The sequence below is a fragment of the Gulosibacter chungangensis genome (genome assembly GCF_008831155.1).
GTDB classification, from domain to species: domain Bacteria; phylum Actinomycetota; class Actinomycetes; order Actinomycetales; family Microbacteriaceae; genus Gulosibacter; species Gulosibacter chungangensis.
In genome coordinates, this window is record NZ_WBKB01000002.1 from 402,554 (window position 1) to 455,945 (window position 53,392).

Genomic DNA, 53,392 nt, shown 5'->3' on the forward strand with positions numbered 1-53,392 from the left:
ACTCCCCAAGCAGCTGCGTCGCGAGGAAATCCTCGCAGTGGAAAGCCGTCTCGCTTCGTTGCAGCAAAACCAGCTCCCGATCCCCAAGGGAATCGATCCGAATAAGATTCGTCCTTCCCGCTCGAAACTTCGTTAGAAACGCAAACGGCGACTGCGCCCCACTTTGGAGCGCAGTCGCCGCTTTCGTTTCCTGCAGCGAGCGTCACATCGGGCCGAGCTAGCGGAAGCGACGAAGCACGAGACCGGTGAGAACCTCATGCGCGCCACGCTGATCGGAGTCCATGATGATGGCTGGAATTACCAGTGAGAGGAGCACTTGCCGAACCCAAGGGCGCCACCATCCCGGTGCTTCGCCGCGAATGGTGTTCACTCGCATCCCAAAGATGAGATGACCAATCGTGCTGCCGAGGAGTGCGATGCAGACGCTTGTCAGCACGATGAAAATCGCCGAAACTGCGAAGGCTGCGTAGTCGAATATCCACCAGGCCAGCACTGCCGCAAGACCCCAGTCAATGACCAGAGCAAAGATTCGCATGCCAAACCGAGCAACCGATCCTGGGCCCTCTTCAGGGAGGCCCAATCGCTCGCCCGGATAATTGCTTTCAGGGACCGCAGAACCGGCCGAGGAGGATTTGGTCATTCCCTCAGTCTAGTCATCGAAGAATCCCACCCAATAAAAAATCCACTGACAGGCGCGCTATGCCACCACCAACAGACAATGATGCGTATACTGCTTCATAGCGTCGTCATCGCGTGTGTCGCACGTGAACCCGGCACTGGGTAAATGCCCGGACCACCAAACCGAGGAGGAACTCCGAATATGTTCACCGAGCCCGCCGAACTACTCTCTTTTATTAAGGAAAAGGGGATCTCGTTTATCGACATCCGCTTCACCGACCTGCCCGGAACTCAGCAGCACTTCAACGTCCCAGCTTCGACGATTGATGATGATTTCTTCAGCAGCGGCCAGCTCTTCGACGGTTCCTCAATCCGTGGTTTTGCATCCATCAACGAGTCGGACCTGCAGCTCATCCCCGACGTTACGACCGCCTATGTCGACCCCTTCCGGGCAGAGCCCACCGTGATCATCCTCTGCGACATCTTCAACCCGCGCACGGGCGAGATTTACCACCGCGACCCGCGACAGGTCGCCAAGAAAGCGGAAAAGTTCTTGGCTTCGACCGGTGTTGCCGACACCGCAATCTTCGCTCCGGAAGCAGAGTTCTACGTTTTCGAGGACGTTCGGTTTGAGAACCACCCGCACCGCACCTACTACCAGGTCGACTCGGATGAGGGCTTCTGGAACACCGGTCGTGAGGAAGTTGGTGGCAACCTCGGCAACAAGACGCCCAAGAAGGGTGGCTACTTCCCGGTTCCGCCAGTCGACAAGCAGGCTGACCTGCGCGATGCCATGAGCATGACGCTGATTGAGAGCGGTTTCCAGCTGGAACGTGCTCACCACGAAGTGGGTTCCGGTGGTCAGGCCGAAATTAACTACCGCTTCAACACGCTCGTGCACTCGGCGGATGACGTGTTGAAGTTCAAGTACCTCATCAAGGGTGTTGCCAATGACTGGGGTAAGACCGTGACCTTCATGCCGAAGCCCATGTTCGGCGAGAACGGGTCGGGTATGCACACCCACATGTCGCTCTGGTTGAACGGTGACCCGCTCTTCTACGACGAGGCGGGCTACGCCTCGCTCTCGGACACCGCTCGCTGGTACATTGGCGGCATCCTCGCCCACGGTAAGTCACTTGCTGCGTTTACGAACCCCAGTACGAACTCGTACCACCGACTCGTCAAGGGCTACGAGGCACCCATTAACCTTGCTTACTCGGCCGGCAACCGGTCAGCCGCGGTACGCATCCCGATCACCGGGTCGAACCCCAAGGCGAAGCGCATCGAGTTCCGTACCCCGGATGCGACTGCGAACCCCTATCTCGCATTCGCCGCGCTCCTGATGGCGGGCCTCGACGGCATCCAGAACCGTATCGAGCCCCTCGAGCCGATCGACAAGGACCTTTACGAGCTGCCACCGGAAGAAGCCAAGAACATTCCGCAGATGCCGGTCTCGCTCAGTGAAGCACTGCACGCGCTCGAGGAAGACCACGACTACCTGCTCAAGGGCGGCGTATTCGACGAGGACCTGATCCAAACCTGGATCGAGTACAAGACGAACGCAGAAATCGTGCCCATGGCCGAGCGCCCGCACCCCTACGAGTACGAGCTCTACTTCGGCGTCTAGTAGATCGCGCTAAAGATCCCGGCTCTCCGCAAATTCAACTGCGGAGAACCGGGATCTTTTATGTGCATGGGAACGGAACAGCTTCTATCCCCCGCTACCTTCAATCCCCATAAAACAGCGTCTCGAACACCGCGCGGGAACGACGCGTGGCGGTGAGATAGTCGTTTTCGAGGTCGACGCCGTGCCCGGGCTCATATCCGAGGAGTCGAGCGACCCCATCGAGTTCCTCTGGGGCCCCTGGCAGCACATCAGTCTGGGCGTTCGAGAACAGATACACCGCAGAACGGATGCGTGTGGCAAGGGTCCAAGCGTGGCGCAGAATTGCGGTGTCTTCATCAGAAATCAGACCGCGAGATCGGGCAGCCTCAAGTGCGGCAAGCGTGCCCGGCGTACGCAATTCGGTCATCTCATGTGCGTGGTCGAGCTGCAGAATCTGCACAAGCCATTCAACATCGGACAGAGATCCACGCCCGAGCTTGAGATGCCGCTTTGGGTCAGCGCCACGCGGGAGCCGCTCGCTTTCCATCCGAGCTTTGATGCGTCGAATCTCGGTGAGTTCGGACTTGTCGAGACCTCGCTTGCGATAGCGGGTGCGATCACAGATCTCCATGAAACGGTCGAGAAGCTCTGCATCTCCAGCGACCCGACTCGCTCGCAGGAGAGCCTGAGCCTCCCAACTGAGCGACCATTTCGAGTAATAGGCCTCATAGGCAGCTAACGACCGGGCAAGCGGGCCAGATTTCCCCTCCGGCCGGAGCCCCGCATCCAGATCGATGGGCATCCGGTTGTCATCCAGGAGCTCACCGATTCGCCTCACGAGCTGCCGAGCCAACTTGCTGGCTTCTTCGCTTTGCCGTTCTTCAGGATCGTAGACATAGAGCACGTCGAGATCGGAGCCGAAGCCAAGCTCGGCACCTCCAAACCGGCCCATCCCGATAACCGCGAAGGCGGGGTAGTTCACCTCGGCATCAATCTGACGGATCGCCTTTTCTGCAGAACGGATTGTGACCACAGAAATATCAGTTAGCCCCGTCGCGATGCTGCGCATATCGGTGACACCGAGGACAAAGCCGATCGCCAGGCGGAGGACTTCACGGCGCCGCACCCCGCGGATTACCCGTCCGAGTGAGACCTCATCGCTGTAGCGCGACAGTGCACCGTTGATTTCGCGCTCGAGCGCTGCCTCGGTGGCTGGCCGCAGCTGATCCTCGCCATCGAGCCAAATTACGGCTTCGGGGAAGAGTTCCAGGAAGGTGGCACAGAACTCGCTGCTCGAGAGAATGTCGCATAGCCTCCGCGCAGCAAATTTCGAGTCGCGCAGCAGTCGTACGTACCACGATGCGTCGCCGAGTTGTTCCGAGAGTTTCCGGAAGGCCAGTAGCCCCTGATCGGGGTTGGCGCCCTCGGTGAACCACTCGAGCAATACTGGCAGCAGATGCGTCATCATGGTCGAGCGTCGGGACACCCCGCTAATGAGCGCCTTGATGTGGTTGAGCGCGCCGCGCGGATCTCGATAGCCAATCGCACGCATCCGGGCGATGGCTTGATCGCTCGTGAGCTGATAGCTCTCGCTCGGCAGGGTGGCTACTGCGGTCAGCAGCGGACGGTAGAAGACCTTTTCGTGAATGCCACGCACTCGACGTCGTACGGTCGCCAACTGTTCAAGCAACTGCTTTGGTGTGAGCCCAATGGCCCGCCCGAGGATGCGCTGCTCCTCCGGATCGTCCGGAAACAGATGTGTGCGTTGCATGTGCCGAAGTTGCACGCGGTGTTCCAGTAGCCGGAGAAAACGGTAGTCATTGGTGAACTCCGCACCGTCATCGCGGCCAATGTGTCCTTCGGCAGCCAGCGCCGTGAGCGCATCCAGCGTCGTGTGCACTCGAACCGATTCATCGGCCTGACCGTGCACGAGCTGCAAGAGCTGCACCGTGAACTCAATATCGCGCAGGCCTCCGGGTCCGAGCTTGAGCTCGCGATCCACTTCTTCCTTGGGAATGTGACTAATTACTCGGGCGCGCATTTTCTGCACTTGCAGCACGAAGTTATCTCGCCCGGCCGCCTCCCAGACCATCGGCGTGATCTGGCTGATGAAGGACTCGCCAAGCTCAGCGTCACCCGCGATTGCGCGGGCCTTCAGCAGTGCCATGAATTCCCAGTTCTCAGCCCAGCGCTTGTAGTACGTGATGTAGCTATCCACCGTGCGAACGAGGGCACCGTCCTTGCCCTCCGGGCGCAGATTCGCGTCAACTTCCCACAGTCCCGGCTCAATCTGATAGTCGGAGAGCACGTTCATGGCCTTGCGAGCCAAGCGCGTCGCGATCTCAATCATGCGGGCCGTGGATAGCTCCGAACCCTCACGAGCCTCGGCAACGTACATGACATCGACATCTGAAATGTAGTTGAGTTCACGGGCGCCGCCCTTGCCCATGCCGATGACGGCCAAGCGGACATCCCGCACCTGTTCCGCCGGGAATCGACCGAAGCCCGCAGGCGGTGCGGTGATCTCTGCCCGCGCGACCGCAAGGGCAGCGTCCATTGCCGCAGCGGCGAGGTCTGAGAGCGCCGCTGCGACCCGGTGGAGCGAGACCGCCGCATCCTCGAGGCGTGCGTCATACAGCGCGATTTTGCCGAGCTGGGTGCGATACTCCACGCGCAGCGCGTTGGCTGCCTCGTCCCCCGTGCGCTGTGCGACGAGCTGATTGGATTCCGGTTCGATTACGGCGTGTACCGAGGCGAGCATCCGTTCGCGAAGGGTCTGTGGGGAGGCCAAGAGGTTCGAGTCTTCGTGGATTTCCCGCAATCGCTGCGGGTGCCGGATGAAGAAATCCTCGGAAGCGGTCGAGAGCGCAAAGAGTGTGATCACGCTGCGAAGCAGCCCATGATCGGATTTCAGATCGGGACCGCATCCTGGTTGCCGCTGCACGAGGCGAAGCAGCGAGGCGAGCGCACCGTCGGGATCAGGGTCAATGGGTTCGAAAAAGCTCGTGAGCAGGACCGGATCCATCCCGAGAATATCGGCAAGCTCCGAAAAGCGCTCCGCCGCTTCGAGGGGTTTCGAAAAGCCCACCCGAATCAATCGAGTGCGGATACCTTCACGCAATACGGTTCACTCCCCTGGTTCAGTCGCGTCGCTATAGGTTGCGCTGCAGCTCGAAGTTGGTGACCTGGCGCCGGAAGCCGAGCCATTCATCCTGCTTATTCGTCAAGAAGTAGTCGAAGAGCTGCTCCCCCAGGGTTTCCGCGACGAGTTCGGATTCCTGGGTGAGCGCAAGCGCCTCATCGAGGTTCATCGGCAGGTTCTTGTAGCCGAGCACCTGCCGTTCTCGTTCGGAGAGATCTCGCAAATCGCCGTCAATTTCGTCGGGAATTTCATACCCTTCTTCGATCCCTCGCAGCCCCGCTTCCAGCAAAAGGGCGTAGGTGAGGTATGGGTTTGCTGCGGAATCAATAGCCCGATACTCAACGCGAGCGGATCGTGATTTTTCGGGCTTATAGGTTGGTACTCGCACCAGCGCTGAAGAGTTGTTGTGCCCCCAGCAGACGTAACTCGGTGCTTCGTCACCGCCCCAAAGCCGTCGGTAGGAATTGACGTGCTGATTGGTCACCGCCGTGATCTCCCGAGCGTGGTGTAGCAGGCCCGCGATGAATTGGCGGCCAGTGCGCGAAAGCTGATGCTTGGCACCCGCTTCGTGGAAGACATTTGTGGCACCTTCAAAGAGCGACATGTGGGTATGCATCCCCGAGCCCGGCCATTTCGAATGGGGTTTGGGCATGAAGGTTGCGTGAATGCCCTGCTCTGCAGCTGCTTCCTGAATCACCGTACGGAACGTGATGACGTTATCGGCCATGGCCAAGGCATCTGCATAGCGCAGATCAATTTCGTTCTGGCCGGGGCCCGCCTCGTGGTGGCTGAATTCCACCGAGATGCCGAGTTCTTCCAGCAGCCTCACGGACCGTCGCCGGAAGAGGTCCACAACATTTCCGGGCACGTGATCGAAATAGCCGGCCTGATCAACGGGCTCAAGACCGTCGGGCCCGGGCGAGGCGGATTTGAGGAGATAAAACTCGATTTCCGGGTGGATGTAGAAGGTGAAGCCAAGGTCACGCGCCCGGTCGAGGGCTCGACGCAGCACCTGGCGCGGGTCTGCCGACGCCGGTTGACCATCGGGCGTAGTGATATCGCAGAACATGCGTGCGGTTTCATCGTCACCGTGCCACGGCAGCACCTGGAACGTCGAGGGATCCGGATGCAAGAGCATGTCGGCCTCGGTGCGTCGCGTGAGCCCCTCGATTGCGGATCCGTCGAAGCCGACGCCTTCGTTGAACGCGCCCTCAACCTCGGCGGGCGCCAAGGCAATGGACTTCAAGGTGCCGAGCACATCGGTAAACCAGAGGCGGATAAATTTGATCCCACGGTCACTGATGGTTTGCAACACGTAGTCCTGTTGCTTGCTCATGGATGCGCTCCTCTTTATTGACGTGTGTCCAGGCTACCGGCGAGCTTCCCTAGAATGTCCCTATGACTGACAACGCTGCAGTAAAACGAGTCCGCACCCGCCATTTTTCTCGCGCGAAGCGTGATGGCCACAAAATCTCCGGTCTCACTGCCTACGATGCCGCCAGCGCACAGATATTTGACCAAGCTGGGATTGATTTCTTGCTGGTGGGCGACTCTGCCGCGAACGTGATGCTGGGTTACGACACAACGCTCCCAATCAGCGTAAACGAGATGATTACGATGTCGCGGTCGGTGGCGCGAGCGGCCAAGCGTGCTTTCGTGATCGCGGATCTGCCCTTCGGCAGTTACGAGATCTCGCCGGAACAAGCCCTCGAGACCGCAGTGCGCTTCATGAAAGAAGCCGAGGTGCACGCCGTGAAGCTCGAGGGTGGGGTCGCGGTGGAAGGTCATATTCGTCGGATTACCGAGTCGGGCATCCCGGTTTGTGCGCACATTGGTTTCACCCCGCAGTCAGAACACAACCTCGGCGGGCACGTCATTCAGGGGCGAGGGGATGCGGCCGAGCAGCTCCTCGAGGATGCTCGCGCAATCGAGCGCGCCGGGGCATTCTTAGTGGTCCTCGAGATGGTGCCGACGGATGTTGCGGCACAGGTGACGGCGGAGCTGTCTATCCCAACCATCAGCGTCGGGGCGGGGCCGCACTGCGACGGGCAACTCACGGTATGGACCGACACTTTCGGTTATAGCCAGGGCCGAGTGCCCAAGTTCGTTAGGAAATACGCGAATCTCGCCGATATCCTGCGCGAAGCTACCGAACAGTACATCAGTGATATTCAGGCTAGTGCCTACCCGAGCGCGGCCGAGTCCTACGAGAATGTGCCGCCAGAGCACTAAACGCTAAGCGGTGGCCGTATCGCCAGGTGGCGATACGGCCACCGCTCGCGAGCTGGTGGAAGCTACACCGTTTCAATAACCGTCTTCCGCTTCAGCCGCCGCCTCCTCTTCCGCCCATTTGCGCGCATTCTCGGCGAGTTTTTCATTGGCACGTGCTGCCTCAGCTTCCGTGGCGAACGGACCAAGCCGCTCGGAAGCGATGGATTGCTTACCCTTTTCAACTTCCCCGGTGCGGGTGTTAAACCAGAATTCGTCTTCGCGTGTGTCAGTCATAGACTTGAGCGTATGCCGAAAAACCCTGAAACTGGTCTGCTCATCCCCGGAACCGTTACTCCCATGCGTCCGGTACCCGCGCACATCCCGCGACCGGAGTATGTCGGCAAGGTAAATCCCAATGAGCCCGATGGCAGCGGTGACCTGTACACGGCCGAAGAAATCGAACGGGTTCGTCACGCCAGTCGAATCGCAGCGGCGACGCTTGAACACCTTGAACAGTTCGTGAAGCCCGGTGTCACGACCGAGGAACTCGACGTGATTGCCCACAATTTTCTCATTGAGCACGAGGCATACCCGTCCTGCCTCGGCTACCGGGGCTTCCCCAAGGCTTCCTGTACCTCGCTGAACGAGGTGATCTGCCACGGCATTCCTGATTCCACCGTGCTCGAAGATGGGGACATCATCAATATTGACGTCACCGCCTTCGCACAGGGCATGCACGGCGACACGAACCGCATGTACCTGGTCGGTGAAGTCGATGAAGAGTCGCGTTTGCTCGTAGAACGGGCCCACGAGGCGATGATGCGCGGCATCAAGGCCGCCAAACCGGGCCGTGAGGTCAACGTGATCGGTCGTGTGATCGAAAAGTACGCCGGCCGTTTTGGCTACGAGTCTGTGCACGACTACACGGGACACGGCGTCGGACGAACCTTCCACTCTGGGCTGATCATTCCCCACTACGACGCACCTCATTTCAAGGACGTCATCCAACCGGGAATGGTCTTCACGGTCGAACCAATGCTGGTCACGGGCTCCCAAGCATGGGACCAGTGGGACGACAATTGGACCGTGGTCACCAAGGACGGTTCGCGCTGCGCCCAATATGAGCACACCATCCTGATTACCGAAGACGGTTACGAGATCCTGACGCTGCCACCCTCGCAGCTATAAGTTCCGGCATTTCTTTCGCCAAGGCATCCTAGGCTGGTGCCATGGCGAAGAAGCAGGACCGTTACGCGGTAGGTATCGATATTGGTGGCACCGGCATCAAGGGCGGGCTCGTCGATCTCAAAAAGGGACGTCTCGTTGGGGAACGAAAGAAGCGGAAGACTCCCCCGGGTGCCCCGATCGATGCGGTTATCGCGGCCGTGGTGAAGGTGTATGAAGAGATTCTGGCCCAGGACGAGGCGGCGGGTCTCGATCCGGCAGTTGGACTCTGTATGCCCTCGGTGATGAGACACGGAGTGTCGTATACCGCCGCCAATATTGACGAGGCGTGGATTGGTTTCAATGCTCGGGATGCGTTCACGAAGGCCATCGGTAAGCCGGTTTCGCTCGTGAATGATGCTGATGCAGCGGGCTATGGCGAGGTGCGCTACGGGGAAGCGGCGGATGACCTGGGCTCGGTGCTCGTGCTGACCCTCGGCACCGGGATCGGTTCGGCGCTCATCCACGGCGGGCGCCTCTTCCCGAATACCGAACTTGGGCACCTGGAACTCAACGGAAAACCGGACTACGAACGGTATGCGTCGGCCAAGGCGCGCGAGCGAGAGAACCTCAGTTTCGAAGCTTGGGGCGAGCGCCTCACCCCATATTTCCGCCATCTCGAAGCGGTAATCCAGCCCGATGAATTCATTGTTTCCGGCGGTATCTCGAAGCAGGCCGACGAGTTTTTGTATCTCATCGACATCAAGACACCCGTGAAAGTCGCAAAGCTCAAGAACAACGCGGGGATCATTGGTGCGGCACTGCTCGGCGCCGAAGGCTGGGACTAAGCCCGGCCAAGATCACGTAGAATTACCGGGATGAATGGGTCGGCCAGACGGTCGCGCGCCGCGTAAGCGGTCCGAGGAACGTCCGGGCTCCATAGAGCAGGATGGTGGATAACGTCCACCCGGGGTAACCCGCGAGCTAGTGCAACAGAAAGCAAACCGCCCGCAAGGGTAAGGGTGAAAGGGTGGGGTAAGAGCCCACCGGGCGTCCGGTGACGGACGTTGCAAGGTAAACCTCATCCGGAGCAAGGCCAACAGGGAACGTCGACGCTGCTCGCCGAGTTCCCGGGTGTGCTGCTAGAGCGGCGCGGTAACGCGTCGCCGAGATAGATGGCCGTCACGACTCTGGTCGGACAGAACCCGGCGTATCGGTCGGCCCACTCATCGCCACTTCCTGCGGGCCGACCCACTCCTTAAATTGCGGAACGCTCAGTACGCACGAGGATCGCGTCGGTGTCCGGGCAGAAGACGATCTCATCGGCCGGTGCCTTAGCGATGCGTGCTAAGTCCGCAACCTCGATCGTTTCCTGCGATGCGGAAGATACCTTGCCGATCAGTTCGGCGGCACCGATCCCACTGCGCTTTCGCCGTTCCTCATAGAGCGCGACGAGCTGCTCCGGCAGACCGTCGACGAGCGTTCTCCGATCGGTGGCGAGCTCTTTGGCCTCGGTGCGGAGATTTTCACGCGCGAGGTCGCGCCGTCGCAGCAGATCCGCAGCTAGGTCCTCAATCTCACGCATCGCGGCGACACGCTCGTCGTGCGCCGCAGTCAGTTTCTCAACCAGCTCGAGCTGCGCCAGTTCCTGATCGTCGAGTGTGTCTTGACGGCGCGCAATGGTTTGCAGCTCAGCCTGCAAGGCTGCAATGTCCTTCGTGGATGTCGCCTGCTGTAGCCGCTGCTCATCCTGGGTTCGCCGCGCCGCAACCAGCTTCGAATCGTCTTGGATCGTCTTCAATTCGGATTGTGCATCTTCAAGCTCGCCGAGTGACTGCGCGGCGGCCGCTCGACGGTCACGACGGTCTTGTTCGATCTCAACGAGGTGCAGCTGCTCGGGCATATTCTTGGCGAGATGTTGCAGCCGCGCGTGGCGGGCATCGACCTGGGCCAATTCGAGCAGGCGAAGCTGTTCCTTGGGATGTGCCTTCATAGTCCTATTTTCTCCTTGCTAGCGCTGCTGCGAAATGTGCCAGGTCCACGGATCGGTGTTTTGGGTCGAGACCCGCGCCTCGACGTCTGGATGCGCGGCTCGGATGCGTTCTGCGGCGCCTTCCAGCCAGAGCTGTTCACTGGCGTAGTGAGCGGTATCAACCAGCGCGGGCTTACCGCCATTGAGGGACGCCTGTTCGCGCGCCTCTGAGGCCGGGTGGTGCCGCAAGTCACTCGTGAGATACACATCCGCCCCGGTTACTGACGGGTGGCTCAGGAATGAATCTCCCGCACCCGAGCAACAGGCAACACGCTGAACCATCATCTCAGGGTTGCCGGCGACCCTGACTCCCCCGGCCGTAGCGGGGAAGATCTCGGCAACTCGTGCCGCGAAATCACGCAGACTCACGGGCTCTGGCAGATTGCCAACGAGTCCAATCCCCCGTTCGGGTTGGTCTTCCAGCGGTTGAAACGGGATGCGGTGTTCGGCTCCCGTCGGGATGCCCAGCAGATCGAAAATGGTGCCCGTCGGACCGCTTTCCACCACATCAGCATTGGTATGAGCCGAATGCAACGCACAGCCGCCGCGTATCAGCCGTGCGAGCAGCGCACCCTTATAACGGTCCTCCGCAATCGAAGTGACCCCTCGAAGTAGCAGTGGGTGGTGAGTGAAGAGCAGCTGCGCCCCCCATTCAAGTGCTTCCTCAACCGTGGCGGCGACCGGGTCTACCGCAAACAAAATCTTGCCGATTTCAGCGTCTGGATCACCGGTGGAGGTGCCGATAGCATCCCAGGCTTCCGCACCTCGCCTCGGGTAGAGAGACTCAATGGTCGATTGCACTTCACGCAGCGTGGTCATGCAGCCACATTACCCGGCAGCGAGAATTCCCTATTGACGGCACTAGGCTTGAACCCATGGGACTGCCTCGTCGACTGCTCGGTGACAACGAACACGTCGTATTTCATTTGCGTACCCACTGGAAGCGCATTTTTGGCCACGTCGTCCTGGGCTTGCTCATCCTCAGTCTGGCAACGCTTGGAACGCTCTTAATGCCTGTCTCGGCGCAGCCAATCGGGTCTTACATTGTCTGGGGAATCGCCGTAATCGCGCTGTTTCCCGCCACGATTTCGCCGGTACTGAAGTGGCTGTCATCGACATTTACGATTACCGACCGACGGATCATTACTCGCACGGGCATCCTCAACAAAAAGGGCCACGATATTCCGCTCAACCGGATCGCAAATGTTGCATATGACCATTCCTTCATCGACCGGATCTTTGGCTGCGGCACATTGATCCTCGAGACCTCCGCCGATGAACCGCTCCATCTCGATGACATCCCACAGGTGGAAAAAGTGCACGTGCGGATGACAGAAATACTCTTTGCTTCCACTCGGAACCCCGAATAGCTCCCCAGGAAAGAACCTTCACTGTGACTACCGAACTTGCCCACGTCGAAGCACAGATCGTGGAAATTCCCGACTACCCGCAGCCCGGGGTGATCTTTCGAGATGTGATGCCAGTGCTGAGTGACGGTGAAGCACTCCGAACAGTTGCTAAGGCGCTGCTCGCACCGTTTGCCGGTCAATTCGATGTGGTTGCCGGCATAGAAGCCCGAGGTTTTCTTCTCGCGGGCGCAGCCGCAACGGTCGCAAATGTTGGTCTTGTGCCCATCCGCAAGGCTGGCAAGTTACCGCGACCGGCCGCATCCGTCCCATATCAGCTCGAGTACGGGACCGAAGAAGTCGAAATTCAACGTGATATTGCTCCGGGAACTCGGGTGCTTGTGATGGATGACGTGCTCGCGACGGGCGGCACGATCGCCGCCGCCATCGAGCTGGTTCGAAAAATTGACGCGCTGCCCACGGGTATCGCCGTCCTGATGGAACTTGATGGGCTCGGTGGCCGGGAGGCGCTTGGCGACGGGCTCCCCCTGCACACGCTTTTTCACGGCTAACCGGTGGGAGCGGGGACATTCCCCGGGAGTTGTGACAAGCTTCCCGATGAAGCGGCATACACTTTCGACACGATAGATTGAAAGGAATCGCCTGATGGGAATTCAAGAACGCAAAGCAGCTATTGAATTGCTGGCGCAAATCTCGGAGAGCATTGAAGAGCGTGTCAAGCGTCATTCAATGGCTGAAGAAACCGGTACTCCGACGACCACGACCCGGCTGAGCCACGACCTCATCGCGATTCGCGACAAGATCGCCCTCGTGACCGGCGAACTCCTGGAGCCCGCAACCGCGGCGCACATTAATCGAGTACTCGATCGGATCACGCGGCCCAAATACGAAGAGGCTCCGCACAGTCTTAAGGAGCTTGCGGACGTACGTAAGAAGCTGGACCTGATCGTGAGTGACTTGCGAGTGATCGCCAACCGCAAGGAGTTTGAGGGGCTATAAGCCACGAGTAATGGGCGCTTGCAGTTGTGGAAGGATGTTAGGCCTTCTGCAGCTGCAAGCGCCCTTGTATCTCCGCGGGCCGGGCTGGCCTGAACGATGATGAGAAAGGCTCCATCCACATGGCCAAAGATCCGCTTGATCGACCGAAGATCGACGATCAGGAGTTTATTGCCGCGAATTCGGAAGCAAGAAAACGCTACGGCCGCTTCAACCTCGCCGTCGTCGGAAACACGGGTGTAGGGAAATCTTCACTCGTCAACGCGGTGTTCGGTCGAGAACTCGCAAAGGTCGGTAAGGGCCTTCCTGTTACCCAGGGAGTGAACTACTACGACGACGAGACCCTGGGCATATGGGACTTCGAGGGCTTCGAAATTGGGTCTGGTAAGACACCCGCGGAGTCACTTCGCGATGGACTGAAAATCGTGGCGAAGCGACCATCGAGTGAACAGATCGCCGTCGTCTGGTACTGCGTGGCGGCGAACGCCGATCGCCTTACAGTTCCGGATATTGAGATGATTCGCGAATTGGATGCGGCGGGGCTGCCTGTGATCCTCGTGTTGACCAAAGTGCACTGGACGAAGAATCCGGTTACCGGGAAGTATCGGGCTTCGAAAGACACGGAGGCGTTTCGCGATTGGCTTGAAGACCCGGTGGACGGCGATGGCGAGCCCATTCACCTTCCTGTGCGTCGTGTGATCTTGACTTCCTCGCAGGGTAAGAATGGAAAGGGCACGGGACATGGGCTCGGTGATCTCGTGGCACAGACCCTTGCCCTGTCGCCGGATAGCGAGAAAGACGCCTTTCGCGTTGCGCAGCGACTCAACCTCCCGTGGAAGCGCGAGATGGCGCGCCCGGTCATTCTTGCCGCGGTGGCTGCGTCAGCGGCCGCAGCGGCCGTCCCCATCCCGATTGCGGATGCGACTACCCTGGCGCCGATCCAGATGACGATGATGGGGCGCATTGCTGCCATCTATGACCTCAATATGAAGACGATGATGTCCACGTCTGCGATTGCGCAATTGGGTGCGCAGATGGCTGGACGAGCCCTTGCCACGAGTCTTGTGAAACTCATTCCGGTGGCGGGCAACGTTATCAACGCCAGTGTCGCTTCGGCAATCACTGCGGCGACGGGAGAAGCGTGGGTTCGTTTCTGCGAGCAGGTGCATATCGGCAAGATCGATGTGTCGCAGATCGATGGGGCGTGGGAACAATTCGCGCCCACCATTGTGTCTGTGCTCGGCAAGCTCGCCACGCAGAAGGGCATTAAGGGCTAAATCAGAAGTCATTTAGCCCTACTCAGGGATCACTTTGACCTCACGGAGATAAGCCAATAGCCCGGTCGTGAGTTCGAGGTCGTAGAGCTCATTGAGCGGAAACCAACGCGCACCTGCCGCGTCGTCGGCAGCTGCGAGTTCGCCACGGATTACACGCGTGTAGAAATTGTGGATCTCATACTCTCGGCCATCGAGGGTCGGCATCCTTGTAATGCCGAGCTTACGGATGATCTCAATAACCAGGCCAGTTTCTTCGGCGAATTCCCGAATCGCAGCGTCTTCAAATGATTCACCAGGATTGATTTTCCCACCGGGCAGAGACCATCGGCCACGCTGAGGCTCTCGACCTCTTTTCACCAGCAGCAGCCGACCTTGACCATCGATAGCTACGGCGCTTGCTGCACTGATTATCTGAGACACCCGTCCAGGGTAGGCCTCGTGTTGATATTTCGGGCTCAAGCGAGTCGAGATTGAAACAAGGTGATTGGCCTGCTCTTCGATCAGTTCAGATGCCGACCGTTTGTCCCCCGTCGATAACGAACGCGTGACCGATGGTGAACCCGCCGAGGGGCGAGCAGAGCCAGAGGATCGCGGAGGCAATCTCCTCGGGTTTGCCCATGCGGCCAATGGGTTCCTGCCCGATGACGCGGGCACGACCTTCGGGGGTGCCGCCGGAGAAGCGTCCCATCATCGGTGTCTCGATGATGCCGGGGCAGATCGCGTTGATCTGAATGTTCTCGGAAGCGACTTCGAGTGCAGCCGACTTCGTCAGGCCGATGACACCGTGTTTGGTCGCCGCGTATGCGGCCTGATTACGTATGCCCATCACCCCGGCACCCGAGGAGATATTCACTATCGAACCACCGCCGCTGCCTCGCATAACAGGAATCTCATGCTTCATCGACAGGAAAACCCCGGTGAGATTCACGGCAATGAGACGGTTCCAGTCCTCTTCGGTGGTTTCCTCGATTGGAGTATTGGGTTGTTCGATACCGGCGTTATTCACCGCGAAGTCGAGACGACCGAGGGTATCCACCGTCGAGGATATGGCCGCCGCGATCGCGTCGCTATCCGAGATGTCAGCGACGACGGCATGCGCACGTCGTCCCTTCTCCTCGACCAGGCGCGCGGTCTCTTTCAGGTCTTTCTCGCCGATCGAGACGAGTGCGAGGTCAGCACCAGCATCCGCAAAGGCGAGGGCGGTCGCGCGTCCGATACCGACACCCGCGCCGGTGATGAATGCGACCTTGCCGGTAAAATCTACGAGGTTATTGCTCACGATGCTGCCTTTCCAGTACGTCTTTTTCGGTGTGTAGCGGAGCCACACCACGCTCACTTCGTCGACAAAGCCTTGTTGCAGTAACGACCAGTTGATCGTTTTGTCTCAGATCGTGCTTACATACCAAGAACATCACGGAGCCGTCGCGGATGAGAGCCTCTCTCAATGGTGGTACTGGCAGAGACTCCCAGAACACCACTGAGTAGACGTAACGTGGATACATGGATAACCAGGCTGAGGTCCGGGATTTTCTAACCTCACATCGAGACCGTATCGTTCCCGAACAGGTGGGTCTGCCAGCTGGTGGCAATCGCAGGGTTCCGGGGCTTCGCCGAAGTGAAGTTGCGACAATCGCGGGCATGAGCGTCGAGTATTACACCAAGCTCGAACGAGGGAATATTAGCGGTGCATCCGAAGAAGTGCTGGACAGCCTCGCACGGGCGTTGCAATTGGACGACGCAGAACGGGCGCACTTGTTCGCCCTGGCACATGCCGCGAGCCCCGTTGCAAGGCCTCGGAAGCAGTGCAGCGGAAAGGGCTGGAAGCCGAATCCTGGCTTGCAGTGGGCCCTTAACGGCTTCACTGCTGGTCCCGCGTTCGTTCGGAACGGCCGCATGGACCTACTCGCAGTGAACCCCCTTGCGCGGGCCTTCTATTGCGAGCTCTACGAAATGCCGGGGCAGCCGCCAAACATCGCGCGCCATACATTCCTCGACCGTCGCGCTGGCGATTTTATCCTGACTGGGATGCCTTTGCCGAGATCACCGTGGCGATCCTCAGAACCGAGGCAGCACGTGACCCTCACAACAGAGAACTCCACGATCTCATCGGCGAGCTGTCGACCCGCAGCGATGAAATCCGTAGACGCTGGGGCAAACACAACGTGCGCCATCACGGGAGCGGATTCAAGACTTTCCGTCACCCGGTCGTAGGTGAGCTGACACTCGCATACGAGGGTATGGACATGGAAGCTCATCACGGTCTGACATTCACCACCTATACGCCCGAACCGGGCTCAAAATCAGCAGAGGCGATACGGCTGCTCGGTTCCTGGGCTGCCAGCGTCCAAGTCGTTGATAATGGATGGCATTCCTGACGCAGACAGCGCTCCGAGCAGGAGCCTCGTACAAAAAAACCCGGTCAAGAATAACTTGACCGGGTTTTTTAACGTGGGCCCCGAGGGACTCGAACCCCCGACCCTCTGGGTGTAAACCAGATGCTCTAACCAACTGAGCTAGGAGCCCATCTGTTGTGCTTCGCGACTTGCTTGCCGCGATGTGCAACTCGGATACCTTAGCACCGGATTTGCGCGAATTCCAAACCTGCGATTCCGCCCGGGTGTGGCGAACCCGAGATCAGCTCGTCGCCGCCCATTCCAAGCCGTACTCGTGGTGCTCCATTGACCGCTGCTCCCCCGCGTCGCAGGCGGCTGCGAGGACGCGGGTGCCGTCGGCACGGATGGCCCAGGTGTGGCGACACGCCGTGCCTGATTGTCCGTCGAATGCAGCACATGCCCGCGCAATTTGACCGTGGGGCCAGTGGTCCGAGACACCGAGCAGCACCGCCTCCGGGTCCACTTCATGGAGCCACGCCGCCAAGGTCGGCGGAGCGTCGCAGGACGCAACAAGCAGTTGCACGCCAAGTTGATCAGCGCGCTGAGAAAGTTGGACAAGTTCCTTCACTTCGTTGCCGCACACGGGGGTAAACGCTGCAGGGATGAAGGCGAGCAACCGCGGTGATCCGGGACCGAGTACACGAATTCGGTCACCACGGTGAGTGGGGGCGTCGAGCGGCATATCTGCGGGCAATGGAAGCTGAGACGTCACAGGACTAGTCTTGCTCATAACTGGCAGGGATGGGCTGCAAAATCCACTTGTCGCGGCCAGAATCCGCCATCTCCCGGTCAGGAATCGGTAGGCTGCAAGTTGTGCCCGCGTTCGAAACCCGTGCGCGGCACTCGCACCTGCGCTCTAGAACATGAAAGAGGTCAACATGGCTGTCAACATCCAGGATCCCTATTCGGAGGACCATGTCGACACCGACCCGCAGGAAACTGCGGAATGGAAAGAATCGCTCGACGCCGTAGTCGCCGAGCGTGGGAGTACCCGCGCACGGGAGCTGATGCTTTCGTTGCTGCAGCGTTCGCGTGAAAAGCACCTCGGTGTGCCGATGATTCCCGTCACAGACTTTGTCAACTCGATCGCGGCCGACGAGGAACCTGAATTCCCCGGTGACGAACGCATCGAACGCACCTACCGTCGTTGGATTCGCTGGAACGCGGCGATCACGGTACAGAACTCGCAGAGCGCCGACATCGGCGTTGGTGGGCACATTTCTTCGTACGCAGCTCAGTCGACGCTGTACGAAGTTGGCCTGAACCACTTCTTCAAGGGCTACGACCACCCGGACGGACCCGATCAGGTCTTCTTCCAGGGGCACGCCTCCCCCGGTAACTACGCTCGCGGATACCTCGAGGGTCGTCTCACGGAAGAGAACCTCAACGCCTTCCGTCAGGAAGCTTCGAAGGCACCTCTTGGACTGTCGTCCTACCCGCATCCGCGCCTCATGCCTGATTTCTGGCAGTTCCCGACGGTTTCGATGGGTCTGGGGCCGATGAATGCCATCTGGCAGGCGCAGACCAACAAGTACCTCACGAACCGCGGCATCAAGGATGCTTCGAAGTCCCACGTGTGGGCCTTCCTCGGTGACGGCGAAATGGATGAGCCGGAGTCGCGTGGTCAGCTGCAATTTGCTGCGAACAACAACCTCGACAACCTGACCTTCGTCGTGAATTGCAACCTGCAGCGTCTTGACGGTCCGGTTCGCGGTAACGGCAAGATCATCCAGGAACTCGAATCCTTCTTCCGCGGTGCCGGTTGGCATGTCATCAAGGTGGTTTGGGGCCGCGAGTGGGATGAACTCCTCGCCCGTGATGAGCACAACGAACTTGTCAAGCTCATGAATGAAACCCCGGACGGTGACTACCAGACCTACAAGGCTGAGTCCGGCGCATTCGTCCGCGAACACTTCTTTGGCCGTAACCCGGAGACGCTCAAGCTCGTCGAGAACTACACCGACGACCAGATTTGGGGTCTCAAGCGTGGTGGCCACGATTACCGCAAGATGTACGCCGCCTACAAGGCAGCGGTTGAGCACAAGGGTCAGCCCACGGTCATCCTTGCTCACACGGTGAAGGGCTACGGTCTCGGCACTCACTTCGAGGGTCGCAACGCGACGCACCAGATGAAGAAGCTGACGCTGGAAGACCTCAAGACCTTCCGCGACAACCTGCAGATTCCGATCGCGGACAAGGATCTCGAGGCAGACCTCTACAACATCCCTTACTACCGCCCCGAGGAAAACGACGAGGCCCTCGAGTACCTTCGCGAACGTCGTCGCGCCCTCGGTGGTTTCGTCCCGGAGCGTCGTTCGAAGTACACGCAGATTGACCTTCCTGAGGACAAGGCCTACGCGCAGGTCAAGAAGGGTTCAGGCACTCAGGAAATCGCGACCACGATGGGCTTCGTGCGCCTGCTGAAGGACCTGATGCGCAGTGGCGAATTCGGCCGTCGCATTGTTCCGGTAATTCCGGATGAGGCACGCACCTTCGGTCTCGATGCGTTCTTCCCAACGGCAAAGATCTACAACCCGCACGGGCAGCACTACATGGCTGTGGACCGCGAGCTTCTACTCGCCTATCGCGAGTCACCGCAGGGTCAACTCATGCACGTGGGTATCAACGAGGGTGGCGCCGTTTCGGCCTTCACCGGCCTCGGCACGACCTATTCGACGCACGGTGAACTCACCGTGCCGTTCTACATGTTCTACTCGATGTTCGGTTTCCAGCGCACGGGTGACGGGTTCTGGGCTGCAGCCGACCAGCTCACGCGTGGCTTCATCATTGGTGCCACCGCCGGTCGCACCACGCTCACCGGCGAGGGCCTACAGCACATGGACGGCCACTCGCACCTGATTGCGTGGACGAACCCGGCCATCCGCGCCTACGATCCAGCCTTTGCTTACGAAATTGCGCACATCGTCAAGGCCGGTATTGAGCGGATGTACGGCGGCAATCACCCCGATCCGAACGTCATGTACTACATCACGATGTACAACGAGCCGTACGTACAGCCGGCTGAACCGGAAAACGTTGACGCCGAGGGCATCGTCAAGGGCATCTACTACCTCAACGCTCCGGAACTGACTTCCGGCCCCGAGGTTCAGTTGCTCGCATCCGGTGTTGCAGTGCCGTGGGCCATGCACGCACAGGAGATCCTGCGCGAAGACTGGGGCGTTTCGGCACACGTGTGGTCGGTCACCAGCTGGGCGGAACTGCGCCGCGAAGCGCTCGAGGCTGAAGAGCACAACTGGACGGCTCCGAGCGAGCCAGCACGCACGCCGTACCTGGCCGACAAGCTCTCGAACTCCAAGGGCGTCTTCCTCGGTGTGAGTGACTACAACCACTCGCTGCCGGACATGATCCGCAAGTGGGTTCCCGGGGACTACGTCACGCTCGGTGCTGATGACTTCGGTATTTCGGACACCCGCGCTGCCGCTCGTCGTCACTATAAGATCGATGCGCACTCGATCGTGGTTCGCGCTCTGGCAGAGCTCGCACAGCGTGGCGAAGTCGACCGTTCGGTCGTGCAGCAGGCCATTGACAAGTACGACCTGCACAACCCCAATGCGGGTGTATCGGGTAACGCGGGCGGCGACGCCTAAGACCCACTGCCCCACGATTTCGATACTGAGAAAGGTGCGGCCCAGCCGTTCCCATCTATGACTGAGATAACCGATCGTCAACGCGCAGTGGCCTGGCTTCGGAGCCTGACTGGAGACCTCTCTACGTCAGTGCTAAAGCGAATGGAGCAAACGCTCCCCTGGTTCGCCGACATGCCACCGGGCCGTCGCTCCGCAGTTGCATTAGTTGCTCAGTCTGGAATTGCCTCATTCGTGTCGTGGTTTGAAGACCCGACCGCAGCTCCCTGGACGGCAAAGGATGTTTTTGATTCCGCCCCCAGGGAGCTGCTGCGGTCGGTCAGCCTGCAGCAGACGCTGCAGTTGATCCACGTGGTGGTCGATGTGTTCGAAGAGCGCACGGCTTCCGCGCCCGCGGAAATCCGCGAGGGCGTCCTGCGCTACTCCCGAGACATCGCTTTTGCCGCAGCCGACGTCTACGCCCGAGCCGCGGAACAACGCGGACTGTGGGATGCACGCCTTGAAGCGTTGGTCGTGGACTCGATCTTGACCGGGGAAAATGACACCGAACTTCCGAGCCGCATCGCAGCTCTGGGCTGGAGCGGTCACGGTGAAGTTGCCGTGCTGGTCGGCCTCACCCCGAAGTTCGTTGAAGTTGATCAACTGCGCCGTACCGCGCGCCACAATCAAGCCGATCTGCTGGTCGGTGTCCAGGGAAATCGTTTGGTGCTCGTTATTGGCCGCGCCAAGCAGAACGAAGACTCCGAGGGCGAACCACCGGCATTCCTTGAGATCGCAACCGCGCTCGAGCCCGGTTTTGGTCAGGGTAGCCTCGTGCTTGGCCCGGAGGTCTCCTCTGTCGTGGAAGCATCCCGAAGTGCCCGTGCCGCGCTGGTCGGATTCTCAGTAGCCAATGCCTATCGACGTCTCGAGCGGCCAATCCTGGCCGATGACTTACTGCCGGAGCGCGCGCTTGCGGGCGATCCACTCGCACGCAAGACGCTCGTGCAGCGCGTGTACTCGCCGCTTGCCGACCACCAATCGGATCTTTTGACCACGCTGTGGTGCTATCTCGACAACGGCCGCTCTCTTGAAGCGACCGCGCGTGAACTCTATGTACACCCGAACACCGTTCGCTATCGCTTGAAGCGAATCACCGAGATTATCGGGTGGGATGCGACGGGTGCCCGCGAATGGCTCGTACTTCAATGTGCCCTGATTCTTGGCCGCATCGCGGACGGCCAAACACAAGATCCGCGACGACAGGTAAAGTCACCTCGTCGACGTGTTTAGCCAGTCCGCACAAGGATTTCGCTCTTTTATTTCTGTTTCCCCCTAAGTGATGGCCTTCGAGCCTGAGAAGATGGAGATTATGACTGTCGTGACATTCCCCGGCCAGGGGTCCCAGAAGCCGGGCTTTCTGAGCCCTTGGCTCGAGGACTCGGCCAGCAGGTCCACGCTCGAAGACTTGTCCACTGCCAGTGGCATCGACCTCATCCGTCACGGGACGGAGTCTGACGCTGAAACCATTCGCGACACCGCAGTCGCTCAGCCGCTGATCGTGGCGGCGGGCATCCTCACCTGGGATGCGCTCGTAGGACGACTGGGCGATCGGGTTGATGGAGCAGCCGTGGCTGGTCACTCCGTCGGGGAAATTGCTGCCGCTTATGCAGCAGGAATCTTTGACGCGGCCACGGCGATCCGCTTCGTCGTGAAGCGCTCACAGCTCATGGCGCAAGACGCCGCTGCGGTCACCACGGGCATGTCCGCGATTATCGGCGGTAGCGAGGGGGACGTGATTGAGCACCTCAACAATCTGGACCTCTCCCCCGCGAACTTTAACGGTGCGGGGCAGATCGTGGCGGCCGGTGAGCCCGAGCAGCTCGAAGCACTGCGGAAGAACCCACCCGCCGGCGCGCGGGTGATCCCGTTGAAGGTGGCCGGCGCGTTTCACACTCGGTGGATGGCGGATGCGCAGGCCGCGCTTGCCGGACTCGAAGAAGAGTTCTCGGTCGCAAAGCCCACGCGCCCCATCCACACCAACCGCGACGGCAGTGTCGTTACGGACGGTGTGACCTATCGCCGCTACCTCATCGAACAGGTAAATCGGCCGGTGCATTGGGATCTGTGCATGAATGCCTTCCTCGAGGCAGGGTATTCCGGGCTCGTGGAAGCGGCACCCGCGGGTACTCTCGTGGGGCTCGCGAAGCGAGGCATGAAGGGCGTCCCCGCCGCAGCAATCAATGTCCCCGCCGATATCGACACGGCCGCAGAACTTTTCCCCGGCGCCTAAGCGCGCGAGTTTGTTGAAAGGACTCCCAACTACAATGAGCGAAACTGCAGTGCTGCGTCAGGCCAAGGGCCACCAGTTCACGCGCATTCACGGCATGGGCGCATTCCGCGGTCAAAACCTCGTCACGAATGATGAGATTGCTGGCCCGATTGATTCCTCGGATGAGTGGATCCGCCAGCGCACCGGCATCATCACGCGTGCCCGGGCAGATGCGGACACGGATGTCATTGACATGGCGGTCACGGCGGCGAAGGAAGCAATCGAAGCCGCCGGTATTGAGCCCTCCCAGATCGGTGCCGTGATTCTCGCGACGATCACCAACGTCGTACAGACCCCCGCGGCTGCAACCCGTGTTTGTGAGGCGATTGGGGCAAGCCCTGCCGCTGCCTATGACATTTCGGCCGGATGCGCGGGCTATTGCTATGGCATCACCCAGGCGGATGCGCTGGTTCGGTCGGGTGTCGCCGACTATGTACTCGTTGTCGGTGCAGAAAAGCTATCGGACATTATTGATCCCACTGATCGCTCGATTTCTTTCCTTCTCGGGGACGGTGCCGGTGCCGCGGTAATCGGCCCGGCCGAGGAACCCGGTATTTCAGAATCGGTGATCGGCTCTGATGGCTCCAAATGGAACGCAGTGGCCATGAACCACGAGCTCCAGGAATACCGCCGCGGAGAGACCGAGTGGCCCACGCTGCGCCAGGATGGTCGTGCCGTGTTCCGCTGGGCGGTGTGGGAAATGGCCAAGGCAGCCCGCGAGGTGCTTGAGCGTGCCGGGATCGAAGCTTCCGACTTGGCAGCGTTCATCCCCCACCAGGCGAATATGCGCATCATCGACGAGTTTGCGAACCAGCTGGGTCTTCCAGACAGTGTGGTAATCGCTCGCGATATCGCCGAGACCGGCAATACTTCTGCCGCATCCATCCCCCTGGCAACCCATCGACTACTCAAGGAACACCCTGAGCTTTCGGGCGGCCTTGCGCTGCAAATCGGATTCGGTGCGGGCCTGGCCTACGCCGCTCAGATCGTGCGTCTGCCCTAAACAATTTCGGCTGGGCGGTATATTCTCGCGGCTTATTCGTAAGTCTCGCCCGAAGAACCTTTGACCGGCAATACAATTACATTCGGTCATTGACTCAACCAAAAGGAGAAACCCCAAAATGGCACTTTCAAAGGACGAGATTCTCGCAGGCCTCGCCGAGCTCGTGAACGAGGAGACCGGTATCGCCAGCGACACGGTGACCGGCGACAAGTCCTTCACGGATGACCTCGACATCGACTCGATCTCGATGATGACCATCGTTGTGAACGCTGAAGAGAAGTTCGACGTTCAGATTCCGGACGCCGAGGTCGAGAACCTCAAGACCGTTCAGGACGCGGTGGACTACATCGCGAACGCGCAGGAAGCCTAGCTTTCGCGAGGTGTCGGACAGCCACAATCGCGCTGTCCGACACCTGTTCTTGCCACCATCCCTAAGGAAAAAGATCTGTTAATGACCAAGAAGATCGTAGTAACGGGCCTCGGAGCGTTCTCTCCGCTGGCGCCGAATGCGCGAGGAACCTGGGAAGCGCTACTTCGCGGTGAATCCGGTGCGCGTTCGCTCACTAACCAGGCCGAGAAGTACAACATCGACCTTCCCGTCACCTTCGCGGCCACGGTGAAAGAAGACCCCGCGGAACACCTCGAACGCGTCACAGCCAAGCGCCTTGACCCTTCGAGCCAGTATGCGCTGATCTGCGCCCGCGAGGCATTCGCGGATGCGGGCCTCACCACTGACGCTATCGATCCCGAGCGTCTACTCGTTGATTGGGCCACCGGCATCGGTGGTGTCTGGACACTCCTGGACGCCTGGGACACCCTACGGGAGCGCGGTCCTCGACGCGTCATGCCACTGACCGTACCCATGCTGATGCCGAACGGTCCCGGGGCTGCCATCGGTATGGAACTCGGCGCACGCGCCGGAATCCACACGGCAGTTTCAGCCTGTGCTTCCAGCACGGAATCTATCTTCAACGCCTATCAGCACCTGCAGGCAGGCAACGCCGACGTCGTCATCGCCGGTGGTTCTGAAGCAGCGGTGCACCCGCTACCGATTGCTTCGTTTGCGGCCATGCAGGCGCTGTCCAAGCGCAATGACGATCCGCAGGTAGCTTCGCGACCCTATGACGTCGACCGCGATGGCTTTGTCCTCGGTGAGGGTGCGGCAGCGCTCGTACTCGAAACCGAAGAGCACGCCCTCGCTCGCGGCGCCCGCATTTACGCGGAAATCGCCGGCGGTGGCGTCACCGCCGATGCTTATCACATCACCGCACCGGAGCCCGAAGGTGCAGGCGCCTCGCGTGCCGTGCAGGCTTGCCTCGAGCAGGCTGATGCGACCCCGGATGATGTTGTGCACATTAACGCGCACGCCACATCGACTCCGGTCGGTGACATTGCCGAATACAACGCCTTTAAGCGTGTGTTTGGTGACCGGGTCGATTCCATTCCCGTCTCGGCAACCAAGGCATCTGTCGGCCACCTCCTCGGTGGTGCCGGGGCGATTGAGGCGATGTTCACCGTGCTCGCATTGCACGAGGGAATGCTCCCCCCGACAATCAACCTCGAGCAACAAGACCCGGAAATCGGTCTCGATGTCGTCACCGAGCCGCGCAAGGTCGACGTGAAGTCGGGTGACATGGCCATCTCGACGTCCTTCGGGTTTGGTGGCCACAACGCAGTACTCGGCATTCGTGCCTACTAGTCACCAGTAACGAGTCAGCGAAAACGAAGAAGCGGCGTACGCATCCATGGATGCGTACGCCGCTTCTTCGGTATCTGGGAGACAAATCGAAGTCTGGCAGCCTCGCTAGCCGACTCGGTGCATCCACACCACTGGGCTGTGATCACCCGCGGTGCGGAACGGTTCGAGCTCTTCGTCCCAGGCGTGCCCGAGCGCCAGTGCAAGTTCGCGGTGGAGTTCGGTGGCGTTCCCACCGCTGACCTCCATGGCATACCGGATGCGTTCCTCTGGAATTACCACGTTGCCGGCCATGTCCGTTTGCGCATAGAAGATCCCTAGGCCCGGTGTGTGCAGCCATCGGCCCCCGTCGACACCGGCGCTCGGGTCTTCGCTGACCTCGAATCGCAGGTGCTCCCACCCGCGCAGCTGTGAGGCAATCGCCGCTCCGGTACCCGCCGGCCCGTGCCAGGTGTATTCAGCACGCACCGAACCCGGGATTACCGGCTGGGGTATCCACGGTAGGGACGCAGGCTCGCCGAGTGCGCGCCCTAGGCCCCATTCGACATGCTGGCACAGTGCGCGAGGTGCAGAGTGAACATAAAGGACACCCTGGGTTTGTGGTGCAGCCATTTTCTCCTCCAGTTTCACGGGTGGTACGTCTTCCCCTACGTCCATACGTGTGACTGAGGCCATACGGCGTCACCGTCGGTTATTCAATTCGACGATATCTCGTTGTCACAGGAATTATGCCTGACATTAGCCTCAAATCACAAGCATGTGATTTATCGATACGGCGTGTTTCTCTTTGTGTGGCTATTGCTGGTTAATTGATCGCGGCCCGAATCCAGCACGCTTGGATTCGGGCCGCGATTCAACGGGTCGTAACTAGTTCGGGAACCGTACCAGTCCCAGCTCCGCGGGAGAGCGCAGCAAGCGGTGGTGTGGGACCACTCGAACGGTATACCCGAAGGTGCCAGGCAGGTCCACCGGGATATCCATCACAAACTGCGAACCGTCTGCTGTGGCATCCATTGTCACGGTCCGCGGATTCACAAGTTCACCGTATTCATCGGTGATGCCGATAACCGCTTCCACCCGAATATCTTCCGGTGTGAGTGAACCTAATTGGACGGTTGCTTCAAATTGTGCGTGGCTTCCGGCTTGAGCGGAACCGGTCACATTTCGAATTTCGGTAATCGCAACTTGTGGCCAAGCATCCTTCACTTTGCTTTGCCACTGCGCGAATGCGCGAGCATTCTCGAGCTGGTTGGCGATCCGGGAGGTGCGACCGGCGGGCAGGTAGAGGTCCTTGCAGTAGTCGCGCACCATTCGCTCGGCCGCAACCTGCGGACCAACCTGCGACATCGAGTAGCGAATCTTCTCCACCCAGGCCTGCGGCACTCCCTGTTCGTCACGGTCGTAGAACATCGGCACAATTTCATGTTCGAGGATGTCGTACAGTGCCTGTGATTCCCATTTATCACGCATGTGTGGGTCTGCGTGCACGGCGCTCGGAATCGTCCAGCCGGCTTCATCATCCCGGAACTCATCCCACCATCCGTCTGAGATCGACAGGGTGAGACATCCGTTCATCACGGCCTTCATGCCGGAGGTTCCCGAGGCTTCCTGCGGACGAATCGGGTTATTGAGCCATACATCCGATCCCGCAACGAGGAATTTTGCCATGGAGATGTTGTAATCCGGAATGAAGATGATGCGATCGCGAACCCCGGCATCGTCGGCATAGCGGATCAGTTCCTGAAGCAGCTCTTTGCCGCCCATGTCCGCCGGGTGTGCTTTACCGGCAATCACGAACTGGACGGGACGCTCAGGATTCATCAGGATGCGGCGCAGTCGCTCGGGGTTTTGCAGCATCAGCGTGAGGCGCTTGTACGTGGACACGCGCCGAGCGAAGCCAATCGTGAGCGCATTTGGGTTGAAGATGTTCTTCGTCCAGCCGAGTTCGGCTTCCTGCGCCCCGCGGTCTTCCCAGGACTGCAGCGAAAGCGCGCGGGAGTGCTCGACGAGTTCCTTGCGCAGTTCATTGCGCACTCGCCAGAGTTCAGATGCACCGATAGCGTCGGGTGCGTTCCAGTGATTGGCGGTCGTGAGGTCCCGATTGCCACTCATAGCAGAGGCAATCGATTTCATCGGCTTGCGGATCCAGGTGGGGATGTGCACGCCATTGGTTACCGACGTGATCGGCACTTCGCGCTCATCAAAATTGGGGTAGAGATCCTTGAACATCGACCGTGACACGGCACCGTGCAGCTTCGCTACACCGTTCGCGTACTGAGCCAGGCGCAGACCGAGGTGTGCCATGTTGAAGCGGTTTGGGTCCTCTTCCTTGCCGAGTTCCAGGGCTCGGGATACCGGTACGCCAGGCGCAAGCCGGGAGATTCCCGACTCATCACCCTGCAGGTAGCGTTCTGCGAGCAGCATGTCGAATCGGTCGATACCTGCAGGGACCGGGGTGTGGGTAGTAAAGAGTGTGGATGCGCGTACCACAGCAAGCGCGGTTTCAAAGGTCTCCCCCGTACGGATGAGCTGTCCCATCCGTTCGACACCCGCGAAGCCCGCGTGACCCTCGTTCATGTGGATGACATCGGGCTGTTTGCGGCCAGTGATTTCGCAGAACCGCTGCACGGCTCGCAGCCCTGCAACACCGAGCACGAGCTCCTGCTTGATCCGGTGCTCCGCATCGCCACCGTAAAGCCGGTCGGTGATGACTCGGAAGTCTTCCGGGTTCGCTTCAATATTCGTGTCAAGCAGCAGCAGTGGCACCCGGCCAATGTCGGCCTTCCATACGGCCGCGAGTACCTCGCGCTGTTCTGGGTAGGTCACGCTGACGTGGAGCTGCTCGCCCTGCTCGTCCAGCACGGGCAAGACAGCGAGATCCTGCGGATCGTGCTCGGTGTAGTGCTCCTGTTGCCAGCCCTCGCGTGAGAGGGTCTGCTTGAAGTATCCGTAGGTGTAGAGCAGCCCCACACCGATGATCGGCACGCCGAGGTCCGAAGCTGACTTCATGTGGTCGCCAGCGAGCACACCGAGTCCGCCCGAATAGATTGGCAGCGATTGGTGAACACCGAATTCCATCGAGAAATACGCAATCGTGGTGTCGGCGTCTTCGGCGCCGGCGGTGTTCTTTTTGAACCACCGATCAAGTTCGCAGTAAGACTCGAAATCTTCGAGTTCCTGCTGCATTCGGTGCAGGAAGGTTTCGTCCTGTGCAAGTTCCTGCACCTTGCTCGCGCGCAGTGATTTCAACAGGGTGATGGGGTTGTGGCCGGTCTTGGTCCATAGGGCTGGGTCAATGCTGCGGAACAGCTCGTGCGTCTCATTACGCCATGACCACCGAAGATTCATCGCGAGGGTTTGCAATGGCTGCAGTGCCTCGGGGAGGAGAGGGGTCACATTAAGCGAGTCATATGCTTTCACTCGGCCAGACTACTCAAGGAAGTGAACGAACGGTGGCTTTGTCGTGACAAATTTTTGTCTGGCTAGTTTCGAACCGACATTCATTATGAGTGGCCGCAGAATCGTTCGCGGCACGCTAGACTTTCTTCGGTCCGGGGCGTTAGCTCAGCCGGTTAGAGCAGCGGACTCATAATCCGTCGGTCGCGGGTTCAAGCCCCGCACGCCCCACCGGATAGCAACAGCCCCTGGTGCGCACGTCTAAGCGCGCACCAGGGGCTGACTGCTTGGTTCTAGCGGGCGAGCAGCGGATCGTGCTGGACCGAGCCAATGTCCTCACTGACCCCGAGTCCTGCCACGGTCGCAAAATAGTCCCGTGGGGTCTCCGCGCGGCGGATGAGTCGGGCGCTACCGTCTTCCTCGAGCAGCACCTCGGCGGAGCGCAGCTTGCCGTTGTAGTTGTGTCCCATGGAATGACCGTGGGCCCCGGCATCGTGAATCACCACGAGGTCGCCAAGTTGGATCTGCGGCAGTTTCCGATCAATCGCGAATTTATCGTTGTTCTCGCAGAGCGCCCCTGTGACGTCGTAGACCTCGCTGAGCGGCGCATCCTCTCGCCCGGCCACGGTGATGTGGTGATACGCGCCGTACATGGAAGGGCGCATGAGATTCGACGCCGAAGCGTCAAGCCCGATGTAGTGCTTGTGGATGTTTTTCTCATGGATCGCAGTCGCGACGAGCCAACCGTTCGGCCCGGTGATGAAGCGGCCGAGTTCGGTCACTACGGCCACTTCCCCGAGTCCGGACGGCAGGATGGTCTCCTGATATGCCCGCTCAACTTCGCGGCCGATGCGAGCGAGGTCCGCGCGGGGTCCCCCGGGCTCGTAGCCGATGCCGATCCCGCCGGAGAGGTTCACCAGGAAGAACTCCGCGCCGCAGGTCTCATGAAGCTCTACCGCAAGTTCGAATAGCATTCGCGCAATTGTCGGGTAGTAGTCACTATCCGTGGTGTTTGAGGAGAGGAAGGTGTGCAAGCCAAACTGTTTCACGCCCAGTTCCTGCAACCGACGAACGGCCACCGGGATCTGCTCGGGCGTCATACCGAACTTGGCCTCGGCGGGATTCCCCATCACCTTGGTGCCAATGGAGAAGTCACCTCCAGGGTTATAGCGCAGTGAAATCCGCTCGGGAATGCCACCGTGTTCGGCGAGGAAATCGATGTGGGAGACGTCATCGAGGTTGATGATGACGTCGAGTTCACGGGCAAGTTCAAAGTCTTCGGCCGGGGTCACATTCGAAGAGAACATGATCTCGTCCCCGCGAAAGCCAACTTCGTGCGCGAGCAGCAGCTCCGTGTATGAGGCGCAGTCGACCCCGCAACCAAGTTCTTTGAGCAGTCGCAGGATGCTCGGATTGGGAGTGGCTTTGACCGCAAAGTATTCGGTAAAGCCGGGGTTCCAGGCGAATGCGGCCTGGAGTTCGCGGACATTGTCGCGGATGCCTTTCGCATCGTAGAGATGAAATGGCGTCGGCACCTGTTCGGTGATGGCGCGAAGCGTTTCAAGTGAGGGGGCTTGACGTGGCATCGGTTAGTTTTCCGATCGAATCAGGGAGGGTGAATAGGTTGGGATGATCGCGGCCAATCGCGTTACCGCCTCGCGGGTGTCTTCATAGCTGCCGAAGGCGCTCAGTCGGAAGTGGTCTGCTCCCGCAGGACCAAAACCAACGCCGGGGGTTCCGACAATTTGCGCTTCCTGGAGCAGCGCGTCAAAGAACGTCCAGGAATCGAGTCCACCGGGGCAGCGGAACCAGACGTACGGTGAGTTCAGGCCGCCAACTGCGGGCACGCCGTTATTAAGCAACGCATCCCGAATAAGTCCGGCATTGCGGAGGTAGTAATCGAGGTCGGTCTGTACCTGGCGACTGCCTGCTTCGCTGTAGATTGCTTCGGCGGCGCGCTGCACGATGTACGGAGTTCCATTGAATTTCGTCGCGTGTCGACGGCTCCACATGGTGTGGAGCGAGGCCCCATCACGGTGAAGCGCGCGCGGCACGACCGTCCAAGAGCAGCGCAGGCCGGTGAAGCCGGCGGTCTTTGAAAACGAGCCAAATTCGATGGCGACTTCTTCTGCGCCCGGGATCTCGTAGATCGAGCGCGGTACCGAGTCGTCCTTGATGAAGGCGCGGTAGGCGACGTCGAAGAGAATCACGGCACCGGTAGCCCGTGCCCAATCCACCCAGCGTTCAAGGTTCTCTCGCGAGAGCGTCGTGCCGGTGGGGTTATTTGGCGAGCAGAGATAGACGAGGTCGACCGGCGTTTCTGGGATGCTCGGTCGGTAGTCGTTTTCTTCCGTGCACTCGAGATACGTCAGGTTGTCCCAGCGACCGTTAGTACATTCCCCGAGTCGCCCGCTGAGAGCATTCGAGTCGACATAGACTGGATACACCGGATCGCTCACGGCGACGGTTGCGTCCGCGGCAAAGAGTTCCTGAATGCCTGCGGTATCTGTTTTTGAACCGTCACCGACGAAGATCTCATCAGGGCTGATCGGGGCGCCGAGTGGGGCGTACTCCCCCGCGACGATGGCCTCTCGCAAGAATAGATACCCCTGTTCCGGACCGTACCCGCGGAAGCCTATTGTCGTGGCCTGTTCGGACGCGGCACGTTGAAGTGTATCGGCCACCGCCGCTGCCAGGGGCCTTGTGACATCGCCAATCCCGAGGCGCAAGATTTCCGCACTGGGATGCTCGTCCTGGTATTGCTTGACGCGCGTGGCGACCTCGGAGAAAAGGTAAGCCGGTGGGATTTTTCCATAATGCTGATTGATCAAGTGCTAACTCCATTTAACTTGCGCAACTGTGATGCGCACAAGCATTAAGTGTCCACTGTTAGTGGCGTCATGTCAACGGCTAGTGGCTGGTGTGGGTTAATGAGGTAAACCTAAGTAGGCTGGGGAGGATACCTATGCACAGGTGTGATCCTGCGAAGGCCCATACCAACAAGGAGACTCGTGATCGAACGAAAAGCACGTAAGCCCAAGGTTCAGACTGTTCTTGAAGTGATCCGTCGTGAGCAACTCACCCCGCACATGGTGCGCCTCTATATCGGTGGCGAGAACTTTGCGGCGTTTAACGCCAACGCCTTCACCGATCCCTACATCAAGATTTTTTTCGTAAAGCCCGAGCTCGGTCTTGAGCCGCCTTATAACGTGCAGGAGTTGCGCGAAACCCTGGCCCCCGAGGACCTGCCGGTGACCCGTACCTACACGGTTCGCGAAGTGAACGCCGAAGAGGAGTGGATCTCGGTGGACTTCGTTGTCCACGGCGAAGCCGGCCTGGCAGCACCGTGGGCAGCAACTGCCGAGCCCGGTGAACGCGTGGTGTTTGCGGGGCCCGGCGGTGGCTACGCTCCCGATGCCAGTGCGGACTGGCACCTGCTTGTCGGTGACGAATCGGCCCTACCAGCAATCGCTTCGTCGATTGAGGCGATGACGCCGGAAGCTCAGGGTATCGCGCTGATCGAGGTTGGCGGCGAGGAGGATGAGCAGTCCATTACCGCGCCCGCAGGAATCGAGATTCGCTGGGTGCACCGTGGCGATGAAGAAGCTGGCACCTCGAACGTCCTCGTTGAGGCTGTCCGGAATCTGGAGTGGCGCGCGGGCCGTGTGCAGGTATTTGCGCACGGCGAGCGCGAAGCCATCAAGAAACTGCGCGATGTTTTCTTCAAGCAGCACGAACTCGAGCGCAAGCAGGTCTCGATCTCGGGCTACTGGGCCTACGGTCGCGTCGAAGACGAATTCCAGGCAGAGAAACGCACCCCGATTGGACAGATCCTGCCGCCGGAGGAGACCGCTGAGGTCACAGCGTCCACTCGGTAAAAGTCGGATGCTCAGCGCAGGACTAGGATGAGGGGGTTCGTCGGCACGTTCCGACGGGCCCCCGATTGCTCCCGGATTCCTTACGGGACCCTTTCGGGACAGAAATCCGATCAGGAGCAGGCATGCGTTCCGCAATCTTTGACGCGATGGCTGGCTATAGGGAGCTGCCGAAAATCGCGGGACTACCGCAACTCATCCTGGCGATCTTCGCTCGGATTCCGGCGGCTATGGTCCCGCTTGGTGCCATGGTCGCGTTCACCGAATCAACCGGTTCCATCGCCACCGGTGGGCTCGCTACCGGGTTCGTATCCATCGCCACCGCGATATTCTCTCCGCTCATCGGCCGCTGGGTGGATCATTATGGGCAGCGCAGGGTCTTGTCCCTCGTGGCACCCGTCAACGCCATTGCCCTGGTCGCACTCTACTTAGCCGCCTGCATCCGCCTTGACGGTCCCCTCCTGTTCGCAATCTGCGCGGTGACCGGTGCTTCGATGATTCCGATTGGTTCTTTCACGAGGGCTCGCTGGAGCACGATCGCGAATAATCCGCGTGATCTTGGGACGGCGTTTTCGTATGAGTCGACCGTGGATGAACTGGTCTTTGTCTTGGGCCCAGCCTTTGTGGGTGTAGCTTCAGCTGCTGCGATGTCGGCAGCACCACTTGCGGTTGCTGCCGGATTGGTGATCTTGGCCACCGTGCCATTCGCACTGACCTCACCGAAACAGGTACATCCCACCGCCAGCATCGAAATCACCCCGCCTGTGCCCAAGGAGCAGCCGAGCATCCGCACCACGCTGCTCAAGGTGTCGCCCGCGCTGATCATCATGGCGAGTATCGGGATGTTTTTCGGCTCCAGCCAGGCAGGCATCACTGAGCGTGCCACCGAACTGGGGAATCCTGATGCCGCAGGACTCGTGTATGCGCTAATGGGCGTCGGCTCCGCGGCGATGGCACTTTTGGCCGTTGCGATTCCCGAGTCTGTTGGGCTGCAACTGCGGGTGATTCTCGGTGGTGCCGGTATGGTGATTTTCACGTTCTTGACCGTCTTGCAGGGCAATTTGGTGCTCACCGGCGTGATGCTGCTCATCACGGGCCTTTTCCTCGGCCCCACACTCGTTACGGCATTTACCGCGGCTGAGCGTCTCGCGCCGCGGGGCGGGATGTCAGTCGCAATGACTTCGCTGCAGGCCGCGATGACGGTGGGCGTGTCCATCGGCTCCGCAATCGGCGGTGCACTCGCACAGGCCCACGGCGCGAACGCTGCCTACTGGTACGCAACGGCGGTGCCGGTCGTGATTCTGCTGATGGGATTCGTACTCGCCCGCAGGCACAGAACCCAACAGCACTGACCGGCACCACCTCGCCCTAGCTAGTTCGCGACCGCTACCGCGGTGCGCTCGGCAAGGACACCCTTCGCCCAGGTCAAGGCCAGGTCTGGGGCGAGCTCACCGCCACCGGCGTCGTGACGCCCGAACTCTCCCACCCGCGCAGCACCGCGTGCGCTGAGTGCCTCTGCCAAAATCTCACCGCCGCGTGAGTAGGTGCTGTGATAGCTGCGGTCGCCGAGACCGAACACCGCATATTCCAGACCATTGAGGTCGAGGTCCGAGGACTACAGTTGCTCGTGGAATTCACGGACGGTGGTCGGCAGCTCCCCGTCACCATAGGTCGAGCAGACCACCATCAGCAGGCGATCGCGTGCTAATTCGTGCGGGGTGACAGTGGCAAGGTCCACTACCTGCACTTCACCACGTCGACCTAGCTGGTTGGCAAGTTCTTCCGCGACGAGTTCGGCATTGCCCGATTCGGTGCCAAACGCGATCGTGATCGGCTCACCCGCAACCTCACCGGGAGTGTCATTGGTGATCGTCGAGTCATCGCCCTGGGGCAGGCTCAAGGCGGATCCCGCGAGCAATCGCATCTCGTAGGCATCGGTGATCTTGCCGCGGATGCGCCCGGGGGCTGCCTTCCGCGCCTCATGTGCGTCGATGAGCAACCACCCGTCGTATGTGGTCGCCTTCGCAAGTGCGCGGCTGATCGCTTTTCGACCCGGTTTACTGCTGTCCCCGAGGTCTTCGATGATCGTGTTGGCGAGTTCGCGCGCGTCGGTGCGCTGCGAGGGAATAGTCCCGCGCGGGCCGCGGCGTGCCCAGCCGGCGGCATACAATCCCCGGTCAATGCGGCCGGTCTGCCTGGCCGACTCAGTCATTTCCACGAGCTCCTGGTGTTGGCCAGCGCGGAAGCCGATTGCGGTGACGACCGCCGAAACCTCCAGGGTCTCAAGCTCAAGGCCATCGCAGCGGCTGATCTCGAGGCTCGACACTTCTTCATCGCCGAGCACCTGTTTGGGTGCATAGCCGAACCACCACTCGATGGTCACCCGTGGCTGTGTCGGAGCCTCACGCTGGAGTAATTCGAGGATCAGTTCCGAACGGACATCCCCCATCGCGGACAGTGACTGCGCATCCACGCCGTGCACTCTGTGTGCGACGCCTTCAAGGTCAGCAATCTCGCGCACCATAACTGGATCAAATTTGGCTGCGCTCGGCAACGAACGGCCAATCGCGTGGATGACGCGTGTCTGCGAGAAGAGAGCCTCGCGGGCTTCGTCGTCGATGTCTGACCCTGCCAGCGTTGCATCATCGGCCGCAGCGAGGCGGATCACATCCATCGCCACGTTTCCGTGACCGATGAGCGCGAACTGCTCGCCCAGGCTCTTGATCTCACGATCCTCGTGGACATGCGAGTTCAATAGGCGCGTCACGCGCCCTGCCCCAACAACACCATCAAGCTGCGCACCCGGGATGGTCAGTGTGGCGTCTTCGTGCAGGCCATTTGCGAGCACCACGGCATCAAAGGCTGAGCGCAGCGATTCGAGTGAAAGATCTTCACCGATCTCGATATTGCCAATGAAGTTCACCCGTTCTTTTTCGAAGAGTCGCGAGAATTGGCGTGCCACATCCTTGGTGCCTTGGTGATCGGCCGCAACCCCGTGACGAACCAGGCCATAGGGGGTCGCAAGCTTGTCGATGATGTTGATCTCCGCATCCGGCAGCTGACGTCGAAGCGCCTGCGCGGTGTAGCAACCCGACGGGCCGGAGCCGACGATCGCGATACGAGCCGGAGCATCCTTCCGCTGATCATGCTCGCTCGGAGTCCACTGCACCGGCAGCTTGGACATACCGCGGAACACCCAACCGCTTGCTTCGGCAGGGTTCTGCGGGTCCAGGCGCAGATCGGGCAACCGGTCAAAGAGCCTCGGCAACGCGGTAGCCGCCACCTCGGCGCGGGCAACCCATGCGCCCAGGCACACGTGCACGCCTTTACCGAAGGCGAGGTGCGTGCCTTCATCGGCACGGGTGATGTCGAAACGGGCGGGTTCCTGCCACTGGGTTTCGTCACGGTTTGCCGAGAGCAGCGAGATGCCAAGCTTGGCCCCCGCGGGCAGGTGCACCCCCTGAAGGACGACATCGCGTTTGGTCTGTCGCGAATACATCCCAATCGGGGCCACCCAGCGGATGGCTTCGTCGAAGGCATTGTCCCAGGTGGCCTTGCCTTCGCGGATCAGCGCCAGTTGGTTCGGGTTCTGCAGCAAACCCCAGGCCGCAACACCAATGGCATCCCGCGGTTCATTAAGCCCGCCGCCGATGGTCATCTTCACATTGGCGCGAATTGACTCGACCGACATCTGATAGTCGGGTAGGCGCAACAGTGCCGAAAGGAGGCTGTCATCCGGGTGCTTGCGGTGCCACTGAATCATCTCGTCGAGCGCCTCATCGACCTCGTTATAGGAGGCCTCGCCCTTCGCCCACACCACCGGGTCGTCCGCGTAGTTGCCGGTCGCAGCGATCATGGTGGTGGACCAGCGCTGCAGGTCCTCCGGTGTGGCGTTATGGAGCCCGATGACCGCTCGAAGGTTTTCCGCCACTAGCGGTGAGGCAAAGTCCCACACGAGGTCGGCACCTGGCCCCTTGGCGATGAACTCGTCCAGGTAGCGGTCCGTATTGCGCTCGAAAATTGGCGTCCAGGTGCGCTTGACGATTCCGGGACGCAATACCGGCTGCCAGGCACGACGCTCGACATAGTGCTCAGGGTCATCTTTGCGGAGCATGGAGTGGCCCATCGCGCGGATCATCAGCGAGCCTTCTTCATTGGCAGAAAAGGTCTCCTGGTCAAGTTCGGTGTCGTGCACCGCCGCATACGAGGTGATCAGGTAGCGACCGATGGCGGGAACCCAGTGGACCCCGCCCTCGGCACGCAGCCGCTCAAACGTCGGGAACGGATCTGCATAGAGTTCCGGGATGGTTACCCAGTCGGCTACGGGTGCGGGACGGCCTTCGTTCATCATCGTTGATTCCTTCGTCGTTCAATTGGCGCGTCACTGCGCCTGGGGTTCGGGGCTAGTTAGGAACGCGCGAGTAGCCAAATCGGCTCGAGCTCGGTCCCAACTGGGTAGTTATCGAAGAACAGATCGGCGCCATCCTCGGTGAGTTTCGGGCTGGCGTAGCGTTCGGCGTTACCTTCGGAATGACGGCCCGACATCTCCACGAGTGTGAGTCGCCCTGTGGGGCTCAACGCATCCTCGATCGTGAGGCTCGCGTGCTCGCCCTCGGTGATCAGTTGGATTCCGGTCAGCGTAACCACGAGCATTCCGTGATGTCCGGTGAACTGCACGCCGCCGTGGAAAGCCTTGATCTGGGCCCCGTCAACCTCGTATTCATCTACTAGCGGGAAGAAGAACGCGCCATCGGGCATCCGCTCGGCGCCGTCGAAGACCGCGATGTTGCCGTCGCTCATCGACTCGACATAGGTCGTGAAGGTGGATTTGATTTCCCAGCACAGGCCGCGGTCGTCGCTCACCGCCGGATTAGTTGCGGTGTCATTAGGCATCGTCATGAGCACTCCCTTGTTACTCCATTTGAGTTAAGGATGCGTCGAACCATTCCCGCACGCAAACGGTTTTTCTCGCCCTGAAACCACAGTTAAATATGGTTTACGAGGCGTGTTGGGAAAGCAATTGCCGGTGTGGTTTCCCACACCGGCAATGCCAAGGAATAGCCAGGAGTCTACGGGCGCACCTGCCCCTGCCCGTTCACGATCCACTTGGAGGTCGTAAGCTCGGCAAGCCCCATGGGGCCACGAGCGTGCAGTTTCTGGGTGGAGATCCCGAGCTCGGCACCGAGGCCGAACATCCCGCCATCGGTAAATCGTGAAGAAGCGTTCACCATGATCGCGGCCGCATCGATCTCATCAACGAACTGCTCGCTGGCCGCGAGTGACTCGGTGAGGATGACCTCGGTGTGGCCCGAGGAATAGGTGCGGATGTGTTCGATCGCCTCGTCGATTGAGCCAACCACCTTAACGGCCAGATCGAGTGACCCGTACTCGGTTTCCCAGTCCGTTTCGGTGGCTTCGGTGAGGGATGCCCCACCCGGCACGAGATTGCGGGTGCGGTCATCCGCGTGGAGATTCACGTTCGCTTCCGTGAGCGCGGCGTAGGCCCTTGGAATGAAGGCTTCCGCAACGTCCTCGTGCACCAGCAGCGTCTCTGCCGCATTGCAGACGCCGACTCGTTGCGTCTTCGCGTTCATGACAATGGGCAGAGCCTTGTCGAGGTCGGCCGAGGCATCCACATAGATATGCACATTGCCGGTCCCGGTTTCGATGACCGGCACCAGCGATTCCAGCACCACGGTCTGAATCAGTGCCGCACCTCCACGCGGCACCAGCACATCCACCAGGCCACGAGCCCGCATCAGCGCGACGCCGCCAGCGCGACCAAACTCATCCACCGTTTGTACGAGATCGCGCGGTAGCGCCTTGGCTTCCAGGGTGTCACCGATAATCTGCAGCAGCTGGCGATTCGATTCCAGCGCCGCGGAACCGCCACGAAGGATCACGGCGTTACCCGACTTCAGGGCCAGGGACGCGGCATCCACCGTCACGTTGGGGCGAGCCTCGTAAATCATGCCAACCACGCCCATCGGCACGCGCACCTGCTTGAGCTTCAGGCCGTTCTCGAGCGTGGAGCCGCGCACAATTTCACCCACTGGGTCGGGAAGACCGGCGACCTCGCGAAGCGCGGATGCAATACCCGCCACCCGATCCGGGGTGAGCTCCAGCCGGTCGAGAAGTCCCGGAGCAAGCCCCCGCTCACGACCCCGCTCCATGTCCAGCTGATTTGCGGCGACGATTTCTTCCGTCGCAGCAATGAGCGCATCCGCAATCGCTTCCAGGAGCGCATTCTTGATCCCCGAAGTCGCGTTCTGCAACGAGCGTGAAGCGACCTTTGCACGCTTGGCGATGTCGCGCACTTGGGTTTCGACAGCGGGATCGAGCGTAGCTTCGGAAGCAGTCTGGTTCGTCATGCCCCCGATTCTAGCCAGCCACCGAAAAGAATTCGGCGGCCCGGAGCGAGTTCCGCTGAACGCTTAGTCCGCCACCGGCATCCCGCCGCCGGTGACCACATCAGTCACCGTGTTCCGCACCAAAATGAGGTCGTCGCGGTGCACGATCGATCGCCCGTAGTCGTCACCGAGTTCTTCGACCATGTCGTGCGTGGAACGGCCCAGCATTTGCGGGAGTTCCACGGAGTCATAGCCGATCAGCCCGTGCGCGATCAGTTCGCCGTCTTCCGAGACGATCTCCACGGGATCACCCGCGGCGAAGTCGCCGCGCACATCGCGAATACCGGCTGCCAATAGGGATGCGCCCCGGTCACGCAGCGCACGCACCGCGCCCGGGTCGATCACCAGCCGACCGGTCATCTGGGCGGCGTGTTCGAGCCACACCTTACGGCGGGTACGGCGCTCGTTCGTCGCGCTAAACCAGGTGCCGACATCTTCGCCACGCAGGGCTCCCGCGACGTCTTGCGCGCGGGTGAGCACTACCGGGATGCCGGTGACGGTGGCCATCTCGGCTGACTGCAGCTTTGTGATCATCCCGCCGGTACCGAAAGAAGATCCTCGGCCGGTCACCTCAACGCCGGCAACCTCGCTCATGTCATTGACGACCGGGATGCGCTGGGCTCCGGGCTGCTTGGGGGGTGCATCATAGAGCCCATCGACATCGGTCAGGAGCACTAGCGCATCCGCCCCGACCAGCTGGGCGACAAGCGCCGCGAGGCGGTCATTGTCGCCAAAGCGCAGCTCACTGGTCGCCAAAGCATCGTTCTCGTTCACGACCGGTACGGCGCCGAGTTCCAGCAGCTTCTCGAAGACCTGTACGGCGTGGCGGTACCGAGAACGGCGCACCGTGTCCCCCGCGGTCATCAGTATCTGACCAACCTGGATGTCATAGGCGCCAAACGCATCCGTGTAGGTCGACATCAGCGCGGACTGTCCCACCGCCGCTGCAGCCTGGGCCGAACTGATATCGCTCGGGCGACTTTCAAAACCGAGCGGCATGAAGCCGGCGGCGATCGAACCGGACGTGACCAGGACGATCTGCTTGCCGCGCAAGACTTCCTCGGCCAATACATCCACGAGCTTGCGTAGCGCCGGAACGTTGAGCCTGCCATCTGGTCGGGTAAGCGAGGAAGAACCGATCTTTACAACGACTCGGCGTGCCTTGGAAATCTGTGCTCGGCTGGAGATCGTGGGCGTCATAGGTTCCATTCTGCCGTGCCTCGGTGTTGTGTCGCGAAGTTGCATCTTCAACGCGGCACACTAGAGACATGATTGCTGCGTTTTCTATTGCCCCGTCTGGCCCGGCTTCCGACCCCACCGTAACCTTGGACGAACCGGGTTCCTACCACCGCGCGGTTGCCGCGGCGCTCGAAGTGGTGCGGGAATCGGGCCTGCCGAATCAAACCGATGCGATGTTCACCTCGATTGAAGGCGAGTGGGATGAGGTCATGGCCGTAATCAAGCGCGCCACGGAAGAGATTGGTCGCTATGGCTCTCGCGTGTCGCTGGTACTGAAAGCAGATATTCGTCCGGGGCACAGTGGTGAAATCCAGGGCAAGGTCGAGCGAGTTGAGGCGGAGCTTCAGCGCCGACAGGATGCGCGCTAGCCAAGTCTCGACCGGGGTAGGACCGGTCAAGGTGCTACCGGTGCCCGAATCCTTTTCGTTCCCGATGCACGGTGGGGATTGATCCGGTCACCGCTTCGACCACGTCATCGAGGGAGTTGTCCTGTTCGTTCCACGAATCACGGGCGACTTCCTCGGTGGATTCGCCGTAATAGAGGCGTTCGAAAAGGTCCATGGTCGTGTCGATGTCGTGGGCCTGCACCATCTGCAGTCCGGTGCGGCCGAGTTCGTCGCGCTCCTCGGTGGTCATCTCGAGGACTCGTTCGAGCTGCTTGCGAGCGTCCTGCACATCCCCAGGCTGGAAGAGGTACCCGTTCTCACCGTGATGCACGAGGTGCGGCAGCGCCATCGCGTTGGCCGCCACCACCGGTAGCCCGGAGGCCATCGCCTCCATCGTTGCGATGGATTGCAGCTCAGCGATTGAGGCGATCGCGAATACGGTCGCGTTCGAATAGAGGTTGCGGAGTTCCTCATCGGTGACATACCCGTGGAAAGTGGTTCGCGAGTCCACACCCAGCTCCCGGCTGAGCTTCTCGAGCGCCGGCTTTTGGTCTCCCCCGCCGACGATCTCGAGTTCGGCGCCGAGCGATTCCGGGAGGTTTGCGAACGCCCGCAAGAGCACGTCGATTTGTTTCTCACCAGTGACTCGGCCCACGAAGAGGATGCGTGGCGGCTTTTTCGCGCCGAACTTAGGCGTGTAGTCACTCGCCCTAATGCCGCAGGAAATCGCCAGCACGCGCTCGAGATTGCCATTGCGTTCGAGGAAGTCTGCCGCTCGTCGGGTCGGGGTTGTGAGCGAGGCGGTCGCATCGAACGTCTTGTGCGCATCCCGCCACCAGATCTTTGAGCCCACCGCTTGCAGGGGCTTAGGCAGCATCGTGTGTTCGAGAATGTTCTCGAGCATCAGGTGATTTGTGCCAATGATCCGTATGCCGCGCGGTGCTCCTTCGCGGACGGCTGCACGCCCGAGCACCACGGCCGATTGATAGTGAATGACATCCGGTTTGACCTCGTCCAATACCCGACGCATGTGGGGTCGGGCGCGCCAGGGCTTCACGTATCGAAGCCAATCATGCGGCCACCACCGGTCCGAAGGCAGCCGGTGAACCGTAATCGACTGCCCCTCGTATTCCTCCCGCCAAGTGCCGTGTCGGCGGGAGGCGGCGGGAACGACCACGTGCACATCATGCCCGCGTCCGGCCATTTCGCTGGCGAGATTCACCGTAAACTTTGCCGCTCCGTTGACATTCGGTGGGAACGTGTCGGCGGCAATGAGAATTCGCAGCGGACGGTCTTTCGAGTGCGGGAGAGGTTGGTCAGGCAAAATCTCGTTTTCCTTGGTGTGGGGCGTTGTCGGCACGTGACTGGACTCGTCGACATCCCTAGCCTAGATGGCTTGCGGACAACTTTCGGCGGAACATCCCGCAATCTCGCGTGGTTCGCGATCTAAACACAGTCCGCGACCCGGGGCAAGGATGCTTCGGCTTAGCGACCGGCCTCATCCTCACCGGTCGCGGTATCGGTCGCTAGTGTGTCGATTTCGCCGGTTGCGATCCCGAGTGCGTGTCGTCTGGCCGCGTGGATTTCATCCTCGGATTGGGCAAGTTCGAGCAGGAACACTCCGAGCACCGCGATGGCGCCAAGAATCCCGAACAGCACGTAGGTCACAACCGTGGCGCCAGCAACCTCTCCGAGCACGACGATACCGATGGTGACCGCAACAATTGGGTCCACCACGGTGAGACCGGCAATCACCATTTCAGTGGTGCCGGTGGCGTATGCCGTCTGCACAAAATAGCCGCCGACCAAGAGTGTCAACAGCAATCCAGTGGCACACAGCAGGGTATAGACATCGATACCGTCCGTTTGCAGACGCGCCAAAATCACCTTGGCAAACGTTGCGACGAAGCCGTACAGGACACCACCGGCAATGATGTAGAAGAGATTGCGCGCTCGGGTATGCCTGAGGAATAAGAATGCGACGGTGGTGGTGAGCGCCACGGCCAATGCCACAACCATCACCGTGATGACTTGCCTGTCGGTGACCCTACTGTCGGTCGCCACGGTCGCGGCCACGCTCACGAATCCGGCGATACCAATGACACTGGTCATGACCGCGATGATCTTTCCCCGCTGCAATCGCCGCCTCGTCTGTCTGGCGGTGACCAGCGTCGTCACGATCAGCGAGACGACCCCCAGCGGCTGCACGACGACCAGTGGCGCAAAGTGCAATGCCCCGAGCTGGCACAGGATCGCCACACCGATCAGCAGGGTCCCAAAGAGCCAGCTGGGCCGTTGCAGCAGCTTCCAGAACTGCTGCGCCCCGAGGCCTTCCGATCCGTGGGTCCCGCTTCCCTCCTCAACTTTCGCAACGCCACGATGCTGCAACATTGCGGAAATCGACATCAGCACGGCACCGATGATCGCAATCGGAATACCGATCATTTGGTAGGGCGTAAGCCCTACCTCCAGTGGGACCTCGAGGGGCAGGATGTTCGGGAAAGACACACAGCGGAGTCTACGGAGAAAACTGCTGACTCTCCTACCGATACCCTTGCGCCATGACAATTTTGCCCATTCGCATCTATGGCGAACCCGTTCTTCACGAAGTTGCCGAGCCGGTTGGTGAGATCACCGACGAGATCCGACAGCTTGTCGCCGACATGTACGAGACGATGGACCTCGCACCCGGTGTGGGCTTGGCAGCGCCCCAAGTCGGTGTTAATAAGCGCATCTTCACCTACTCCTGGGAAGACGAGGAGGGCACCAAGTACCGGGGCGTGGCCATCGATCCGGAACTGTGGATCTCATCCGCGGAGCCGGAATCGCTCGAAGACCTCGATGAGGATGAAGAAGAAGGCTGCCTCTCGGTTCCGGGTGAACGCTTCCCGCTCCGTCGCGCCGAAGATGCGCTGTTGCGCGCCCGCGATATCGATGGCAATCCCTATGAGATCGAGGCATCGGGGTGGTTTGCCCGCATCCTCCAACACGAGTTTGATCACTTGAACGGCGTGCTCTACGTGGATCGGCTGGGCCTGACCTTCTGGAAGCAAGCGTTCAAGGTCATGCGGAAAAAGGGCTGGAACGCCCCCGGGAACAGTTGGTTGCCAGGCGTGGATAATCTCGAAGGCTAGCGAATCCCCCGCGAGCCGCATATCGGCATCCGAGCGAACTGTGGGAATCTGGAGGCGTGAATCAGCAGCCTTCTCCCAATGCGACGACTGTCCGTACCCTCAGCGCACGTGGACTCGTGTGGCGCGGCAGTTACGAGAATTTCGGGGAGCTCGTGACGGAGGCTGAACTGTGGATGCAGCAGGACTGGGATTCCGCCCGCACGATTCACGAAGAGCGACTCGCGGAAGAACTTTCGCAGTACCCGATTGTGCCCGGTGAAATGGACGAGAGTCGCCAATACTCCAACGCGCTCAATCGCGAGGACGCCAAAAACTGGGCCCGCTTGCGGTGGGCCTTGGAAGGCCCGCAGGACAAGGTGCAAGTTCAGGCGCGTGAAAGTCGCGATACGGAACTCGGCCTCAGCGGCACGGCAGCAGAGGTTGCGCGCTCGCTGCGGGACTCGGGGGCGCTCCCCCTCACGGTGGACCTGCGTGGTCGACTCGACGTGACCAAACGCATCCAGATCGAGTTTGATGAAATCAGCGGCTGCTCGCTACAGGTCACTTCCGGCGACCGCGATTGGCGCAACCGCGCCTTTGCGGCGCTCGAAAAGCGGATGCGTGTCTCGCAGCCGGGTTGGCGCTGGCTCTCGGGGCCAACCGGCATCCTGCTGCGACTCATTGTGACGCTGCTCATGCTGATCATCGTGATCCCGGTCACAGCCAGCTGGTTGCCCGAAGTCGTCCACAGTGCGATCGCCTACTACCTCGGTTTGGGATTGGTGATCGGTTCGCTCGTGTTCTTCTTCTTTGAATGGGTTGCGCCGAGGTTTCTCATTACCGATCAGGGGCGCACCCGGGTACGACTCACTGTGGCATCGATTTCCGCCGCGCTCATCATTGGTTTCCTCGGCGGACTCGTGGTGAGTTTCATGCCGCTGTGGAGCCGCTAGCGCGGCGGAATCGGATGCGGTTGCTGCACTAACGCAGCGCGCGATCGGCCGGGTTAGAGTTCAACAACCTCAAACTCGAGCAACTCTGCCCCGGTCGCCACGGGCTTCCGCCCCTGTGCATCCCCGTGTGCGGCCGCTGCGCGACCGTCGCGCCAACGCTCAAAGTCCTCACGCGTGGCCCAGGTGGTCACGACGAAGTAGCGTGACTCCCCGGCCGTCGGACGGAGCAATTGGAAGCCCTCGAAACCGGGCTCCTGGTCTACCGCGTGCTTTCGGGCTGCGAATCGCGCCTCCAGCTCGGTGCCAGCACCTTCAGGAACGGAAATTGCGTTGATAACTACAACCGACATGTTGAGTGCACTTCTTTCGCTAGATATAAGGACCTGCCGATCCATGCTATCGACGCCAATCTGAGAGTGCTCGCTCGGAGCGGCCCTCTAGAACCACAAATCTGCCAGCAGCTGTAGTGAACGCTCACGAACGCTCGGCTCAAAGGCGTAGGTGGCGATGATGAGTTCGTCTGCGCCGGTGGCCGCGACGAACGTCTCGAGTTCCGCCTTGACGGTTTCAGGAGAGCCCACCGCGCGCACGCGTGCGTAGGCAAGGTCCGCACCGTCTTCGGCCTTCAATGTGGCGGGAGTAACCGGTGGCTGCAGGCGCCGGCGCTCTCCGCGGCTGTTATCCATGACTCGACGCATTGCGGTGGTGTATTGGAACTCGGCTTCCTCATCTGTTGGCGCGACGAGCACGTTAATACCTGCCATGAGGTACGGCGCCTGCAGGCGCGCGGTGGGAGCCTCGGTGGCAAAGGACCGACGATACTCATCAATGATCTGGCCGATGCCTTCGCTGAGGAAATGTGAGGCCAGCGCAAACGGCAGCCCGAGCTGCCCAGCAATTGACGCGCCATTAACCGAAGAACCCAGCACCCACATGGGCACATTTGTGCCGGCGGAGACCGGCGACAGGATGGGTGCGCTGCGCGCGACCCCATCCTCCCCGAACCAACCGTGCAAGTCGAAAATATTGCGCGCAAATTCCAAGGGTTCGCCGGATGACCGCGCAAGGGCACGCGCGGTCATGGGGTCAGTGCCCGGTGCTCGCCCGAGCCCGAGGTCGATTCGATCGCCGAATCGGCTCGCGAGGGTGCCGTACTGTTCCGCCACCATCAGTGGCGAGTGATTGGGGAGCATCACCCCGCCGGAACCGACGCGAATGCGTTCGGTCGCCGCTGCAGCCTCGCTAATCAGCAATGCGGTGGCGTTCGAAGCAACGCCCTCGGTGTTGTGATGTTCTGCGAACCACAGCCGCTCATATCCGAGTTTGTCGGCCAGCCGTGCAGCCGACACGGATGCATCGATCGCTGCCCTGGGCGTGGAGCCCTCCGAGATGGGAACGAGGTCAAGAATGCTCAGTGGGACAGCCAAAGCCGCTCTTTCTTTGAAACTGAAGGGGAACCCTTAGAACCTTAGTTGAGAGCTGAACTCGCTGGAAAACATTCACTGCCCGACACCGAAGTGCCGGGCAGTGATCGTGCGGTATTGCTTAGGCTGCTGCGGCCGAGGCGACCTCAAACATGGAGCACTGCGCGGTGCTGCCGTTGACGGTGATCGCATTCGAGGTGCACATGAGGTTGCGGTTGTGCACGCACTCTGTCATCTGGCACGCGGCGACGTGGCCACCGACGACCGGCAGACCACCGTCGGCATCGAGTGCGACAAAGGTGGTGCAGCTTGCGGTGTCCTCCCGGCGCCCCATGGTGATTGCCGGGGCAGAGCAACCGCTGTCGTGGTTAAAGGAGCATGCCGTGGCGGTGCAAGAGGTGATTCGGGTCAGGTTGTCATTCATGATTCGGCCTTTCTTCGCGGAATCACGCGATCCCGTCTTTGTTAATTACGAGAGTAGCGACCTTGACAAACCTGCGCTAGCAAGATAAGGCTGACCTTTCTCAGCGTTTACCAGGGTTTCTCACTTCACCCACGGATCGCGATAGCCTAAACATTCGTATTCACTCGCAATCGCGAAAGGTGCCCATGGCCCCGCTCCCCCTCAAAGTGCTCCGTACGCTTATCGATTTCATCCGCGGTGCGCTCATTGGCATCGTTGAAATTATTCCGGGAGTAAGTGGCGGCACCGTCGCGCTGATCATTGGCGTCTATGAGCGGATCATCGACTCGGCGGGAGAATTTGTGCGGGGCATTGTCCACCTCGTACTTGATCCGCCCCGCGGCCGCGGGCTTGCAACGGTGAAACATCACTTCCGACAGGTCGCCTGGCCACTACTGGTGCCGCTGGCGATCGGCATGATCTTGGGGCTGCTCACCGCCGCCGCAATCGTGGCACCCATTGTCGAAAATCATCCGGTGCAGTCGCGGGCGTTCTTTGCCGGTCTGATTCTGATTGCTCTGTGGGTACCCGCGCGCATGGTGGGTGGTCGATGGACCTGGCGCGAATGGGCACTCGCTATCCCCAGCGCAGCGCTGGCGTTCTGGTTTACCGGGCTACCGACGGGCAATATGTCGGACCCCAGCCTCTTCCTCGTGGCAGTCGCGGGAGCTTTCGCGGTCTGCGCGTTGGCGATCCCGGGCATGTCCGGATCATTCATTCTGCTCGTGATGGGGTTATATGAGCCCACACTCGCCGCGGTGAATGATCGGGATTTCGGATACTTGGGAGTGCTGCTTGCCGGGATGGCGGTCGGGTTCGCGCTCTTTGTGCGCACCCTGCAGTGGCTCTTGAAGCATCACCGCCGGGTTTCGCTGGCAATCATGACCGGGCTCATGGCGGGTTCGCTGCGGGCTCTGTGGCCATGGCAGTCCGAGTCAGGTCTTGCCCAGCCACCCGGTTCGGATGCTTGGCTCACGCTGCTGTGGTTCGTGATTGGCGCGCTGGTGGTCACCGCCACACTGGTGGTCGAATCTTGGTTAGTACGCCGTCGAATCGCCAACGGTGTGGCGGTGATCCCGAGCTAGCTCGGCCCGCTGCGCGGGATCGCTACAGGGCGCTACCACCGGTGGCGAGCTTCATCAGATCCGTGTTGAGATCGATATCGTCTCCACTATTCGCGCTGCCATAGTCGTGCTGATAGCCTTCCCAGTTCGTTTCCCGAAGCTGCGAGGAGAATCGCGATTTCATCAGCATCCACAGCTCGCGCGACGCGCGGCGGATCCGTCTGCCAAGCGCAGGGTCGTTCCAATCCTCACTCGCGGCAAACAGCGAGGTCGGCACCACGAGGGCACGCAGATAGGCGAATTGCGATCGCATCTGACCGTCCACCACTAGCGCGTGTCGAGTGGTGCCGGCGGTGGCTTCCAAGATCACCGGGGTGCCGATCAGTACGTCACGGTCGAGCAGTTGGAAGAACCCGTTGAAGAGCGCCGAGGACTCAGCCTTGAATACCGGGGTGGCAGCGATTAGGCCGTCACCCTTCGCAATTGTGGCATTGGCCTGTTCGATACCGGGACCGGATAGGCCACTGACGAGCCCATTGCCAATCTCGGCCTGCAGGTCGCGCAACTCGATCACCGAGACACGCAGTTCTGCGCCTGCTTCAAGGGCGGTCTGCGCGAGGCAGTCGCGAGTCTTCTCAGCGAGCATGGCCGTCGAGGACGGATTCGAGGTACCGGCGTTGACGACAACGAGGTTGTAGACGTTACTGTCGGCGGAAGTGGGTTGGAGCGATTCAGTCATGTCAAGTTCTCGATTCTTCTCGAGGGAAATCGTTTATTCATCCCCGGCCTGGACGTCGACATAGGGTGAGCCACCGGTGACATTGTCTCCGCGGTTGGCGGCGGGACGCGGCTGTCGAGGTTTCGCATCCCCATACTTAGCCCGTACGAGACTCGCGTGAGTCGGAGCTTCCGCCGACTCGGGATCCTTACGCGATTCAATCTCCTTTCGTACCACCGGAATCACTTCGGTACCGAGCAGCTCAATTTGCTCCAGCACCATCTTGAGCGGGAGCCCGGCGTGGTCCTGCAGGAAAAGCTGACGCTGGTAGTCCCCAAAGGAATCATGGAAGCTAAGAATCTTGTCGATTACTTCTTGGACGCTCCCGACCGCCAGTGGCGTGCCGGAGGAGAACTGCTCGAGCGTTGGTCCGTGACCGTAGACGGGAGCCTCGTTGAAGTACGGGCGGAACTCTTCAAAGGCTGCCTGCGTGGTCTTCCCGATGTGCACCTGACCACCAAGCCCCACAATGGCTTGCTTCTTCGTGCCGTGACCGTAGTGCTCGAAGCGCTCGCGGTAGAAACTCACCAGCCGCACCGCGTGCTCAGTCGGCCAGAAGATGTGATTGTGGAAGAAACCGTTGCCGTAGTATGCGGCCTGTTCGGCGATCTCCGGGGTGCGGATCGAACCGTGCCAGACAAACGGGGGCACGTCGTCGAGCGGCCGCGGCGTCGAGGTAAAGCCCTGCAGTGCGGTGCGGAACTTCCCTTCCCAATCGACCACATCCTCACGCCACAGTCGGTGCAGTAGGTTGTAGTTCTCCAGCGCCAACGGCAGTCCCTGACGAATGTCTTTGCCAAACCAGGGGTACACGGGAGCCGTGTTGCCGCGCCCGAGCATGAGGTCCATCCGACCGTTGGAGACGTGCTGCAGCATCGAGTATTCCTCAGCGATGCGAACGGGGTCATTGGTCGTGATCAAGGTGGTGGAGGTGCTCAGCACGATCCGTTCGGTCTGCGCCGCGATCGCTGCAAGCAGCGTTGTCGGCGAGGACGAGAAGAACGGTGGGTTGTGGTGTTCCCCGATCGCGTAGACGTCGAGACCGACTTCTTCGGTCTTCTTGGCGATGGCAATCGCCGCTTGGATGCGCTCCGCCTCACTCGGGGTCTCGCCGGTGATCGGGTTACGGGTGACGTCGCTGACCGACATGATGCCAAATTGCATGGGACGCTCCTTTTGGGATTTCTATGCGTTTACATGAATATGCAACGCGCATAGCTGGAGACTATTCCCGCCACCCAAAACTTTTCCGAACTTACCGTTCGGGCACCGCCCTCGGGGAATGCGCGGCAGGCGCATCCCAGCTACTCGGTGCCGGCGCCTTGGTGGGCGGCAGCCTGAATTCGTCAGCCCAAGCGGACAAGTCCGGGGAGACCTGCCACGCCGACCAGTCCAGGCCGGTCAATTCATCCAACTCGGCCACTTTAATGGCGCCTTTGCCTTTGCGGATGAGCCGCCCGCGGACAATCCCGCGGGCATAGATCTCCTCGTCGACCACGAATCGCTGCTCGATGTAGAAACTGCGCTCGTCAGTGCCAATCAGCCGAGACTCAATGGTGAAGGCTTGAAACAGGTTGAGCGACTTCCGGTACGTCATCGTATTGGACGCCACCACCGCATAAATATCGCGTTTGGTGAGCACCTCGGTGAGGCCGGTGCGGTTAGTCAGGTCGACCCGTCCGAGGTCCATATAGGACAGATAGCGACCGTTGTTCATGTGCATCAAGAAGTCGATATCCGTGGGCAGTACCCGATACCGGATGCGCGAAACCGCGGTCAGATCGAGGCGGGGTTTCCCTCGGCTTCGAAAAAATACGGCAAGAATCCATTGCAACCACATATTCACCCAGCCGATTATGCTCACGCTGCTTCATCGAGACGAATCAGCTGTGGGAAAGCCACAGTTGATTCGTCTCGGTGACGCGCAACGTGCCGGGGGTCAGCCCAGAATTCCGAGCACTTCGCGGCCGCCTCGCTGCATCAGGTCCGGCTCGGTGGTCGCTGCCACGAGATCGAACCCGATCTCGCGCAGTCGGCGTGCCCGAGCCGGATCACCCGCGTAGGCCCCCGTAGCGCGGCCAGCTGCCCTCGCCGCCGCAACAATGTCGTGCAGCGGACCGGCATCGCTGTGCAGCATGTCGTCGAGTTCCAGTCCTAGGCTCAGCGAAAGATCGAAAGGCCCCACAAACAGCATGTCGACGCCGGGGACCGCTGCAATCGACTCGGCAGCGTTGAGCGCTGTTGCTGTCTCGATCATCACCGCCAGGAACGGTTCCACACGTTCCCCCACGGCCTGCGAAGCTTCCCCATAGGCCTTAATCGGCCCCCAGCTTCGCTTACCAACCGGTGGGTAACGGGATGCATCCACGGTCGCGGCCGCTTGCTCGGCGTTTTCGACCATTGGCACGATGATGCCGGCGGCTCCGGCATCCAATGCGCGGCCGATGAGCGCGACATTACTCGAGAGCACCCGCACGAAAATTGGAATCTTGCCGCCCGCGTGGCCAGCAATGCTGCCCACAATCGAGCGGTCGTCCCAGCGACCGTGTTGCGCATCCAAACACACCCAGTCAAAACCGAGCTCGGCGACCGAATCCACCGCTGTGAATCGACCCGATACCGACCACACGCCCCAGCTGGGTCGCGCGAGCAATTCGCGAGCTTTCGAAAGTTCCATCAGTTCGTTCCCTTCGGGGATCGGATTCATGCCGCGTTTAGGGATTCGGGAGGTGAGGTTTCGGCCCCGTTGCCTGCAGCATGGCTTCGGCAATTTCCTGTTGTGCCACGACGTCTTGCTCAATCCTGCGGCCTACGATGCGAGCCGCGGTCTGCACGATCGGGGTCAGGCGACGGTAATCAATCTCTGCAACGTGTCCGGTCAGGGAGATGCCTCCGTGCAGCATCCCGTCGCCGCCACGAATCGGCGCCGCAACGCAGGCTACCCCGCGGGAACTCTCCTCGCGGTCGTAGGACACTCCTTCGGCCCGAATCTCGGCAAGTTCGGCACGGAGCGCTTCCGTATCGGTGATCGTGTTCGGCCCGTACCGTTTGAGTCGTTTGCTCATGACCTCTGACACGACATCGCTGGGTGAAAACGCCAGCATTGCCTTGCCGACACCGGTCGCATAGGCGGGAATTCGCCCGCCTACGGCTGAAGGCAGGTCCTGCCGCTTCGAAACAATATCGACGTAGAGCGTGTCACCGTGATCAAGTACCGCCAGATGAACCGAGAGCTTTGTGTTGTCGCGCAGCTCCTGCATCACCGGCATCGCGCAACGACGCAGGCTGCGCTGCCTCGGCACAAGTTGTCCAATCTCAAACATCCGCAGACCAATGCGCACACCGCCTACGGTGCGTTCCAACATTCCGAGGTTCACCATCTCGGCCACAATCCGATGTCCGGTCGCCTTTGAAAGCCCAGCGCGCTTTGCGAGTGTGGTCGGTGACACCGTCACCTCATTCGGGCGAAACGCGCTCAAGAGCGTCATCGCCCGTTCGAGCATGCCCGTGCGGGCCGACGTCGACTCACGTTCAGTGCTCGTCGTCGACCCGCTGCGATTGCGAGTGCTTTCGGTCATGACCGTTGCAGCTAGCCCTCCATGTGGATCTGCATCACAACCGCCTTGGGTTCGGTGAAGAACTCGCGGCTGTATTGGCCACCCTCACGGCCCACACCGGAGTCGCCGACACCACCAAACGGCGCGCGCAGATCGCGGATGAAGAACGTGTTGATCCAAACCGTACCCGCTTTGAGCTTTGCCGCAACCCGATGCGCCCGCGAAAGGTTTTCGGTGAACGCAATCGCATTAAGGCCATAGGGCGTACCGTTCGCCAGCGCCAATGCTTCTGCTTCGGTATCAAACTGCGTGACCACAACCACCGGCCCGAAGATTTCCTCACGGTAGTGCGGGCTGTCAGTGCCGAGGTCGGTCAGCGCCGTGGGCTCGACGAAGAGGCCCTCGCCCGCTTTGCCGCCCGTGAGCACCGTGCCACCGTTTTCCTCGACGGTGGCGAGATAACTCGTGACCTTTTCGAAGTGCTTGCGAGAAGCGAGCGGACCGTACTCGGTGTCATCTTTACTCGGGTCGCCTTGTTTGAGATCCTCGGCCGCTGCGACAAATCGCTTGATGAACTCGTCATAGATGCCACGCTGCACAAACAGTCGAGAACCCGCGAGACAGACTTGACCCGCATTGCGATAGATCGCCTGGATGCTCCAGTGCACGGCATTGTCGAGGTCGGCGTCATCGAACACGATGTTTGCACCCTTACCACCGAGCTCCAGGCTCACGGGCGTGAGGTTGTCCATCGCGATCTTGCCGATGATCTTGCCCGTGGCTGAGGAGCCGGTGAAGGTAATCCGATCCACCCGAGTATCGGCGGTCAGGTAACCACCGGTTGCCCCCGCACCCTGGACGACATTGAGCACACCTTCCGGGAAGCCCGCCTCAATCGCGAGCCGACCGAGCATGGTTGCGGTGGCGGGGCTGTCCTCACTCGGTTTGAGCACGACGGTGTTTCCCCAAGCGAGGGCAGGCGCGACCTTCCACGACTCAAGCATGAGCGGGAAGTTCCAAGGCGCGATGGCAACCACAACACCCACGGAGTCGTAGCGCACATACTGATGGTGACCGGTATCCGAAGGGTACGCATGTGATTCGGAGACGCGCGCGTGATCGGCGAAGAACTCGAAGTTTGCAATTGTGCGGTTTACGTCGTGACGCGCCTGAGTAATTGGCTTACTGTGATGTCCCGTGTTTGATAGAGGGTAGGAACCAAATCAAAGGGAGATTCCTACTCATGCCAGCGAAGTACTCGAAAGAGTTGAAATCCAGAGCCGTAGAGCTCGTGCTCCATGCCCAATCCGATC

48 protein-coding genes, 2 tRNA genes, 1 other RNA gene and 2 pseudogenes (1 of these 53 only partly in view) are annotated in these 53,392 nt (G+C 60.3%); 24 read left to right on the forward strand and 29 right to left on the reverse strand.

Annotated elements, in window-relative coordinates; all coding sequences use genetic code 11:
• Nucleotides 1-136, forward strand: the 3' portion of a protein-coding gene (locus tag F8O05_RS05250) for a DUF4191 domain-containing protein (protein WP_192497041.1). 572 nt of this gene lie to the left of the window's left edge; only the last 136 of its 708 coding nucleotides appear in the window; the start codon falls outside the window, past its left edge; the stop codon is at nt 134-136.
• An 81-nt stretch (nt 137-217) separates the two neighbouring features.
• Here the strand turns inward: F8O05_RS05250 and F8O05_RS05255 are convergent, their stop codons facing one another.
• Nucleotides 218-640 (reverse strand): RDD family protein, encoded by a 423-nt coding sequence (locus F8O05_RS05255; RefSeq protein WP_158051687.1) that lies wholly within the window; start codon nt 638-640, stop codon nt 218-220.
• A 180-nt stretch (nt 641-820) separates the two neighbouring features.
• Between F8O05_RS05255 and glnA the strand changes: the two genes are divergently transcribed.
• The gene (glnA, locus tag F8O05_RS05260; RefSeq protein ID WP_158051688.1) at nt 821-2,245 is read left to right on the forward strand and encodes a type I glutamate--ammonia ligase; all 1,425 of its coding nucleotides are present in this window, start codon (nt 821-823) and stop codon (nt 2,243-2,245) included.
• Between the two features lie 100 nt (nt 2,246-2,345).
• Here the strand turns inward: glnA and F8O05_RS05265 are convergent, their stop codons facing one another.
• Entirely contained in the window at nt 2,346-5,345 is a 3,000-nt protein-coding gene (locus F8O05_RS05265) for a bifunctional [glutamine synthetase] adenylyltransferase/[glutamine synthetase]-adenylyl-L-tyrosine phosphorylase (RefSeq protein ID WP_158051689.1), read from the reverse strand.
• 31 nt (nt 5,346-5,376) lie between these two features.
• Nucleotides 5,377-6,702 (reverse strand): glutamine synthetase family protein, encoded by a 1,326-nt coding sequence (locus tag F8O05_RS05270; RefSeq protein WP_158051690.1) that lies wholly within the window; start codon nt 6,700-6,702, stop codon nt 5,377-5,379.
• Nucleotides 6,703-6,764: 62 nt separating this feature from the next.
• Here F8O05_RS05270 and panB point away from each other — a divergent pair, with 62 nt between their 5' ends.
• Entirely contained in the window at nt 6,765-7,598 is an 834-nt protein-coding gene (gene panB / locus F8O05_RS05275) for a 3-methyl-2-oxobutanoate hydroxymethyltransferase (RefSeq protein WP_158051691.1), read from the forward strand.
• Between the two features lie 72 nt (nt 7,599-7,670).
• On the opposite strand, the gene F8O05_RS05280 is transcribed toward panB, so the two are convergent.
• The gene (locus tag F8O05_RS05280) at nt 7,671-7,871 is read right to left on the reverse strand and encodes an SPOR domain-containing protein (protein WP_158051692.1); all 201 of its coding nucleotides are present in this window, start codon (nt 7,869-7,871) and stop codon (nt 7,671-7,673) included.
• A gap of 12 nt (nt 7,872-7,883) precedes the next feature.
• Here F8O05_RS05280 and map point away from each other — a divergent pair, with 12 nt between their 5' ends.
• The 3 genes from map to rnpB all read left to right on the forward strand — a co-directional run bounded on the left by map (nt 7,884) and on the right by rnpB (nt 9,970).
• On the forward strand, nt 7,884-8,765 hold the full coding sequence (map, locus tag F8O05_RS05285; RefSeq protein WP_158051693.1) for a type I methionyl aminopeptidase: 882 nt from the start codon (nt 7,884-7,886) through the stop codon (nt 8,763-8,765).
• A 41-nt stretch (nt 8,766-8,806) separates the two neighbouring features.
• On the forward strand, nt 8,807-9,589 hold the full coding sequence (ppgK, locus tag F8O05_RS05290) for a polyphosphate--glucose phosphotransferase (RefSeq protein WP_158051694.1): 783 nt from the start codon (nt 8,807-8,809) through the stop codon (nt 9,587-9,589).
• A gap of 35 nt (nt 9,590-9,624) precedes the next feature.
• An RNA gene (rnpB, locus tag F8O05_RS05295) (RNase P RNA component class A) lies at nt 9,625-9,970 on the forward strand.
• Nucleotides 9,971-9,999: 29 nt separating this feature from the next.
• On the opposite strand, the gene F8O05_RS05300 is transcribed toward rnpB, so the two are convergent.
• Nucleotides 10,000-10,734 (reverse strand): zinc ribbon domain-containing protein, encoded by a 735-nt coding sequence (locus F8O05_RS05300; protein ID WP_158051695.1) that lies wholly within the window; start codon nt 10,732-10,734, stop codon nt 10,000-10,002.
• A gap of 18 nt (nt 10,735-10,752) precedes the next feature.
• Nucleotides 10,753-11,592: a Nif3-like dinuclear metal center hexameric protein gene (locus F8O05_RS05305; protein WP_158051696.1), complete on the reverse strand. Its 840-nt coding sequence runs from the start codon at nt 11,590-11,592 to the stop codon at nt 10,753-10,755.
• A 56-nt stretch (nt 11,593-11,648) separates the two neighbouring features.
• On the opposite strand from F8O05_RS05305, the gene F8O05_RS05310 reads away from it, so the two are divergent.
• The 4 genes from F8O05_RS05310 (at nt 11,649) to F8O05_RS05325 (ending at nt 14,413) form a co-directional block, all read left to right on the forward strand.
• Entirely contained in the window at nt 11,649-12,143 is a 495-nt protein-coding gene (locus F8O05_RS05310) for a PH domain-containing protein (RefSeq protein ID WP_158051697.1), read from the forward strand.
• Between the two features lie 23 nt (nt 12,144-12,166).
• Complete coding sequence (locus tag F8O05_RS05315; RefSeq protein ID WP_158051698.1) at nt 12,167-12,691, forward strand: adenine phosphoribosyltransferase; 525 nt, start codon at nt 12,167-12,169, stop codon at nt 12,689-12,691.
• Nucleotides 12,692-12,785: 94 nt separating this feature from the next.
• Nucleotides 12,786-13,139, forward strand: coding sequence for a hypothetical protein (locus tag F8O05_RS05320; RefSeq protein ID WP_158051699.1), 354 nt, complete (start codon nt 12,786-12,788; stop codon nt 13,137-13,139).
• A 119-nt stretch (nt 13,140-13,258) separates the two neighbouring features.
• Nucleotides 13,259-14,413 (forward strand): GTPase family protein, encoded by a 1,155-nt coding sequence (locus F8O05_RS05325; RefSeq protein WP_158051700.1) that lies wholly within the window; start codon nt 13,259-13,261, stop codon nt 14,411-14,413.
• Between the two features lie 18 nt (nt 14,414-14,431).
• Here the strand turns inward: F8O05_RS05325 and F8O05_RS05330 are convergent, their stop codons facing one another.
• Together F8O05_RS05330 and F8O05_RS05335 are read right to left on the reverse strand one after the other, a co-directional pair.
• Nucleotides 14,432-14,833, reverse strand: a complete 402-nt coding sequence (locus F8O05_RS05330) for an NUDIX hydrolase (protein WP_225735747.1) — start codon at nt 14,831-14,833, stop codon at nt 14,432-14,434.
• Nucleotides 14,834-14,918: 85 nt separating this feature from the next.
• On the reverse strand, nt 14,919-15,692 hold the full coding sequence (locus F8O05_RS05335; protein ID WP_225735748.1) for an SDR family NAD(P)-dependent oxidoreductase: 774 nt from the start codon (nt 15,690-15,692) through the stop codon (nt 14,919-14,921).
• 221 nt (nt 15,693-15,913) lie between these two features.
• Between F8O05_RS05335 and F8O05_RS05340 the strand changes: the two are divergent.
• Nucleotides 15,914-16,788, forward strand: a pseudogene (locus F8O05_RS05340) (helix-turn-helix transcriptional regulator).
• Nucleotides 16,789-16,862: 74 nt separating this feature from the next.
• Here F8O05_RS05340 and F8O05_RS05345 read toward each other — a convergent pair.
• Together F8O05_RS05345 and F8O05_RS05350 are read right to left on the reverse strand one after the other, a co-directional pair.
• Nucleotides 16,863-16,936 (reverse strand) — tRNA-Val (locus F8O05_RS05345).
• A 111-nt stretch (nt 16,937-17,047) separates the two neighbouring features.
• Nucleotides 17,048-17,518 carry a redoxin domain-containing protein gene (locus tag F8O05_RS05350; protein ID WP_192497042.1) on the reverse strand — a complete coding sequence of 157 codons (471 nt, stop codon included), beginning with the start codon at nt 17,516-17,518 and terminating at the stop codon, nt 17,048-17,050.
• 166 nt (nt 17,519-17,684) lie between these two features.
• On the opposite strand from F8O05_RS05350, the gene aceE reads away from it, so the two are divergent.
• The 6 genes from aceE to F8O05_RS05380 all read left to right on the forward strand — a co-directional run bounded on the left by aceE (nt 17,685) and on the right by F8O05_RS05380 (nt 25,424).
• Entirely contained in the window at nt 17,685-20,414 is a 2,730-nt protein-coding gene (gene aceE, locus F8O05_RS05355; RefSeq protein ID WP_158051703.1) for a pyruvate dehydrogenase (acetyl-transferring), homodimeric type, read from the forward strand.
• 57 nt (nt 20,415-20,471) lie between these two features.
• Nucleotides 20,472-21,683 (forward strand): PucR family transcriptional regulator, encoded by a 1,212-nt coding sequence (locus F8O05_RS05360; RefSeq protein ID WP_158051704.1) that lies wholly within the window; start codon nt 20,472-20,474, stop codon nt 21,681-21,683.
• A 79-nt stretch (nt 21,684-21,762) separates the two neighbouring features.
• On the forward strand, nt 21,763-22,683 hold the full coding sequence (locus F8O05_RS05365) for an ACP S-malonyltransferase (RefSeq protein ID WP_158051705.1): 921 nt from the start codon (nt 21,763-21,765) through the stop codon (nt 22,681-22,683).
• A gap of 34 nt (nt 22,684-22,717) precedes the next feature.
• Complete coding sequence (locus tag F8O05_RS05370; protein WP_158051706.1) at nt 22,718-23,725, forward strand: beta-ketoacyl-ACP synthase III; 1,008 nt, start codon at nt 22,718-22,720, stop codon at nt 23,723-23,725.
• A gap of 118 nt (nt 23,726-23,843) precedes the next feature.
• The gene (locus tag F8O05_RS05375; protein ID WP_158051707.1) at nt 23,844-24,095 is read left to right on the forward strand and encodes an acyl carrier protein; all 252 of its coding nucleotides are present in this window, start codon (nt 23,844-23,846) and stop codon (nt 24,093-24,095) included.
• 81 nt (nt 24,096-24,176) lie between these two features.
• Nucleotides 24,177-25,424: a beta-ketoacyl-[acyl-carrier-protein] synthase family protein gene (locus tag F8O05_RS05380; protein ID WP_158051708.1), complete on the forward strand. Its 1,248-nt coding sequence runs from the start codon at nt 24,177-24,179 to the stop codon at nt 25,422-25,424.
• A 105-nt stretch (nt 25,425-25,529) separates the two neighbouring features.
• On the opposite strand, the gene F8O05_RS05385 is transcribed toward F8O05_RS05380, so the two are convergent.
• Both F8O05_RS05385 and glgP read right to left on the reverse strand, forming a co-directional pair.
• Complete coding sequence (locus F8O05_RS05385; RefSeq protein ID WP_158051709.1) at nt 25,530-26,033, reverse strand: DUF3145 domain-containing protein; 504 nt, start codon at nt 26,031-26,033, stop codon at nt 25,530-25,532.
• 255 nt (nt 26,034-26,288) lie between these two features.
• Nucleotides 26,289-28,841 (reverse strand): alpha-glucan family phosphorylase, encoded by a 2,553-nt coding sequence (gene glgP, locus F8O05_RS05390; protein WP_158051710.1) that lies wholly within the window; start codon nt 28,839-28,841, stop codon nt 26,289-26,291.
• Nucleotides 28,842-28,974: 133 nt separating this feature from the next.
• On the opposite strand from glgP, the gene F8O05_RS05395 reads away from it, so the two are divergent.
• A tRNA-Ile gene (locus F8O05_RS05395) sits at nt 28,975-29,048 on the forward strand.
• Between the two features lie 62 nt (nt 29,049-29,110).
• Here F8O05_RS05395 and F8O05_RS05400 read toward each other — a convergent pair.
• Entirely contained in the window at nt 29,111-30,403 is a 1,293-nt protein-coding gene (locus tag F8O05_RS05400) for a diaminopimelate decarboxylase (RefSeq protein WP_158051711.1), read from the reverse strand.
• Between the two features lie 3 nt (nt 30,404-30,406).
• Complete coding sequence (locus tag F8O05_RS05405; protein ID WP_158051712.1) at nt 30,407-31,648, reverse strand: LL-diaminopimelate aminotransferase; 1,242 nt, start codon at nt 31,646-31,648, stop codon at nt 30,407-30,409.
• A gap of 180 nt (nt 31,649-31,828) precedes the next feature.
• Here F8O05_RS05405 and F8O05_RS05410 point away from each other — a divergent pair, with 180 nt between their 5' ends.
• Both F8O05_RS05410 and F8O05_RS05415 read left to right on the forward strand, forming a co-directional pair.
• On the forward strand, nt 31,829-32,695 hold the full coding sequence (locus F8O05_RS05410) for a siderophore-interacting protein (protein WP_158051713.1): 867 nt from the start codon (nt 31,829-31,831) through the stop codon (nt 32,693-32,695).
• Between the two features lie 122 nt (nt 32,696-32,817).
• On the forward strand, nt 32,818-34,044 hold the full coding sequence (locus tag F8O05_RS05415; protein ID WP_158051714.1) for an MFS transporter: 1,227 nt from the start codon (nt 32,818-32,820) through the stop codon (nt 34,042-34,044).
• A 20-nt stretch (nt 34,045-34,064) separates the two neighbouring features.
• Here the strand turns inward: F8O05_RS05415 and F8O05_RS05425 are convergent.
• The 4 genes and pseudogenes from F8O05_RS05425 to proB all read right to left on the reverse strand — a co-directional run bounded on the left by F8O05_RS05425 (nt 34,065) and on the right by proB (nt 40,302).
• Nucleotides 34,065-37,043: pseudogene (locus F8O05_RS05425) on the reverse strand (cytochrome P450).
• Nucleotides 37,044-37,099: 56 nt separating this feature from the next.
• Nucleotides 37,100-37,591 carry an HtaA domain-containing protein gene (locus F8O05_RS05430; protein ID WP_158051717.1) on the reverse strand — a complete coding sequence of 164 codons (492 nt, stop codon included), beginning with the start codon at nt 37,589-37,591 and terminating at the stop codon, nt 37,100-37,102.
• A 170-nt stretch (nt 37,592-37,761) separates the two neighbouring features.
• Nucleotides 37,762-39,063 (reverse strand): glutamate-5-semialdehyde dehydrogenase, encoded by a 1,302-nt coding sequence (locus F8O05_RS05435; RefSeq protein WP_158051718.1) that lies wholly within the window; start codon nt 39,061-39,063, stop codon nt 37,762-37,764.
• A gap of 63 nt (nt 39,064-39,126) precedes the next feature.
• Entirely contained in the window at nt 39,127-40,302 is a 1,176-nt protein-coding gene (proB, locus tag F8O05_RS05440) for a glutamate 5-kinase (RefSeq protein ID WP_225735749.1), read from the reverse strand.
• 68 nt (nt 40,303-40,370) lie between these two features.
• Here proB and F8O05_RS05445 point away from each other — a divergent pair, with 68 nt between their 5' ends.
• Nucleotides 40,371-40,709: a thiamine-binding protein gene (locus F8O05_RS05445; protein WP_158051720.1), complete on the forward strand. Its 339-nt coding sequence runs from the start codon at nt 40,371-40,373 to the stop codon at nt 40,707-40,709.
• A gap of 34 nt (nt 40,710-40,743) precedes the next feature.
• On the opposite strand, the gene F8O05_RS05450 is transcribed toward F8O05_RS05445, so the two are convergent.
• Together F8O05_RS05450 and F8O05_RS05455 are read right to left on the reverse strand one after the other, a co-directional pair.
• Entirely contained in the window at nt 40,744-42,051 is a 1,308-nt protein-coding gene (locus tag F8O05_RS05450) for a glycosyltransferase (protein ID WP_225735750.1), read from the reverse strand.
• A 161-nt stretch (nt 42,052-42,212) separates the two neighbouring features.
• On the reverse strand, nt 42,213-43,235 hold the full coding sequence (locus F8O05_RS05455; RefSeq protein WP_225735751.1) for a DMT family transporter: 1,023 nt from the start codon (nt 43,233-43,235) through the stop codon (nt 42,213-42,215).
• Between the two features lie 53 nt (nt 43,236-43,288).
• Here F8O05_RS05455 and def point away from each other — a divergent pair, with 53 nt between their 5' ends.
• Both def and F8O05_RS05465 read left to right on the forward strand, forming a co-directional pair.
• Complete coding sequence (gene def / locus F8O05_RS05460) at nt 43,289-43,861, forward strand: peptide deformylase (protein WP_158051721.1); 573 nt, start codon at nt 43,289-43,291, stop codon at nt 43,859-43,861.
• A gap of 56 nt (nt 43,862-43,917) precedes the next feature.
• On the forward strand, nt 43,918-44,793 hold the full coding sequence (locus tag F8O05_RS05465; protein WP_158051722.1) for a hypothetical protein: 876 nt from the start codon (nt 43,918-43,920) through the stop codon (nt 44,791-44,793).
• Nucleotides 44,794-44,846: 53 nt separating this feature from the next.
• On the opposite strand, the gene F8O05_RS05470 is transcribed toward F8O05_RS05465, so the two are convergent.
• From F8O05_RS05470 to F8O05_RS05480, 3 genes are all read right to left on the reverse strand, one after another.
• Entirely contained in the window at nt 44,847-45,143 is a 297-nt protein-coding gene (locus tag F8O05_RS05470) for an antibiotic biosynthesis monooxygenase family protein (RefSeq protein ID WP_158051723.1), read from the reverse strand.
• A gap of 87 nt (nt 45,144-45,230) precedes the next feature.
• Complete coding sequence (locus F8O05_RS05475) at nt 45,231-46,220, reverse strand: LLM class flavin-dependent oxidoreductase (RefSeq protein WP_158051724.1); 990 nt, start codon at nt 46,218-46,220, stop codon at nt 45,231-45,233.
• A gap of 118 nt (nt 46,221-46,338) precedes the next feature.
• A complete protein-coding gene (locus F8O05_RS05480; RefSeq protein ID WP_158051725.1) occupies nt 46,339-46,641 on the reverse strand; it encodes a DUF1540 domain-containing protein in 303 nt (100 codons plus the stop codon).
• A gap of 185 nt (nt 46,642-46,826) precedes the next feature.
• Here F8O05_RS05480 and F8O05_RS05485 point away from each other — a divergent pair, with 185 nt between their 5' ends.
• A complete protein-coding gene (locus tag F8O05_RS05485) occupies nt 46,827-47,765 on the forward strand; it encodes a DUF368 domain-containing protein (protein WP_158051726.1) in 939 nt (312 codons plus the stop codon).
• A gap of 22 nt (nt 47,766-47,787) precedes the next feature.
• Here F8O05_RS05485 and F8O05_RS05490 read toward each other — a convergent pair whose 3' ends face one another.
• From F8O05_RS05490 to F8O05_RS05515, 6 genes are all read right to left on the reverse strand, one after another.
• Entirely contained in the window at nt 47,788-48,483 is a 696-nt protein-coding gene (locus F8O05_RS05490; protein WP_158051727.1) for a CE1759 family FMN reductase, read from the reverse strand.
• A gap of 33 nt (nt 48,484-48,516) precedes the next feature.
• On the reverse strand, nt 48,517-49,686 hold the full coding sequence (locus F8O05_RS05495; RefSeq protein ID WP_158051728.1) for a CE1758 family FMN-dependent luciferase-like monooxygenase: 1,170 nt from the start codon (nt 49,684-49,686) through the stop codon (nt 48,517-48,519).
• Between the two features lie 91 nt (nt 49,687-49,777).
• Nucleotides 49,778-50,386, reverse strand: a complete 609-nt coding sequence (locus tag F8O05_RS05500) for an acyl-CoA thioesterase (protein ID WP_158051729.1) — start codon at nt 50,384-50,386, stop codon at nt 49,778-49,780.
• Between the two features lie 75 nt (nt 50,387-50,461).
• Entirely contained in the window at nt 50,462-51,199 is a 738-nt protein-coding gene (locus tag F8O05_RS05505; RefSeq protein WP_192497043.1) for an HpcH/HpaI aldolase family protein, read from the reverse strand.
• 37 nt (nt 51,200-51,236) lie between these two features.
• On the reverse strand, nt 51,237-52,100 hold the full coding sequence (locus tag F8O05_RS05510) for an IclR family transcriptional regulator (RefSeq protein WP_158051731.1): 864 nt from the start codon (nt 52,098-52,100) through the stop codon (nt 51,237-51,239).
• Between the two features lie 11 nt (nt 52,101-52,111).
• Nucleotides 52,112-53,257 carry an aldehyde dehydrogenase family protein gene (locus F8O05_RS05515; RefSeq protein ID WP_158051732.1) on the reverse strand — a complete coding sequence of 382 codons (1,146 nt, stop codon included), beginning with the start codon at nt 53,255-53,257 and terminating at the stop codon, nt 52,112-52,114.
• Nucleotides 53,258-53,392: the final 135 nt, after the last annotated feature.

Bases quoted from the DNA above. Each gene is read 5' to 3' on its own strand.
- F8O05_RS05255 (WP_158051687.1), bottom strand. From the start codon at position 640: ATGACCAAATCCTCCTCGGCCGGTTCTGCGGTCCCTGAAAGCAATTAT.
- glnA (WP_158051688.1), top strand. From the start codon at position 821: ATGTTCACCGAGCCCGCCGAACTACTCTCTTTTATTAAGGAAAAGGGG.
- F8O05_RS05270 (WP_158051690.1), bottom strand. From the start codon at position 6,702: ATGAGCAAGCAACAGGACTACGTGTTGCAAACCATCAGTGACCGTGGG.
- panB (WP_158051691.1), top strand. From the start codon at position 6,765: ATGACTGACAACGCTGCAGTAAAACGAGTCCGCACCCGCCATTTTTCT.
- F8O05_RS05280 (WP_158051692.1), bottom strand. From the start codon at position 7,871: ATGACTGACACACGCGAAGACGAATTCTGGTTTAACACCCGCACCGGG.
- map (WP_158051693.1), top strand. From the start codon at position 7,884: ATGCCGAAAAACCCTGAAACTGGTCTGCTCATCCCCGGAACCGTTACT.
- ppgK (WP_158051694.1), top strand. From the start codon at position 8,807: ATGGCGAAGAAGCAGGACCGTTACGCGGTAGGTATCGATATTGGTGGC.
- F8O05_RS05300 (WP_158051695.1), bottom strand. From the start codon at position 10,734: ATGAAGGCACATCCCAAGGAACAGCTTCGCCTGCTCGAATTGGCCCAG.
- F8O05_RS05305 (WP_158051696.1), bottom strand. From the start codon at position 11,592: ATGACCACGCTGCGTGAAGTGCAATCGACCATTGAGTCTCTCTACCCG.
- F8O05_RS05310 (WP_158051697.1), top strand. From the start codon at position 11,649: ATGGGACTGCCTCGTCGACTGCTCGGTGACAACGAACACGTCGTATTT.
- F8O05_RS05320 (WP_158051699.1), top strand. From the start codon at position 12,786: ATGGGAATTCAAGAACGCAAAGCAGCTATTGAATTGCTGGCGCAAATC.
- F8O05_RS05325 (WP_158051700.1), top strand. From the start codon at position 13,259: ATGGCCAAAGATCCGCTTGATCGACCGAAGATCGACGATCAGGAGTTT.
- aceE (WP_158051703.1), top strand. From the start codon at position 17,685: ATGGCTGTCAACATCCAGGATCCCTATTCGGAGGACCATGTCGACACC.
- F8O05_RS05360 (WP_158051704.1), top strand. From the start codon at position 20,472: ATGACTGAGATAACCGATCGTCAACGCGCAGTGGCCTGGCTTCGGAGC.
- F8O05_RS05365 (WP_158051705.1), top strand. From the start codon at position 21,763: ATGACTGTCGTGACATTCCCCGGCCAGGGGTCCCAGAAGCCGGGCTTT.
- F8O05_RS05370 (WP_158051706.1), top strand. From the start codon at position 22,718: ATGAGCGAAACTGCAGTGCTGCGTCAGGCCAAGGGCCACCAGTTCACG.
- F8O05_RS05375 (WP_158051707.1), top strand. From the start codon at position 23,844: ATGGCACTTTCAAAGGACGAGATTCTCGCAGGCCTCGCCGAGCTCGTG.
- F8O05_RS05380 (WP_158051708.1), top strand. From the start codon at position 24,177: ATGACCAAGAAGATCGTAGTAACGGGCCTCGGAGCGTTCTCTCCGCTG.
- F8O05_RS05385 (WP_158051709.1), bottom strand. From the start codon at position 26,033: ATGGCTGCACCACAAACCCAGGGTGTCCTTTATGTTCACTCTGCACCT.
- F8O05_RS05400 (WP_158051711.1), bottom strand. From the start codon at position 30,403: ATGCCACGTCAAGCCCCCTCACTTGAAACGCTTCGCGCCATCACCGAA.
- F8O05_RS05415 (WP_158051714.1), top strand. From the start codon at position 32,818: ATGCGTTCCGCAATCTTTGACGCGATGGCTGGCTATAGGGAGCTGCCG.
- F8O05_RS05430 (WP_158051717.1), bottom strand. From the start codon at position 37,591: ATGACGATGCCTAATGACACCGCAACTAATCCGGCGGTGAGCGACGAC.
- F8O05_RS05435 (WP_158051718.1), bottom strand. From the start codon at position 39,063: ATGACGAACCAGACTGCTTCCGAAGCTACGCTCGATCCCGCTGTCGAA.
- proB (WP_225735749.1), bottom strand. From the start codon at position 40,302: ATGACGCCCACGATCTCCAGCCGAGCACAGATTTCCAAGGCACGCCGA.
- F8O05_RS05445 (WP_158051720.1), top strand. From the start codon at position 40,371: ATGATTGCTGCGTTTTCTATTGCCCCGTCTGGCCCGGCTTCCGACCCC.
- def (WP_158051721.1), top strand. From the start codon at position 43,289: ATGACAATTTTGCCCATTCGCATCTATGGCGAACCCGTTCTTCACGAA.
- F8O05_RS05470 (WP_158051723.1), bottom strand. From the start codon at position 45,143: ATGTCGGTTGTAGTTATCAACGCAATTTCCGTTCCTGAAGGTGCTGGC.
- F8O05_RS05480 (WP_158051725.1), bottom strand. From the start codon at position 46,641: ATGAATGACAACCTGACCCGAATCACCTCTTGCACCGCCACGGCATGC.
- F8O05_RS05485 (WP_158051726.1), top strand. From the start codon at position 46,827: ATGGCCCCGCTCCCCCTCAAAGTGCTCCGTACGCTTATCGATTTCATC.
- F8O05_RS05490 (WP_158051727.1), bottom strand. From the start codon at position 48,483: ATGACTGAATCGCTCCAACCCACTTCCGCCGACAGTAACGTCTACAAC.
- F8O05_RS05495 (WP_158051728.1), bottom strand. From the start codon at position 49,686: ATGCAATTTGGCATCATGTCGGTCAGCGACGTCACCCGTAACCCGATC.
- F8O05_RS05505 (WP_192497043.1), bottom strand. From the start codon at position 51,199: ATGGAACTTTCGAAAGCTCGCGAATTGCTCGCGCGACCCAGCTGGGGC.
- F8O05_RS05510 (WP_158051731.1), bottom strand. From the start codon at position 52,100: ATGACCGAAAGCACTCGCAATCGCAGCGGGTCGACGACGAGCACTGAA.